At 44.4% G+C, this 55,631-nt stretch carries 39 protein-coding genes; 12 read left to right on the top strand and 27 right to left on the bottom strand.

All coding sequences use genetic code 11. From position 1 onward, the window contains the following. From PGR74_RS13150 to PGR74_RS13080, 15 genes are all read right to left on the bottom strand, one after another. A partial coding sequence (locus PGR74_RS13150) for a DUF6443 domain-containing protein (protein WP_270517306.1) occupies positions 1-2,680 on the bottom strand: 2,680 nt, incomplete at its 3' end. A gap of 17 nt (positions 2,681-2,697) precedes the next feature. Beyond that, a complete protein-coding gene (locus tag PGR74_RS13145; RefSeq protein ID WP_041503007.1) occupies positions 2,698-6,729 on the bottom strand; it encodes a hypothetical protein in 4,032 nt (1,343 codons plus the stop codon). Between the two features lie 122 nt (positions 6,730-6,851). Further along, positions 6,852-7,922 carry a type II secretion system F family protein gene (locus PGR74_RS13140; RefSeq protein WP_041503006.1) on the bottom strand — a complete coding sequence of 357 codons (1,071 nt, stop codon included), beginning with the start codon at positions 7,920-7,922 and terminating at the stop codon, positions 6,852-6,854. Beyond that, the gene (locus PGR74_RS13135) at positions 7,912-8,430 is read right to left on the bottom strand and encodes a hypothetical protein (protein WP_041503005.1); all 519 of its coding nucleotides are present in this window, start codon (positions 8,428-8,430) and stop codon (positions 7,912-7,914) included. The genes PGR74_RS13140 and PGR74_RS13135 overlap by 11 nt, the downstream gene beginning before the upstream one ends. Next, entirely contained in the window at positions 8,420-8,782 is a 363-nt protein-coding gene (locus PGR74_RS13130; protein WP_041503004.1) for a hypothetical protein, read from the bottom strand. The genes PGR74_RS13135 and PGR74_RS13130 overlap by 11 nt, the downstream gene beginning before the upstream one ends. Continuing rightward, on the bottom strand, positions 8,770-9,996 hold the full coding sequence (locus PGR74_RS13125; protein ID WP_041503003.1) for a hypothetical protein: 1,227 nt from the start codon (positions 9,994-9,996) through the stop codon (positions 8,770-8,772). The genes PGR74_RS13130 and PGR74_RS13125 overlap by 13 nt, the downstream gene beginning before the upstream one ends. A gap of 43 nt (positions 9,997-10,039) precedes the next feature. Then, the gene (locus PGR74_RS13120; protein ID WP_041503002.1) at positions 10,040-10,507 is read right to left on the bottom strand and encodes a hypothetical protein; all 468 of its coding nucleotides are present in this window, start codon (positions 10,505-10,507) and stop codon (positions 10,040-10,042) included. Then, on the bottom strand, positions 10,507-10,917 hold the full coding sequence (locus PGR74_RS13115) for a hypothetical protein (RefSeq protein ID WP_052634503.1): 411 nt from the start codon (positions 10,915-10,917) through the stop codon (positions 10,507-10,509). The genes PGR74_RS13120 and PGR74_RS13115 overlap by 1 nt, the downstream gene beginning before the upstream one ends. Then, positions 10,881-11,393, bottom strand: a complete 513-nt coding sequence (locus PGR74_RS13110; protein ID WP_041503001.1) for a hypothetical protein — start codon at positions 11,391-11,393, stop codon at positions 10,881-10,883. Before PGR74_RS13110 ends, PGR74_RS13115 begins: the two co-directional genes overlap by 37 nt. Next, positions 11,390-12,382: a hypothetical protein gene (locus tag PGR74_RS13105; protein ID WP_146216457.1), complete on the bottom strand. Its 993-nt coding sequence runs from the start codon at positions 12,380-12,382 to the stop codon at positions 11,390-11,392. Before PGR74_RS13105 ends, PGR74_RS13110 begins: the two co-directional genes overlap by 4 nt. Before the next feature lie 11 nt (positions 12,383-12,393). After that, complete coding sequence (locus tag PGR74_RS13100; protein ID WP_235375049.1) at positions 12,394-14,277, bottom strand: type II secretion system protein GspD; 1,884 nt, start codon at positions 14,275-14,277, stop codon at positions 12,394-12,396. A gap of 11 nt (positions 14,278-14,288) precedes the next feature. Then, positions 14,289-15,710, bottom strand: coding sequence for a GspE/PulE family protein (locus PGR74_RS13095; RefSeq protein WP_041502999.1), 1,422 nt, complete (start codon positions 15,708-15,710; stop codon positions 14,289-14,291). Beyond that, on the bottom strand, positions 15,707-16,192 hold the full coding sequence (locus tag PGR74_RS13090) for a hypothetical protein (RefSeq protein ID WP_041502998.1): 486 nt from the start codon (positions 16,190-16,192) through the stop codon (positions 15,707-15,709). The genes PGR74_RS13095 and PGR74_RS13090 overlap by 4 nt, the downstream gene beginning before the upstream one ends. Positions 16,193-16,195: 3 nt before the next feature. Further along, entirely contained in the window at positions 16,196-16,606 is a 411-nt protein-coding gene (locus PGR74_RS13085) for a type IV pilin protein (protein WP_041504738.1), read from the bottom strand. An 8-nt stretch (positions 16,607-16,614) separates the two neighbouring features. Further along, the gene (locus PGR74_RS13080) at positions 16,615-17,352 is read right to left on the bottom strand and encodes a winged helix-turn-helix domain-containing protein (protein WP_041504729.1); all 738 of its coding nucleotides are present in this window, start codon (positions 17,350-17,352) and stop codon (positions 16,615-16,617) included. A gap of 715 nt (positions 17,353-18,067) precedes the next feature. Between PGR74_RS13080 and PGR74_RS13075 the strand changes: the two genes are divergently transcribed. The 7 genes from PGR74_RS13075 to PGR74_RS13045 all read left to right on the top strand — a co-directional run bounded on the left by PGR74_RS13075 (position 18,068) and on the right by PGR74_RS13045 (position 29,435). Further along, positions 18,068-21,928: a hypothetical protein gene (locus PGR74_RS13075; RefSeq protein WP_110688864.1), complete on the top strand. Its 3,861-nt coding sequence runs from the start codon at positions 18,068-18,070 to the stop codon at positions 21,926-21,928. Between the two features lie 26 nt (positions 21,929-21,954). After that, on the top strand, positions 21,955-25,272 hold the full coding sequence (locus PGR74_RS13070) for a DUF6443 domain-containing protein (RefSeq protein ID WP_270517305.1): 3,318 nt from the start codon (positions 21,955-21,957) through the stop codon (positions 25,270-25,272). A 5-nt stretch (positions 25,273-25,277) separates the two neighbouring features. Then, a complete protein-coding gene (locus PGR74_RS13065) occupies positions 25,278-25,910 on the top strand; it encodes an imm11 family protein (protein WP_041504727.1) in 633 nt (210 codons plus the stop codon). A gap of 293 nt (positions 25,911-26,203) precedes the next feature. Then, positions 26,204-26,656 carry a hypothetical protein gene (locus PGR74_RS13060; RefSeq protein ID WP_041504726.1) on the top strand — a complete coding sequence of 151 codons (453 nt, stop codon included), beginning with the start codon at positions 26,204-26,206 and terminating at the stop codon, positions 26,654-26,656. A gap of 5 nt (positions 26,657-26,661) precedes the next feature. Continuing rightward, complete coding sequence (locus PGR74_RS13055) at positions 26,662-27,291, top strand: imm11 family protein (RefSeq protein WP_041504725.1); 630 nt, start codon at positions 26,662-26,664, stop codon at positions 27,289-27,291. Positions 27,292-27,555: 264 nt separating this feature from the next. Next, positions 27,556-28,065 carry a YfbM family protein gene (locus tag PGR74_RS13050; protein WP_041504724.1) on the top strand — a complete coding sequence of 170 codons (510 nt, stop codon included), beginning with the start codon at positions 27,556-27,558 and terminating at the stop codon, positions 28,063-28,065. A 170-nt stretch (positions 28,066-28,235) separates the two neighbouring features. Then, complete coding sequence (locus PGR74_RS13045) at positions 28,236-29,435, top strand: aminopeptidase C (RefSeq protein ID WP_041502996.1); 1,200 nt, start codon at positions 28,236-28,238, stop codon at positions 29,433-29,435. Between the two features lie 42 nt (positions 29,436-29,477). Here PGR74_RS13045 and PGR74_RS13040 read toward each other — a convergent pair whose 3' ends face one another. The 7 genes from PGR74_RS13040 to PGR74_RS13010 all read right to left on the bottom strand — a co-directional run bounded on the left by PGR74_RS13040 (position 29,478) and on the right by PGR74_RS13010 (position 40,151). Beyond that, a complete protein-coding gene (locus PGR74_RS13040) occupies positions 29,478-32,756 on the bottom strand; it encodes a golvesin C-terminal-like domain-containing protein (protein WP_110688866.1) in 3,279 nt (1,092 codons plus the stop codon). A gap of 109 nt (positions 32,757-32,865) precedes the next feature. Next, positions 32,866-33,207 (bottom strand): hypothetical protein, encoded by a 342-nt coding sequence (locus PGR74_RS13035; protein WP_041504722.1) that lies wholly within the window; start codon positions 33,205-33,207, stop codon positions 32,866-32,868. A 51-nt stretch (positions 33,208-33,258) separates the two neighbouring features. Continuing rightward, positions 33,259-33,888, bottom strand: a complete 630-nt coding sequence (locus PGR74_RS13030; protein WP_110688867.1) for a carboxypeptidase regulatory-like domain-containing protein — start codon at positions 33,886-33,888, stop codon at positions 33,259-33,261. A 212-nt stretch (positions 33,889-34,100) separates the two neighbouring features. Further along, entirely contained in the window at positions 34,101-35,888 is a 1,788-nt protein-coding gene (locus tag PGR74_RS13025; protein ID WP_041504720.1) for a hypothetical protein, read from the bottom strand. A gap of 9 nt (positions 35,889-35,897) precedes the next feature. Further along, positions 35,898-36,746, bottom strand: coding sequence for an AAA family ATPase (locus tag PGR74_RS13020; protein ID WP_110688868.1), 849 nt, complete (start codon positions 36,744-36,746; stop codon positions 35,898-35,900). A gap of 99 nt (positions 36,747-36,845) precedes the next feature. Continuing rightward, positions 36,846-38,063, bottom strand: a complete 1,218-nt coding sequence (gene pepT / locus PGR74_RS13015; RefSeq protein ID WP_110688870.1) for a peptidase T — start codon at positions 38,061-38,063, stop codon at positions 36,846-36,848. A 120-nt stretch (positions 38,064-38,183) separates the two neighbouring features. Next, positions 38,184-40,151: an OPT family oligopeptide transporter gene (locus PGR74_RS13010; protein WP_041504735.1), complete on the bottom strand. Its 1,968-nt coding sequence runs from the start codon at positions 40,149-40,151 to the stop codon at positions 38,184-38,186. 593 nt (positions 40,152-40,744) lie between these two features. On the opposite strand from PGR74_RS13010, the gene PGR74_RS13005 reads away from it, so the two are divergent. After that, complete coding sequence (locus tag PGR74_RS13005) at positions 40,745-41,569, top strand: tetratricopeptide repeat protein (protein ID WP_082027428.1); 825 nt, start codon at positions 40,745-40,747, stop codon at positions 41,567-41,569. A 77-nt stretch (positions 41,570-41,646) separates the two neighbouring features. Here PGR74_RS13005 and nifJ read toward each other — a convergent pair whose 3' ends face one another. The 5 genes from nifJ to PGR74_RS12980 all read right to left on the bottom strand — a co-directional run bounded on the left by nifJ (position 41,647) and on the right by PGR74_RS12980 (position 50,352). Continuing rightward, complete coding sequence (gene nifJ, locus PGR74_RS13000) at positions 41,647-45,180, bottom strand: pyruvate:ferredoxin (flavodoxin) oxidoreductase (RefSeq protein ID WP_041502988.1); 3,534 nt, start codon at positions 45,178-45,180, stop codon at positions 41,647-41,649. 128 nt (positions 45,181-45,308) lie between these two features. Beyond that, on the bottom strand, positions 45,309-46,484 hold the full coding sequence (locus PGR74_RS12995) for an AAA family ATPase (protein WP_041502987.1): 1,176 nt from the start codon (positions 46,482-46,484) through the stop codon (positions 45,309-45,311). Positions 46,485-46,610: 126 nt separating this feature from the next. Beyond that, complete coding sequence (rho, locus tag PGR74_RS12990; protein WP_041502986.1) at positions 46,611-48,587, bottom strand: transcription termination factor Rho; 1,977 nt, start codon at positions 48,585-48,587, stop codon at positions 46,611-46,613. Positions 48,588-48,710: 123 nt separating this feature from the next. Further along, positions 48,711-49,349: a 16S rRNA (guanine(527)-N(7))-methyltransferase RsmG gene (rsmG, locus tag PGR74_RS12985; protein WP_394341867.1), complete on the bottom strand. Its 639-nt coding sequence runs from the start codon at positions 49,347-49,349 to the stop codon at positions 48,711-48,713. Positions 49,350-49,356: 7 nt separating this feature from the next. Next, positions 49,357-50,352 (bottom strand): lysylphosphatidylglycerol synthase transmembrane domain-containing protein, encoded by a 996-nt coding sequence (locus PGR74_RS12980; protein ID WP_041502985.1) that lies wholly within the window; start codon positions 50,350-50,352, stop codon positions 49,357-49,359. Between the two features lie 166 nt (positions 50,353-50,518). Between PGR74_RS12980 and rsmA the strand changes: the two genes are divergently transcribed. From rsmA to PGR74_RS12960, 4 genes are all read left to right on the top strand, one after another. Next, entirely contained in the window at positions 50,519-51,286 is a 768-nt protein-coding gene (rsmA, locus tag PGR74_RS12975) for a 16S rRNA (adenine(1518)-N(6)/adenine(1519)-N(6))-dimethyltransferase RsmA (protein WP_041503008.1), read from the top strand. A gap of 14 nt (positions 51,287-51,300) precedes the next feature. Beyond that, positions 51,301-52,668, top strand: coding sequence for a magnesium transporter (gene mgtE, locus PGR74_RS12970; RefSeq protein WP_270517304.1), 1,368 nt, complete (start codon positions 51,301-51,303; stop codon positions 52,666-52,668). Positions 52,669-52,810: 142 nt separating this feature from the next. Then, entirely contained in the window at positions 52,811-54,118 is a 1,308-nt protein-coding gene (locus PGR74_RS12965) for an acetyl-CoA hydrolase/transferase family protein (protein ID WP_041502983.1), read from the top strand. 100 nt (positions 54,119-54,218) lie between these two features. After that, on the top strand, positions 54,219-55,565 hold the full coding sequence (locus PGR74_RS12960) for a deoxyguanosinetriphosphate triphosphohydrolase (RefSeq protein ID WP_041502982.1): 1,347 nt from the start codon (positions 54,219-54,221) through the stop codon (positions 55,563-55,565). Positions 55,566-55,631: the final 66 nt, after the last annotated feature.

Below are 55,631 nucleotides of genomic sequence, written 5' to 3'. Positions count from 1 at the left end.
CCGCCGATAACAAATTTAAAACATTATATTCAAAATTCAAACTTTTTCGACTGTCATTTATCATGTTCCCGTTGGGGTCGTAAGAGTAGGTCCCGCTAACCCCGTTTTTGATCAAGCCGGTCAATCGATTTCCCGTGTAAGTGTAGGCGAGAGAGGTCGCGGATGGACCCGTGCGATTGAGGGTCAGGATGTTGCCGTTACGGTCGTAGGTCAATCCCTTCTCGTCATAAGCGTTGTTCCCGGCAAGAGCTGTCCATGCCGTTCCGCCCTGGTAATGAACGCTGCCTGACAGCCGGTTTAAACCGTCGTAAGAGAGGGCGTACATCACGGGAGCCGTGGTCCCGTTCTTCCATTCCCACTCGCTGATGTCACCGTTGTAATACTTTTTCCCGGAAGCACCGAGGGCGGTCGTCTCGTAACGCAAGGTCATGGTAAAAGGGGTACTGGTCTTGGAGGTCAGCCATCCCCGGGCGTTGTAGGTCATCGTCTCGGCGAGGAAGGTGGCTCCCGTCTTGTACTTGTTCGTCTTCAACCGTCCAACGGCGTCATACTCGTGTTGCACCACGGCGGGAGTTCCACCGTTCAGGGTGCTGCTCGAGGAGAGAAGACGGCCACGGCGATCGTACGTGTTCACCGTCTCCAGGATGTCAGTTCCCGTGGCGCTGTAGCCGTGGGCTTCCCGGGTTTTCAGGACGTTCCCGGCGAAATTGTAACTCATGTCGACCCGGCTCTTATAACCGAGGAGGTTGTCGCTCGCTGTCTGGATAACCCGGCCGAGGTCGTCGTAATAGGTGGTGGAAGTGAGCCAGGTGCTCGTGCCGAGGACACGTGTCTTCACGCTCGTGACCTTGCCCCCGGTACTCGTGCCCGGGGCGGTGGCGTACCCGGCGGTAGCGACAAAGGGAATCGCTATCACGTTACCGCTGGCAGGATACGTGTCGTACGCCGTGTATTTCAGGGCCGTTCTCGTCCCCGCCGGGGTGTAGCCCGAGCTGGCGGAGGCCGCTGTTTGAAGAGCGGCATGAGTGGTAGCCGCCGACAAGATCACCTCGCCGGATTCCACCTCCCGGTTGAGAGCATCGTAAAGGGAGTAACTCCATTTTTTCGCGTCCTCGGCCCGTTGCTTACCGTCCTGGCTCATCACGAGTCGATCCCGGTTATCGTAGACCAGGTAGACGGGATCACATCCCGGTAATTTCTTCTCCGTGACACGCCCTTTCCCGTCGTAAGCGTAGTAATAACCGTAAAGACCAATTATACCTGCTGTCAAAGGACCACGTGCATTCGCCTCCGGCGATAGCACGTGACGCAAGCGTCCCAGGTCGTCGTGCACGTTACTCGTGGCCAGGCGTTGCCCGGAGAGGTAAGTCACGCTCTCGACAACCTCCCCCCTCCCGCTCGTGAAGCTCTCCCTGATGTTGCCGTCCTCGTCGGTGGTTCTCTCCCGGGAAAGAGAATTAGCCGGGTAGTAGCCCCCGTCGACTAATGTCCCGGCAGCGTCGACCTTCCAGCGACGCACCTCGTTGGCCGTGTTGGTACCATAATAAAGAGTCACCCGTTTTCCCGCCTGGTGCCAGTTTTTGCCGGGACCCGTCTCGGTCAACACTCGCCCGAGGGGACTCGTCTCGAAAGTCGAGAAGCTAAACGCGAAATTACTCTCGTCACTCCCGTAAATGCTTCCCCACCGGGAGGCGAACAAATTTTTATCGAGGTAGGTTCCGGTGCCGGCGGTACTCTCGAACGGCAGGAACTTTTTCTCCTCCCGGCCGAGTTTACCGAAACCGAAAGGCGTGACGATATCCTTCCCCGAGGGAGAGGCTGCCACGGAGACCAATTGCCTGGAGCGTCCGCCGGGACCCGTGTAGAGCACGTCATCCACTCGCTTGGTTCGATTGGAGGTGACAGTTTCCGAGTCATAACGACCGCTGATCACCTGGTCCATTCCCGCGGTGTAGAGTTTACCGTCGTACCGACAGACCGTCACGCTACCGATCATCGCGATGGTTTCTATATCCAATGTAGCCTTTATCTGGTACACGCCGGCTTCTCTCACCTTAAACTCGATGGGACGATCCAGGTAACATTGCCATTTCCCTTTTTCGACCTCTTCGGCTTGAGCATCATCCGGCCACTCCGGGTATAGGCTCAGATCCGGATTGGCAGGTCCGTAAAGATACGCCACTTGTACTCCGTCACGATAAAGACCGTACTTCACACCCGGTTCCGTGCCCGACAGGCGAATAACGACCGAGTTTGTGTCGACCACGACACCGCCTCCCGATACCCGAAACCGATTCAGGTTGCCGTACGATCCTTTCCGACGGAGAAACAACGAAGTTTTAGCCAACTTCAACTGGTACTCCCTAAAATAGAGCTCACTCGTTCTCGGCATAGTTATGGTTATCTCTCCATCATAGCCTTCAATCTCTCCCCCTGCCACTTGTATCGTGGCTGAAGAAAAAGGTGTTCCCTGCAACTTCTGCCGCAAAGCGGTCTGAATATTTTCAGCGGTTACATAATCCGAGGTAAAAAAGGATACCTTTACTGTTCCCCCCTTCTGGGGAAAAATAACTCGTTCCGGTTCAAATTTTTGTATCTTATCCAAATGAACCAGCACACCTTGTCCCGCCACAAAATAGTGGGTAAACAAAAAGCATAATATGATATATATCGTTTTCATGATCTTGTTTTTTACGATTAATGATTACCAGGCTGTACATGATAGTGATACTCTTGAAGAATATTCCCGTTTTTATCTCTTGCCCGGAGCAAGCGCCCTTGCGGATCGTATTCCCGGCTCTCGATAATCCCGTTTCTGCCGGTACGACAAACGACATTCCCTTTACCGTCAAGACTGGTCAGTTCGAATTCAATACCGTCCGGGCAGAGCGCGGCGGACAGCACGTCATCAGAAAACCTCAATTCCAGGCTTGCTGACAATTGCGCCGCCGAGACAGGAATTTCTCCCTCCATGCAATAGTGTCCTGTTCCCTGTGTGACCGTGAACGTGTTCTCCCCGGTTCCGACCGCTACCCCCGACTTGGTAAATGTCCAGGATACGGATATGGAGAGGGCCTTTGCGGCAGAACGTTCAACCAATAACTTGTAACGATATTTATTAGCATTTACCTTCTGTACAAGTAGTTTACCCGGTATGTCCACACCCATTTTATCCCGTCCCGACAAGAATGCCATCATATCGGGTTTCCGGGTATCAAACCGGATCGGATCGACAATATCCTGTATCATATTTAAATAATCCGCCCGAGATATTCCAATATTATTTTGTCTGCGATACCAAACCATTTCGTATTCTCCCTGCACCTGCTCCTTTTTACCGGCCTCCTCAAAGATTTTTTGACGATGTTCTTTACCTTGTAAAATATCCTCCACGATCTTCATAATTTCTTTATGAAGTGTCCAGGACTCACTCAAAAAAGAATCCCGTAAAACACTTTCAGGGAGATTTTGATGAAAATCGTAGTAAGTTTCCAGCTTTTCTTTCATACTCTTAGTCGGAAGCTCGCTTACTTTAATATGCTTTAATTCGCTCTTTCGATACCGATCGAATGCCGCCACGGAAGAACGATCGGCCTGCGCGGCCACGAGTATACGATTACCGGTCTCCTCGTCATAAACATAAGTTTCTTTCCCGGCTGCTGATTTTACCTCCGCAACACTTACTCGTGTCCCCGAACCGGAATAATGCAATTGTCCGTCCACGGTATAGGCCGACTGCGCCCGCGTGAAGTAATTATTCAAACTACCGCTTGCCACGCTGACGGGATTCACCTGGTTCGACCGCAACAATTTAGAAGGCAGGTAATAATGTTTTCCACCGATCAGGGTATCCATGTAGGTCGTCACCTCTTCACCTGCGAGTAAAAAACTCGTGCTGCCAGGAGTTTTCACGTACGTACTCGTCCGAACGGGTAAATAAAGCATATTAGCGGCACGCATATCGGTCAACAACGCGCTCGTGTTATCGAGAAAGGCATCCATCACCACCTTTGAATCCTGCTTGTACTCTGTCCCGTCGGCCGTGGTCGTGACAACACTCGTGGGGGTAGTTCGCCGGGTATTCCCGTAAGTGTAGCTTCGGGTGGTCACGTTATATTTTCCGGTAAACGAGGTTTTTGTAAAATCACTCTCGGAAGGTGTTCCGGCCGCTGCCGATTCCTGATCGAAAAAATCGTACTCCACCTCCCCGGTCAAAACGGTGGCTCCCCCGTAATATATTTTATAAAATTGGTCCGGTACTACCATATTCTCCCGGGGTTGCACGTTGGGGACATAAAAAGTCGTATAGGGATTGAAATAGACTGTTGCCTCCCCGTTCCAATAAAACGGTTCGTTTCGATTCGGCATATAGGTTAACGCATTCTCCGTATCCACAAAAAAGCGGAAGGATTTCAATTGTTCAACCTGGGTAGAGAAACCATAAAGAGAAGCCCCCGGAAAGAACTCGTTTTTAATCGTACTCGAAATGGTATAAGTGGTCCCCGGAAGATTGACCAAAGCTTGAGAATAGCGATTCTTTTTCAATTTCAACAATCGTCCCTGTTTATCGTAAATAGCAGTACCGAGGGGTAGCCCGTGCAGCCAGTATGGATAAAAAGAGCGTTGGTTCAGTGATGTCGTCTGGAAAGATTCGGGTACGCAAAAATAGTGCGCGATGTACCCGTTTCCGACCTGCTCTTCCACCACGTATCGGTAAAATAAACCGTTATTCCCCGTGTTAAGAATGGCCATTTCATCATCTTGCACCAGAGAGTGAAGAATCTTGTCTGAAAAAGTACCATAATTCAGCACTTTTGTCAGCGTCTGGTATCCCACCGCTAACACTCCGGAACCCGTGTTACCGGTAGCGGAGAGATTCCGGTAATGGTAGCGGGTGGTATCCCGGTTCCCTTCCCCGTCGTCCAGCACGACCTCCTTCACCCGAATTCCCCCGTACTTGATCCCGTTATACTCGTTCAACTCGTAATCCACGTTTAACTTCCAACCTCCGGTTCCGGTAATCTGCCGCAAAGAGTAGGCTTTCGCGTAATCGGCATTACAGGAGCGGCCAGGAAATGTCGTCAGTTCGGGGGGCAAGCTTAAATGTTCCGATTGTACATAAGGGTAATTCGTTTGTATTTCCGCCACTAAAGGAATCAAGTGTTCGATATTCGTAGCCGATCCGTTATAATACCCCCATATATCCCGAGTTTTGGCATGCAATGTATCCAAGTAATAATCAAAATTATAATACCCCAGTAATCCGGCTTTTTCATTTCCGATCGTCAATCGACTCAAGGTTCGTCCTTTATAGGAAAAGTTAACCTCCCGGATCACATCTTGTTTATAATTCTGCCATTGAATTCCGGTAATAGAACGTCCTTCTCCCCAAAAGACAATATTATTTGTACCCCAGGAAACCCGGGCCAATTTTTTTTCCTTGACCGACTGACGAGTAAAATCATCTACCTTACTGACCGTCTTCGTGGTGGTTTCTTCGATATCGAGTCTCATGTAACGTAATATTTCGGTCAAACACCCGCGAAGAGCAGAAGCATCGTACAATAAACCATCGTCAATGAATCTATCCAACAAATTCCGTACATAACTGATTCGAGTCATCGCTTCGGAACAGGTTTCGGAAGTAAAAGTCCAATCCGACAGACACCCGATGATTCGATCGGCAGCCATAACCTGACTCATTACATTGTAATCGATTACGGTATGCAAAGTCGGGATACGGATTATATCCAACTTACTACACGTTATCCCGTATTCCTTCGAACGTTGTACTTCTGTCAATACTTCCACGTAAGCAGGAATATTTTCCACGTTCTGAGCCAATTCTCTGAACCGGATATCATTAGGCAATTGCGAAGCATAATATTTAGCATTATTTATATTCGTCGTAATCTGTCTACTATAACGATCGATCTTACAATCGCGTTCCTTCATCCCCTTTCCGTAATTATATACCATCTCGTTCCACGAAGTATAGTCGACAACGGAACCGTCCGTGTAATAAAAACGGATAGGATCATCACCGGGAATTTGAATTTCACTTAAATACCAGGAAGAGACAAAATCTCTATTCCAGATATTGTTTCCCGCATCGTTCGGATCCTGATAACAAGCTCCTAATGTCATTTCCGGAACGGAAAAGACATATTTCACTCCGCTCTCGTCCGTGATCTCATATCCGTCTTCTATTTTTTCGATCAAAAGATTCGACTTTTCCAAGGTTTTTACGACCACCTGACCGACCTCTTTTACCTCGATAAAAGAGACCTTCCGTCCGTTGAAAAAAGCCGTGAATATATCGGATTCTCCATCCTGCTCGTGCGTATTTACTTTTTTCTTTGTTGCCGCAGAATGATCCAGCGTCTCCAGTAAAAAACCGCCGTAGTAATCGTCGGCCAAACCTCCGCGAACCGTACGGGTAATCACACCCCCGCACATCAGATTCCATCCTATCCCCCAAGGCCCTTCGGCCTCGTCCACTTTGACTCCTCTGGCCGAATAAACCAAAGAGACAGGAAGGGTAAAATGCCCGGAAGATAGTTCAAACAGAGGAATCGTGTAATTAAAAGTTCCGGTACTGTAATCGACAGACGAGCTCTTTAAATCGGCAAGTCCTTTTGCCTGTTCACCCGGTTCAAATTTTTGTGCACGGGACATTCCGAAAATACCCCAACATAATATGAATATAAAAAACACTCTCTTTTTCATAATTTTTTAATTTTAGATTTCACTTTTGGTTCCATCGGCCTATTGCCGACAAATCGTTTTTAACTAATGTTCATTTTCCTTTCTCATAAGCACACATTTTAAAAATTCGACATTTGATTTCATTACCCGATGACTCCCCCGAGCTTAAACATCGGCAGGTACATCGAGACTAACACGAGGGCAACAAGTCCCCCGACACACAGTATCAGAACGGGTTCCAACAGATTCCCGAGTTGTTTCAATTCATGTTCCAGCTCCCGGGTAAGATCTTCCGCTTGCTTCGAAAGCATATCTCCCAGACGATTGGTCTCCTCACCAACCCGCACCAGAGTCACTAATTTTCGATCGTAAATCAATGGGAATACACTCAACGTATCGGCAAACAGTTCTCCCTTTCGTAACCCATGACTAATCCTATCGAATGAAATTTGATAAGGAAAAAAGGTAATGATATCCCGTAATAGCTCTATCCCGTTTAACAGGGGAACCCCGGAGCCGTAAAGCAAGTAAAGCAGCTTGCAAAAACGGGCTTCCTGATTTTTTCGAACTAATCCCCCCATCCCGGGAAGTCGCAGTAAAAAAGAGGAGAGGAGAGAACGAACCCGATCGTTTTTACCCTGAAAAAAGAAAAAGAGTCCCCCCGTAATCAGGATACCCAAAAAAGTCAATAAATAAACCGGAAAATTGCCGGATAACGAAATAATCCACCGGGTTATAGCCGGAAGTTCTCCTCCCATACGAGCATACACCTGTTCGAACATAGGGACAATGACCAAAATCATAAATACCAGTACCAACATTGCCGTCAAGAGGATAATCAACGGGTAACTTACGGCACCCGTTATCATTCGGCGTTGTTCCTCCCGTTTACGGTAGTAATCGGCCAAAAAACGCAACGATTCATCCACTCGTCCCGTCTCTTCTCCGATCCGTAATACCCCGCTATCCAACGGAGAAAATTTTCCACTCGCCACAAAACTTTCCCAAAGCGAATGCCCGATAATCACGGATGCATATAGCTCCTCCAACAAAACTTTTACTCGTTTGTCCGTCTCCCCATCGATGAGTAACCGAAACGAACGCCCGAAATCCAAACCGGAAGTCAAAAGCGAGTGTAATTCGGAAAAAAGTACCTCCTTTTTCCCGTTTTTCAATCTCCAGTTTTTCCGAAATACATCGATATCACTCTTCATACTCGTATATTTTTTCCTGCTCATGCAGTTTATCCGTAATTTCTCCAAGACGGCGATTACCGATACCAAAAGGAATATCTAAGATTTTTTTTCCCATCCGCAGATATATCCGCAAAGAATCCGGAAAAGAGAGATCTTCCTTAGAGGATATAAATTCCCATCGTTCCACCGAACGAAAAAGCGTATCCGTACTCTCCTCACCAACCCGCACGACAACCGAATCCCTCTTTTCCAACACGGAATAAACCTCACCGTTTCGATAAAGGGATAAACGCTCTCCCCGAAGCTCGGCACGATCGTTCGCCTCGAGTAAACAATCCATTCTCCGGTAGTTATCCGACAAACGATAGGAGGACAACAACCTATCCGTCAGTCCGGCCGTCAACCCCCGAACCAGATCAGCCCCGTCAAAGAGAGCCAGAAAGAGGAGGGCAGAAACCGTTATGACAACTAATATTTCTACCAGGGTCGTTCCTTCCCATTCAAATCGTATTACATCAAATTTCATTGTTTTTGGATTTAATCAGATAATCGTACCGACTATCCCTTTTGCCCCGCAAAGGATAAACGTGAATACTCAATCGTTGTATTTTACCCCGGTAAGGAATCAACTCGATCTCCAAGATTCCCCCGTCGTAAGTTCTCGTGTAGTTTCCCGAGGGAAAGGCCCCCCTCGAATAGTCCTGAAAACACCGTTTCACGGCTACCCAAGCGCATAAGTCCTCTTCCGGGGATTGCTCCTTCAGCATCACGCGTGTCAATATCTCCATCGTGACCATAAAAGCTCCCAACCAGATAACGGAAGCCACGATACACTCCAAAAGAGAAGAGGCTCGCAGTTCATGTCTCAATCGACCCATCTGACCTCCTTTCTCTCGTAATTCTTTCCCATCCAAAAGGGATAAGAGACCAGCGAAGTCTCCAGCAAAGCCACATCATAAAGAATCCCGGAATAGAACCCTTCCGGGGCAAAATAGTAACAGGACCGGGCATACAGGCTACCCGAAACGACCCCGTGTACCTCGGCGATACCGTCCACGTACACCAATCCCCGCACCCTGGAACTCTTCGATTGAAAATAGTTGGCCGAAGGAACTTCGCTCTCCTCATCATGCCCTGATACGATAATATAGCCATTTACCTCACAATACTTCCCAAGACGGATAAGCCGTCGATCGTTCTCTCCGCTCACCCACAGACCCGAGCCGGGAGACAAGCGGACCTCATCCTCCAGAAGAATGGAATCCCGCGCAAATACCTGCAGACTTCCCTGAAATCCGGCAGCAATTTCGACTTTACGGGCCACGACGATCAGGTTTTCCAAGCGATTATCTCGCTCTAAAAAAAGTTCTCCCGGGGTATACAGGATTACCCGCCCCCGCATATCGACTCCGGAAAGGTATTCCCCCGTTTCGAAACAAAGAAGCGAATCGGTAAAAGATCGATGCAGATACTCGTTCCCCGCGAGAAGAGGATACCCATCGAGAGAAAACAGTTTTTGAATCCCGTCGACATACTCCTTTTCAGGAAGGGGAAACTCTTCCGGACTCTGTTTTATATTCCTGGCATCAACCTTTTCACCCCCGAAAAAGACCGAACGCACCTGCGTGTAAACAATCCCGTTACGGGGAATCCGGGCATCACCCTTCACGTATGTTTTCCCGGCCAAGGAAAGAGTTCGTCCGTCTTCCGGCAGAAAAAGAGTCGTTCCGTATTCACCCTCTCTTCTCTTTCCGAATATCCGGGTTCCCCGTGTCCCGTTACGAACCTTCACGGTGACCGCCTCATACAAACCCCATTTTCCCGAAGTATATTGTACCCGGGAAGAGGAATCTCCCTCGTAAAGCAGATAAGTCCGATCCTCCCGTAACCTCTCTGTCAAAGTACTGTCCAAAGCATAAAGTACAAAAGCAGACTCGATATGCGCCCGGTATCGTTCCCGTTGTTCCGATTGATATCCTAACGTTAATTCAATGTTCCACAACGACATAACAGACAAAACGACCAATAACATAAGCATGCAAACTACCAATACGGTAGCCAGCACCGAAGCCGGTATCGTACAATTTCTCATAAATTCAGATTTTTAACGCACGGACAATAAAACGCTTGTCCTTTTACTCATTTTCCATGATTACCGTGTATTGCTTACTTCCTTTACGCACGACGACAGAGTCCGCAAACACGCTACAAACCAAGAATCCGTCGATTTTGTCGGTAACGGCAACAATCCGTCGCTCCTCTCCCGACGCCACCAAAAGAAAATCTTTTTTCCCCTTTTTAATTTTACCCAACAAACGAAATCCGGGAGGAGACTCCACTTGCTGAAGGAGTTCCCGCTTTTTTCCGGGAAGTCTTCCCCGGGAGACAGGCAGAGCCGATCCATGACCTAAAAAAGGGTCCCGGTAATTTAATAGCAATGCGACCTCTGTCCCGAGAGGAGACGTTCTCGGTTCCATCACGGGAATCTCCGTTTTTATCCCGGAACCGGTTAACCCGATCACCCGGACCGCAATCGCACCCCAAATCAAAAGAGTCGATGCCAGTAATATCCATTGGGTCCCGTTCTTTTTCAATGCTTTCATCACTCCTCTTTTGAAGGTAAAACAACAATCCTCCGTACGGAATACAATCCTTTATAAGCCGAATTCTCCGGCCTTACCCGCCATTCATAGGTACCTACATCCAAGGTAAAAGAATATTTATTCCCTGTCACAAGCGTATCCAGCAAATAAAACTCAGGCCGTTCAAAACCGGGCTTCGCCACTTCCAATCTATAACCCGAAGCCCCGGAAACTTCCTCCCACACGAAATTTTGTTCCCTATGGGGTGTCCGAATGCTATCGGCCGGAGCTATCAAACACACTCTTTTCTCCGAAATATCTTTCTCGAACAAATCTTCACATCCTCCCAATAAAAGCACGAGAATCATACAACCGGCCACCCTTTTCTTCCGTTTCACTCCCGATGATGTACGCTTAATTGTTGTATCCATAACGTCATTTTTAATTGTTTCTTTTTCTTCACTCTGTCTACGGTCGTACCAAAAGCGACCGAAACCACTTTTCCCAATGATTTATCCCGTTCGATAAAATCCAATAATTTCACTAAAGAGATAAAATCTCCCGAAAGAGTTAATTCCCCGATATCTATTCTTACACTCCCTTCCGTTCGAAGCAGATAAGGAGTATATTTAGACACGACGGTCTCTCCTTCCGTAAGCATGGGTGATAATTTTTTCAACCACTGCCCGTCCTGTAACACGGCTTGTGAAGAAAAAACCTCTTTTACCCGCGGTAGACTACTTCCGTCCGATTCCATCCTCAATTTTTCCAACACGCCCAGTTTCTCTCTATACTCCTGCCAGGAAGCAACCGTTCCCCGAAAACCTAAAAACCAGGCTATCAAAGGCAGGGCACACAACAAGCTGGCCAGTTTTATAAAACTCTTATAGGCTCTCCATCCGTTCATAACCGAATCTCTATTTTAAAGAGCGACTGTCCCGTATCCCGTTCCCGCTCCAACGAAATCAACTTAACCTCCCGGGCGAAATCCGTTTTCGTCAATTCTCCGATAAACCGCGTTATCTTTTCCGTTATCGCACATCTCCCTTTGCAACGCAGCAAACCGTCACGAATCGACAAGGGTTTTCCCTCTTCGTAAACTTTGAGAAGCGGACCGATCTCCAAAGATTCCAGCACGACTTCCGGAGGAATAACGGCAGCCATCCGGTCGACGATAAAAGCATTCCTTCGATTTCCGGTTCGCCGGTATTCATTCACGACACGTTCCACTTCTCTCGAATGCTTATCCCGTGCCGAAACATTACGTTCCACCCGAGTCAATTCGGCCTGTAGCAAAGAATGACGTTTTCTCAACGTGTCGTTCCACAGGAAATTGACCAACAATAAAGAGAGCAGACAGACCAAAACGGGTAATCTCAATTTACGCCTCAGAAGAGTACACAAACAACTTCCTCTTTCCGTCGGCTCCATCAATACCTTCCATTTCAGTTCTTCCTGAAAAAAGCGGAAGAGATACGACTCGTATTCCCGTTCGTCGACAGAAGGACTCAAATGAATGCCTGCAACGGGAACCTTCTGCTTTTCCAAAACAGCCGACAAAACCTCTATTCTCTCTTTCCGGGTAAAAACGATCTTCATCCCATCCCCGGAAAAAGACTCCCTTTCCCACAAAAATTCACCTCCGACAGTTATTCGTTCCATTCCACCTCCGGTCTCATCGAATAACTTCGTAATAATCCCCTCTCCCGTGAACCATATAACAACAGGGTAATCAGGAGATTTTCTGAAAAACGACTCCGGTTCCACGCTTCGTTCCTCTCTTACTATCGTCACTCTTTTTCCGCGACAAATCCCTTCCAGGTAATCCACAACCGGATCACCCTCTCTCTTCATTCGCACAACCAGGAGTCCCACTCTCTTCAATATTACACTCAATCCTCTCATTTTCAATAGATCACCGTAGGTTTAATAAACACGTTTAACTTCTCATCCACCTTACTGTTTTTCGTCGACCCGAATAACCATTTCAAAACCGGAACCCGGGCTAAGAAAGGTAATCCGTTAGACGTTTTTTCCCGGCTATTTCGATCTATCCCGCCAAGCAGGACCATCTCTTCGTTCCGCACCTGAAGCAAAGACTTAAAACTCCGGGTGGCAGTACCGGGAGGAGCATCCTTCTCCTCCCGGGTTGTAAACTCACTCTGCTCGATCTCGATCGAAAGAGTTATCTTCCCGTCCTGACTCACGAAAGGCACGATCTTCAGCGTCAAATTAGCCTCTATATTTTTCCAGGTATAAGACTCTGTCGGAACCGGGATCTGCGACCCGTAGTAATTATTTTGGACCTCTTTATAATACTTTGTCTCCCCGCTCTTAAGCGTTGCTTCATGGCCGTTTAAAGTAGAAAGTTTCGGAGTCGAACGCAACTCGATATTCCCGGCATCCTCCAAGGCTTTCAGGTTAAGGTAAAAATCAGGCGTTACTTTTCCCAAATTAATCGATCCGAAACCGTTAAAACTATTGATCAATTTATTGATCGAGGAAGCCGAGAGCGACACGGCCACACCCGGACTTAACGTACCGCCTGTTTTTACCGGTTTATCTCCGAGTCCGGCCGTTACACCCACTTCCCGGATGACGCTTTTTCTGGAATCCACGATCAATACCTCTATCGTAATCAAGGGTACGCTGCGATCAATCGACTCCAGGAATCGTTCCACCTCCCGTACCTGACGAGTTGAACCGGTCGCAATAATACTATTTTGATCCGGAAACAACTGTACCTGCATTCCGGTCTTCATGGCCGTGGGTATCAACTCCACGATTTTATCCGCCGAACGATAACGCATCGGTATCACCCGGGTTAAAACCAACTCGTTATTTTTAGTCGTCGAACCGAATAGAAATATTCCATTCTCTTCCCGGTAAGTAAAAGGCGTACCGGCAAAAAGCACCGAAAATAGAGCAGGTAAATCAACATTTTTCACGTGTAGCGCCGTCTCCTGATTCAACGGAACCAGAAACACCCGGTCGATTCCGAGCAACGCACACACATCCGCCACGATGTCCTGAATATTTCCCCGGTTGATCGAAGCCGTTATCCTTTTCAAACTATCGGCCGTTATCTGATCGGCAGAAAAACCGCGCCTCCTGTTATAAAGGGGAGCCGTATCGCTTTTATCCCCGGCAGCTGCCAGCGGAGCATACAACATCCATGTTCCGCTTTTCTCCCGGACAATCTCCAATTTATTTCCGGAAGCTAAAACCGTAATAGCCTCCTTCACCGGCATCTCCCGAACATATCCGGACACCCGGTAGCGGTATAAATCAGTAGGAACAACGATCTTCTGTCCGGTCAAAACACTCACTATTTTAACGACGGAAATCAGATCGTCATCCCGAAGATCGTAAGACAAAACACCCTTTATACTATCAAATTCTATTCGGGGCTCCCGTGCAACGGGAGCAGGCTGTTCCGGGGAAGTAATCGAAATAATATTCCCCACAACTTCCAAATCCAAACGATACTCTTTGCACAGAAAAAAAAGCAGATCATCGATACGAATCCGTTTAAAGTTACAGGTAACCATCTGATCCTCGTCCACCTTGTAACAAAGATTCACCCCGTTTACCCGGGCTATGGCTCGAAAAAATTCTCCAAGCGACAACTTCCCGACAGAAATATCGATCTCGGAAAGGTAAACACTATCCCGGGCAACAACCCGTTCCAACCTCACCCGGACAGAATCCAGCCGCTCTTCTTCTCCTTTCACCTTTCCGACGAATACCTGTAAAACAACAAACAGCAGAATCATTTTTATGCTCATCATCATATCTCTTTTTACGAGTTTATTAAAGTCAACACTTCCTCCAGAGAGGTCTGTCCCGTCTCCAGTAATTCCAGAGCCGAATCCGACAAGGCGCGAATATTTCGTTCCCGAAGATACTTCCCGATGTCGGACTCCTCCCGTCGGATCGCCCCGGATAACTCTTCATCCACCGGAATGACCTCGTATATAGCCTTACGTCCCCGGTAGCCGGTATAATAACATTGCTCGCACCCTACAGGTTTAAACAGAGATTTCAAACGATGAACGGTTGAAATTCGACCTGAAACCGCCCCGACCTCTATCTCTTGCTTGCAACAAGGACAAAGCAAACGTACCAAACGCTGGGCCACACAGAGAATAAGCGTATCCGCTATCAAATAGGGATGCACTCCCATATCGACCAAGCGGGAGACACTTCCCCAGGCACTATTCGTGTGGATCGTCGAAAAAATCAAGTGTCCCGTGAGCGAACTTCGAATAGCCATTTGAGCCGTATCCGTATCCCGGATTTCACCCAACATGATGATATCCGGATCTTGTCGTAAAAACGTACGCAAGGCCGCCGTGAACGTCAATCCGATCTCCTCTTTCAACTGTACTTGATTTATTCCTTGAAGAGTGTATTCAACCGGATCTTCTATGGTCAATATATTATTAGTCACCTCGTTCAACAAACGAAGAGTGGCATACAAAGTCGTACTTTTACCGGATCCCGTGGGTCCGCTAATCAGAACCAACCCATGCGGTTTCCGTACAGACACGAGGTAATCCTCCAATTGCTTACGGGAAAACCCCAGGTTTTCCAACTCCAATAACTCCACGTGGCGGGTTAACAGACGCATCACCACCTTTTCCCCGTGGATCGTCGGTAAAGAGGAGACCCGGACATCAAATTTATCTTCTCCCTGTTCGTAAAGAATACGACCGTCTTGAGGCAACCGTTTCTCGGATATATCCAGATTGGCCAAAATCTTTACCTGATTGACCAAGGCCGCGTAATTCCCTCTCTCGATCACGTAACGCTCCACCAATTTTCCATCCAACCGAAAACGCACCCGACAACGCTCCTTATCCGGCTCCAGATGAATATCACTGGCATACTCCCGGTAAGCCTCTTCTATCAATCCTTGCAGAAACCCCGAATTTCCCGAAGCAGGTTTACGTTTTAAGCGTTCTCTTTCGACCGCATCTCCCTCGTTACGATACGATTGTTTTATCAACCGGGAAAAGAGTTCTCTATCCAAAGAGTTTACAACGATCTTCTGTCCGGTCAATACTTCCAATTCGGTTATAACCGATTCATAATCCCGACCGGACTCCCCGTAACAACATAACGTATCCCCTTTCGTTTCACAAGGCACCAATTGATACTCCCACGCTTCCCGGGCAGAAAAAAGTTGAAGCATCTCGGTAGATACATGAATTTCTTTCATAACGTTGAATATTGAACAGTACATATCGGAAACAAGAAGCGGATTAAAATCCGAATCAAGTAGCAAATACCGACCGTCGCCACTAACGGAATCGTCAACTCCCTTTTTCGTTTACAACAAACGCCCCATCCCACCAATGTCAACAAAAACGAGATTACCAAAAACTTCGGAAACTCCAATCCCGCGAATGCCGGAGTCAGGAAAAAAAGAAAGACTATATCTCCGCTACCGATAAAACGGCGGGTCGCAAACGCCACCGGACCGTATTTCAGTAATAAATACAAGCACACACCCAGACCTAAAAATAAGAGAACTACACTATTTATCCCGGTCCGTATAACAGTTTCATATATCCCTTCTTTCATTAAAACAACGATAAACTGTAAGCTTCCGAAGACCAATAAGGTGTATACACTCACTACCCGCCTTTTAAAATCGGAACGGATTAATAGCATCAAAGGTATCGTCAACAAAAATTCCATCGTTTAATCTTTCGTGATTTCTTTCAGTTCCTTGTTTTGATTGATCTCCCAAACATTATATATCCCGTCGCCGTCAAAATCCACAACCGCCGTAGCTATTGCCCGGAAACCTTTCTCGTTGGCCTCCACGATCTCAATGCGGTAATTGGCATTTCCCCCGTCCGTCGTAAGTTTTGCTTGTTCGAACCCCAACTCTTCCAGCGAGGTGGAATAACGCGAGTGAGTATAAAAATTACTCTTCTGCAGGGTATGCAAAAAAACCAATTGCTGCTGCGCCTCCGTACTCTTCGCTTTTGAAATCAACGGCATCAGATTAGGTAAGGCAATTAACACCAGAATGCCGATAATCACCAAAACAACCAATAATTCAGGCAAGGAAAAAGCCTTTAAACAAAAACTCCTTTTTTTATTCATACTATTTTTCATTTAATACATTCATATTGACACTCATTTTCATCGAATACATTTGCCTCTTCCTCGTCCTGTACTTTTAACATATACCCCATCTGCCAATAGGTCACAATCTCGACATAAGGTATCGGTTTCAATAATTTACGACAACAGGATATGATCTTTCTTAATCCCTGAACATTGGATTCGTCATCACATCCCCATCCCTCTAACAACAGGCTTCGACGCCGGACGACACAAGAGCAATTTTCGACCAACAGTCTCAATATCGCGTATTGTTTTACCGTTAACCTCGTGGCCGAACGTCCAACAATCAATTCGGATACATTCCTCTTCAAATAAACATCCTTGGCCACTTTCAGGACTCCTCCCCGCCTTGCATTCAAACGATCCTCTCTTTCTATCGCCTGCGCATAAGCCAAAATACCTTCCGCTCCGCACTCTTGACTTATGTATTGGTTAGCGAAACCATTCAATCCGTTTACAACCTGTTCAGCAATGATTTTCTCCCCGACTAAAATGACATAAATATTACAATTTTGACGTTTTATCATTTTAGCATAGGTTGTACACGAATACCTCTCGGGATAATCCCTAAGAAACACGATATCCGGAGTCCGCTTTTTACAGTAATCACAAGCTTCCCCATTACTTTTAACAACAATCAAACGATGTCCATTACTTGTAAATAAATCGACTACCTTTTGAGTCATATCAGACCGTTGTTCTACATAAAGCACTAAATTCATAATTAATATATTAATTAATTTCTGATAAATTTAAACACTCAAACATGCACTAAAAAGGCAGTAAACATTACTTTTTCACTCCTTTTAATATACATATCTATACTTTTATTTATATATATTTACCATAATATTTATCAATAAAAATATCACACTACCAGTAATCAGTTATTAATAACTCGATTAACATAGAAAGTAATAGAATTATCATATCAAAACAGAATATAAATTTACATTTATTAACGTTTAGGCGTTTTTTAATAGAATCTTCTTTCATCAAAATTTAATGAAAGAAGCAATAAAGAGATCAATATCTCAAATCAAATTACACGGAGTAATTACAATTCGTTTTTATTTCTCACACCAATACCATTAAAATTTTTCAAACCATTCGCTCTCCAACTTTCTTTCAACAATAAAACAAAATACTCCGTTTACAACCAAATTTCACACCCACATATTACAACTTAAAAATGTTTACGATCAACATATTCATGCAACATTCTCAATCAAAGGAGCTTATTTTCAGTACAACAAAATAACAAAAGAATGTTTACTCCCTTTTTACTGCTCATTCTTTGATATAACATCAAGGCACGAAAAGTCAAACCTAAAAAACAGACGTGCCTATGGAAAAAGAAATTTAACCCTACCCCGACACTTCGCGACTAAAATAAGCCAACCGGGACAAGTGTTAAATTAAAGAAATAATAAGATCATGAAGAATAAACTATTTTTTATCCTGATCATATTCCTGGGTATACCTGGAATATCCCCGGCACAAAATTTCGAACCGGGAGAGCAAGCTCAAGGCTACTTGAACATGAAAAACGTTTCCGTCGATTATGCCACGGGCACATTCCACTACAGTATTCCCCTGTATACGCTCCGTTCCGGAGATTTTTTGCTACCCGTATCATTGGATTATAACGCGAAAGGAGTAAAAATCGATGATAAACCGGGACAAACCGGTTATAACTGGACCCTAAACACGGGAGGGATCGTCACGCGTGTCGTTCGGGGAGGAATTGCCGATGAAGACGACTTGGGCTATGCACGGGCAGAAAGCGAGGCTGATGCCGTTGTCGTAGAAAATGATATTGACCGGGTCAATAAACGGCAAAGAGACGGCGAATCCGATATCTTCACCGCCGTATTTAGCGGCAACAAGGTCAACTTCATGATCAAGATGGATGCGAATAACCGAATCCATGCCGTCCCCCTCGAGCGAACGAACATTCATATCGAGTGTAGCACCAGTATAGCCGGGAAATTTATAAACGGGTGGACCATCACGGATGAAGGCGGGAATCGTTATTATTTCTATTATTCGGAATTAATAAAAAATATGAACTCGGAAGCCGCCATCAGTAGCAACGGGATCCGGAACAAAATGTACCTCTCGTCATGGTACCTGACCCGGATAGAACCGTTAAACGGGGAACCGATTACCTTCAACTACTCCGGGAGAGTCGAAACCGAGTACATCTCTCCTTATCGCACGTCGTACTGGTACGGTCGTCCCGTGATTGAACGGTCGCTTAATTTCAGTTCCTATCAAAATCAATTTCGATACGCCATTGAGCAGGCAAAAAGATATCTTGGCTCGTACTCGAGCGAAACCCAACTAAACAGTCAATTTCTCGTGTATGCCGGGTATGGGAATTGGATCATAAATCCGTATTTTGAGGAAAATCAGCAAATCATCACCACGAATCTCAGGATCATGGGGATGTTAGGGGATATTCAACGCGTGACGGCTGCCTCACAAAATTTAATCAACACGTTAAACAACCTCATTAACTCGTACAAGAATAGCAGTTCAAGTAATGCCCGGGCTGCCGCCTCTTGGTTTCAAACAGCCAAACGGTACGTTATCGAAAGTATCGACGAGATGGCCCCTGTCACGTTAAAAGAAAGCGGAGGGATAACATCTTATAAAATAGCATCCCCTCTATTGACGGAAATAAAATGCGTGGATAAAAAGATCATGTTCACTTACAAGGAACAAATGGCAAAATTAAACACGATCACCTTGTCAGACATCACCGGGAACCAAATCTCCAAGGTCAAACTATATCAAGGAAACGTGTTAACGTCTCTCTATTTTTACGACAAGAATGACGTATCCATTGAAAAAATGTTATTCGATTATTACCCTTTGCCCACGGAAGGAAGGCCGTATTATGACCTCTGGGGATATCGTAAACGACTCGTGGGAAATGACAATCCTTATTCCCAAAAAGTGGATATAGAAGCGGCAAAAGCCTATTCTCTAAAAACAATTACCCTGAAAAACGGGGGGCGATTGAGCATCGATTACGAGTCGAACGTGGCGGAATACAAACAGGAACCGTCATCAGGAACGATAGTAGTCGATATCGGCGGGATACGGGTAAAATCATTAACATTCATGGATCGAACGGGAGAAAAGACAGACTCTGTCTTGTATGCCTATCCTCGTCCCGGTAGAATGGTGTACGACAGTTACGAACGCCTTAATTTAGTCCATTACGAGGAATTCACGGATTGGGTAAAACACTCCAGGATCAGATCCACGGGCTTCGCCTTTTTAAACACGGGAAACAACGGGGTATACTATCCTTACGTGAAAGAGACCACTCCTGGTAAAGGGATAAAAACCTTTTTGTTTCACGTGCCTTCCCTGTACTTTTTCTGGCCGGAAGCTCCTCTAATTTATCCTTTCTGGTTAAACGGCTTACCCCTAGCCACAGCCGAATATGATGATCGTGGGAACCTGAAACGACTCGTTGAAAAGAAGTACTACACCGATCTCTCGTTTAACCCGGGATTCATTTCACCCTATTTTTATGACAACATGAGTTATTTCACGCAAGGCGATACCTCATTGTGTTACAAACAAAAACGCGTACAGGTAAAACCTTACGAGTATTATTTAGACCGGGAAGAACAGATAGCCTATTTCCAGGGATTAGGGACAATTCTTTTATACCAGGACGAAGGCAGATTGTGTTATTATATCCCTTACGACCACACCTTTATACCGAATATAGAACCCCGTACCCGGATAACACTACCGCAACAAAACTACGAGCTGTATTACGGGGGAAAAACATTGCTCAAAGAGCTATCGGAATACCGTTTCGAGGTACAAGTCACGGATAGCGCCTCCTTTAACGACTTTACCACGTGGGCAAGCGGTACGCCGTTTCAAAAGACTGAATTCTTTTACGATAACCCGAGAGCTTCCGGCTTGCCTACCAGAATATCCCGGAAAGATTCCCGCGGGAACACGATCGTGAAAGTGACGAGCAGAGTAACCGAAATGAGCGAATCCGCGAGCCCGTTTATCTCGAAAATGAAGCAGGCAAACCTGCTATCCCCCGTGATCAAGCAAGCAACCCTGAGAAACGGGCAATTGATAGACGAAACGGTCGTCCGGTACGAAACCCTCGAAACGGATAGTTCATGCTTTTTCGGTCTTACCGATCAATACATCTATCAAACGGAAAACCCCGTTGCCTACACCTTGGCCATACCCGATCAAAACTTGTTCACACGAGGAGAAAACAATTATCGCACGGAGAACAGTTCCGAATACAAGCGAATAAAGAAGTTTTACCTGCCCGTGAGTAACACGACCCGTTCGACCAGCTCCGCTAACGTGTACGATGCCTCGGGAAACTACATCGTCTTAAAGGCACACAATGCATCCCCGGATCTTGTCGCGGCGATAGACCGGAACAGACATACACAGGCCGCCTTTTTAAAAGAACAAGTAGATATCAACACCCGAGTTCGGGATTTGTGCGACAAGTTTATCAAGGGATACAACGTTTTCCCAAAAATAAATTACGGCCCGGATTACATGGCTTACACGCAAACCTATGAACATGGCCTGATGATAGACATCATATCTGTCGTCGCTTCCGGAACCGCACCGGTCAATCCCCAACAATTTCAGGTATGGCTCGACAGCGCAAGGGCCAACGACAATACGCACGCTATCTCCTTTATGCTATCGTATTTCCTTGTAGCAAATGAACCGAGCTTTGACATGGACATCAATAGTCTCCAATTCATGATAGGAGCTATTTGCAATCCGGAAATTGTTAACCTGAAATTTTTCGATAAACTGACCCCTTTCGATCCCGAACAAATTTTCCCAGCGGAAAACACGATAAGTATTACTTCCGTTCCGAACACGAAACGAGTCAAACTATTTGTCCTGGTCGAAGGACCGGAAACATCGCTTACTTACTCGGTTCGTCATGCCGGGGGAACAAGCAACGGGACGTTGACGCTTTCCGGTTCATCAGGATACTCGGTACAGTCATTTGAAATCGACCTGACCCCGTACGCCGGAGTAATTTCCGTTACCGCCACGATTCCGTCAAATGTCGTGAGCATCGTCATGGTTCCCCGGGAATCCTCTTTCGAGGCGATCTCCTATAACCTGGACGGATCTATTTTTTGCAAGTTCGACCACAACGGGCAGCTGGAACTGAACGAGTACGACGAGGCGGGCAGACTGATCAGGATAAAGGACCGGACAGGCAACACAATGAAAGAGCTGCAATACAATCGACTAAAATAAAACACGTTAACTCGAATTCTAAGATCATGAAAAACATATATATACTTGTACTATTGACGGTGGCTTTTTTCCACGGGATAAAAGCCAGCCCGGTAAACGAGAATACCGAGCCTCCCTCCTTCACGACTACACGCGACTTCGTGGCGGAGAAAATATACATCGAACCGAGTAACAGCATTCCCTCTCCCCGAAGCATCTATAACGTGATCTATCTCGACGGTTTCGGCAGAAAACAACAGGTGATTCTGGTTAAAGCCTCTTCCGGCGGAACGGCCGACATCATCCTGCCCCTCGTGTACGGGGTACAGGGAAGGATAGAAAAAGAGTATCTCCCTTACAACAAGAGCGGAAACAACGGGGCTTATCACGATACCCCCACGACCGCGAGCAACTGGAACGCGTACGGCACCGCGGAAGCCGCTCATGCGTTTACCGGAACAGTGTACGACAACTCTCCCCTAAATCGGGTAATAAAATGCACGGGAGCGGGCAAAAACTGGCACGACCGCCAAAAGGGAGTATCGATATCCCACGGCTTAAACACGACCAATGAGGTTCGTCGCTACAAAATTTCCCTTAACGGTACGTTATCTCTTGACGGGTATTACCTCGCCGGCTCCCTCCAAAAGGAAACGATCATCGACGAAGACGGGAACATCACTGAAAGGTTCTCGGACAACCAGAACGTAATCGTGCTGTCGGCAAACACGGAAGGAAACTCACGATTAGAAACCTACAGCGTGCACGACGACCGGGGACTACTCCGTTATGTTCTTTCCCCGGAGGCCAGCTATCGATTGGGAAGCACGATTGACGAAACTCTCCTCCGGCAACTGGCTTACCGGTACGATTACGACCGCTGGGGACGAATGACCGTGAAACGTTTACCGGGTTGCGATCCCGTCTACCTGGTGTACGACAAACGGGATCGGCTTGTCATGAGCCAGGACGGTAAACAACGGGACGAAAACGCTAACAAGTGGAGCTACTCGTTGTACGATCCACGAAACCGGGTAATCGAAACGGGCGAAATCGTGTTAGCGGCGGCAACCACCCACGCCGCCTTGCAAACAGCCGCCTCCGCCAGCGAGAACTACTCCCCCGCCGGAACCCGTGCTCCCCTCCAATATACACGGTATGATTCTTACACGCCCAACCCTAACGTCCCGGTACTGCCGTTCGTCGCGACGCCAGGTTACCCCGAGGCGTATTACCCCAACGTTACCGGATGCGTTACCGGTACAAAAACAAGGGTACTGGGAACAAACACCTGGTTGACCGTGACTACTTACTACGACGACCGTTGCCGGGTGATCCAAACCGTGAACGACAATCTTCACGGTCAAAAAAGCCGGATCGATACTAAATACGATTTTGTCGGAAACGTGCTGCAACAACGGGAAAGCCACGGGGTAAGCGCCACGCGGACGGATATCCTGGAAACCGTGAACACCCACGACGACAGGGGAAGGCTAATGACCTCCGTCACGAAATTGAACAACGGCGTCCCCGCCACGACTATCCATACCTATGACGCTGTCGGGCGACTCGAAACCGTGAAACACGGGAACACCACGGAAACGATGACCTATAACCCGAGAGGATGGTTGACGGGGAAAGAGAGTACACCTTTTAAAATGAAATTACGTTACGATTCACCCCGGGGCACCACGCCCGCCCGTTATAACGGGAACATCAGCGAGTGGGAATGGCAACAGGGGACAAACACAGCCCTGATGTACGGGTTTACCTATGACGGGATAAACCGCTTGAAAGAAACAAGTCAATTCCTGAAAAACGGGAACACGTGGACGACCCTGGCAGACAACTACCTGGAAAGAGGCATTGCCTACGATCGTAACGGCAATATCAAAACCTTGCAACGAACGGCCAACGGGAACACGGTGGATAACCTCGTTTACACCTACACGGGCAACCAGCTGACCGGCTTAAACGAGAGTATCCGCACCACGCCAGACGGGGATATTTACACCCCGGGCAATGCCGCCACGGGCACCTATTCCCACGATAAAAACGGCAACATGCTAAATGACAGTCGAAAAAATTTGAATTTTGAATATAATGTTTTAAATTTGTTATCGACAGTAAAGACCGGGACAACTTTGGCAGTCTCTTATTCCTATCTTGCAGATGGAACCAAGTTACGGGTAAGGGATGCCGCCGGGAACGGTTTTGACTATTTGGGTTCTTTGACATACAAGAAAACAAGTGCCGGGTTACAACTCGAGTCGGCCAATTTCGGGAGCGGCGTGATCCGGGCAAACAGTTCCGCCAGCGGTGGCTTCGAGGTGAACTACTTCTTGACCGATCACCTCGGCAGCGTCAGGGTGATTGTAGATGACAACGGGAACGTGAAGGAACGAAACGACTACTACCCCTTCGGTGCCAGGCACGCCCGGGCAGATTACGCCCAACAAGACGGAAACCGACACAAGTACAACGGAAAGGAGGAACAAACCACGGGAAACACCGGGTTCTTGGATTACGGATGGCGCATGTACGATAACGCGATTGCCAGGTGGTGGGTTCCGGACCCGATAGCCAGAGAAGACCCGGCGGGATCGCCCCTAACCTACGCGTTGAACAATCCCGTGCAATTCATCGATTTCCTCGGGTTGGACGGTATACCCGTAAACGACGTGGATTGGCCCAGTTTTAACCCGAACGAGGACGTGATCGAGCTGGGCGAGGTCACCGTCACGGCCACCAGACGACGAAACCGCTTCTGGACGAGCGGACCGGCCATGTTTTTTCAACAACATCATTACGGGGATTACCGGGTACAACAGGGGTTAAAAATTCGTTGGGTGGAGAGCGAACATAACAAGAGCGTCGCCACCCTGCAATCGGCTCTGGACATTATAGGGCTGATGCCCGTCGCCGGGGAGATTTTCGACGGCATAAACGCGCTGGTTTACCTATGCCAGGGAGATTACCTCAACGCTTCCATCAGTGCCACGGCCATGGTGCCCGTCGCGGGATGGGGTGCCACCGGGGGCAAGGTGACAAGCAAGGCCCTGAAGGCTTTTAAAGCCGGGAACTTCCGGAAAAACATGATCCGGTTAACCGGCATTAACCCCGGGAAAAGCATGCAGGCACATCATGTATTCCCGAAGAAATTCCATGATAATTTTAAAAAATTAGGCATTAACGTCAATGACCCCAAGTTCGGGAGCTGGTGGGAAACGGGCACCCACCAGAAAAACTCGTACCGGTACAATCAAAGATGGGATAAATTTTTCAAGGACAATCCCACCACCGGGGGAGCTTATGGTGTCGCCCGGGAATTAGGTACTAAACACGGTTTTACTTTAAATTTTTAAACACAATGAAATTATCAGACTTATTTTCATTTGGAGACCGGTATAGTTCCGTGACGGTACAAATGACATCGACACGGGAATGGACATGGGCAGAGCCCGGTGGATTATGGGAATACCGGATGTTATTGACGGGAGATTACCGGGGGGCGGAATTTCCCCTGGAGTTCCGTCATTATAGCGGGAAACGATACGACGACGTGCTAGGAACAGGATACGCCTCGCTTTATTTAATCTCGGATCGTTTCAGGGAGGTACTGGAAAAAAACAATTTCACGGGATGGAAATGTTTTCCCGTCCGGCTTTTCACGAAAAAGGGAGAGGAAGTAACCGGTTACCAGGGATTTTCCGTCACGGGACGAGCCGGGAGAATCGACAGAGAAAAAAGCGAGATCGTGTATATCGAGTACCCGACAGGTATTCAGGAAGCTAATTACAAGGGCATTCACGTCGACATGGAGCAATGGGACGGTAGCGATATCTTTATGCCGGATAAATGGTTCGGGATCGTCATGACCCGAAAGGTTCGGGATGCCTTGTTAGCGGAGAAAATAACCAATATTCGCTTCGAGAATATGGCGGAGTATTTAACTCCATGTTACATGGTTACTCTTGCTAATAAAAATAACGATTCTCAATAAACCGCAAGCGCAACAAGGTTAACAACTATTCAGGGGACAAGTCAAACGTCCCCTGTTTTTATTTTCAAGCCCCTAAAACCAGATAACACGTGAAAAAACGTTCGTGTAATTTGGATTACGAGAATAATATCTTAAATTTGTTACCGATGGTGAAATAAAAACCAATATTGGCAGTGAATTAACCCCGGGTTATCTTAAATAAGATCACGATACAGGACTCCGCCCATAACGGTTTTGACGGACGTGTTACAAGATACGTTCTTTGACATACTAGAAAACTGGCGCCGGAGCTGATGCCCGTCGCCGGAGAGATTTTCGACGGCATAAACGCGCTGGTTTACCTATGCCAGGGAGATTACCTCAACGCTTCCATCAGTGCCACGGCCATGGTGCCCGTCGCGGGATGGGGTGCCACCGGGGGCAAGGTGACAAGCAAGGCCCTGAAGGCTTTTAAAGCCGGGAACTTCCGGAAAAACATGATCCGGTTAACCGGCATTAACCCCGGGAAAAGCATGCAGGCACATCATGTATTCCCGAAAAAATTCCGGACGCGATTTCATGAACTGGGCATTAACATCGATGATCCCAGGTTCGGGAGCTGGTGGGAAACGGGAGCCCACCAGAAAAACTCGTACAGCTACAATCTGAGATGGGACGAATTTTTCCTTGATAATCCCACCACCGGGGAAGCTTATGGTCTCGCCCGGGAATTAGGTGCTAAACACGGTTTTACTTTAAATTTTTAAACACTATGAAGTTATCAGATTTTTATAGATTCAGGGACAAGTATAGTTCCGTGACGGTACAAATGGAGCGGACTCGAGAATGGGAGTGGGCAGAGCCCGGTGGATTACGGGAAGGCCAGATGTTATTGACGGGAGATTACCGGGGGGCTGAATTCCCCCTGGAGTTCCGTCATTATAGCGGGAAACGATACGATGATGTATTGGGAATAGGATACCCCTCGCTTTACCTTGTCTCGGATCGTTTCAGGGAGGTGCTGGAAAAGAACAACTTCACGGGATGGAAATGTTTTCCCGTCCGGCTTTTCACGAAAAAGGGAGAGGAAGTAACCGGTTACCAGGGATTCTCCGTCACGGGACGAGCCGGGAGAGTCGACTGGGGAAAAAGCGAGATCGTGTATACAGATACTCCAAATGGAATACAAGAAGCTAATTACAAGGGCGTTCATGTCGACCTGGAGCAATGGGACGGTTGCGATATCTTTATTCCGGATAAATGGTTCGGGATCGTCATGACCCGAAAGGTTCGGGAGGCCTTGTTAGCGGCAAAGATAACCAATATCCGTTTCGAGAACATGGCAGAACGATTAGTACCGTGTTACATGGTTCGTTCCTGGAAGAAAGACAAAGACTCGTGATTAACTTCGCGGGTTACACGAGATTAAAAAACAATTCAGGGGACAAGTCAAACGTCCCCTGTTTTTATTTCCAAGCCCCTAAAACCAGATAACACGTGAAAAAAAACGATCGTTTATAGAGTCTTATGGGTAAATATTTAGCTCACAAAGTGGACCAAAGAAGAAGTGTACTCCGTTAAAAAATAAAATAAATACTATTTTTTGGTTCCTATTTGACAAAAAATTCTTATTTTTATAGTCTTTACTAACTAAAAAACAGTGCAAATGGGAATGATCGCGTCTTACAAGATGGTCGATCCGGATGTTATTGACCGTCTGCTTCAGCTGGATCATGAAGATTTATCTGAAGAGCTATCCGAAATCAATGAAGACCCTCGATACGAAACAATCGATATAGGCAAAAGTTGGGACGGACTTCATTTTTTACTTACCGGAAAATCGGCCGTGGTTCCGATGAAAGAGAATCTCCTGAGTGAATCCATCGTAGGTTCACACCTGTTCTGCGAGGACGAAGACAATGATTTTGTCGCTTATACCCGATTCGAGGAGTTGGAACCTCTCATCTCAACCTTTAAAAACATAAACAAAAGAACCCTTTACAAAAAGTTTTCCCCGGATCTTTTCTCCAAAAGCAAGATCTACCCGGATATATGGAATACCAAAAACAAAGCCGAGTTGTTCGAATTTTTATATGAAACCGGTTATAAAAAACTATTGAGATTTTACCGGAGCGCTCTCAAACACAAAAAATGCATCATCGTGACGATTCAATAACAGATTATTTGAATACTTCTTCCATGCTTTGGAAAAAATACAATTTTCTCATCCCGGATTCTATATCATTGCAGATGCCGTTAAATGGAAGAAATTGTAAAAATAAAGCGGTATATCCTTAATTTTTTTGATTACCTTGCACCCGCAACAATAAAAAAAAATTATCCGCTATGATTAGAAAGTTTTTACTGATGGCCGTGATTGTTTTCACGGGTGCAACAATGCTTTTAGCACAAAAACAGGGAGGTCCCCGTTCCGGTTACCAATTCGAAACCATTGCCGATCTTAAAACCACGCCGGTGAAGGATCAACAAAGTGTAGGTACCTGCTGGGATTATGCCGCCCTCTCCTTTTTGGAATCCGAACTATTGAGAATGGGAAAACCGGAATACGATCTTTCCGAATTATTCGTTGCCAAAAATACTTATTACGAAAAAGGAATCCGTTATATCCAATTCCACGGTTCAAATAACTTCGGAGAAGGAGGACAGGCACACGATGTCATCCTCATGATTAAAAAATACGGTATTGTTCCGGAAGAGGTATACACGGGACTCCAATACGGCAGGGATTTTCACATCCACGGCGAATTGGTCGAAGCTCTAAAAGGGATGTTGGACGGTATCAATAAAAACCCGAACCGCCGTCTTACCCCAGTTTGGCCAAAAGCTTACGAAAGCATTATCGACACCTATTTAGGAGCGACCCCGGAAAAATTCACCTACAAAGGGAAAGAATACACCCCAAAAACGTTCGAGGCTTCTTTAGGGCTCAATCTGGACGATTACGTGGAAATCACCTCCTTCCAGGAATTTCCTTTCTATACACAGGTTGTACTTCCCATTCCCGACAACTGGGCTCACGGTGTTTACTATAATCTTCCGATCGATGAATTGATCGAGATCATGAACAACTCTTTGAAAAAGGGATATACCGTATGTTGGGACGGAGATGTCAGCCACAATAGTTTTAACCACGGAGCCGGTTTAGCCATCTTGCCGACCGACGAACCTTCCGAAATGATCAATGCCGAAATCGACAAATGGCAGACATTAAGCGAAAAAGAGAGAAAATCTAAAATGTCCTCTTTCGAAGAACCCGTACCGGAGATGAGAATCGACGATTCAAAACGTCAATTCAGATTCGACAACCGGCAGACGACCGACGACCATTTGATGCATATCACGGGCCTATTGAAAGACCAAAACGGCACGCTTTACTATAAAACCAAAAATTCGTGGAATGCAGACAGTAATCCATTCGGCGGTTATCTTTACATGTCGGAACCGTATTGCCGTTTACAAACCGTGGCTATTATGGTACATAAGGACGCCATCCCCAAAGCGATTCGAAAAAAATTAGGACTTTAATCCGATAAAAAAACAGCATCTTCCAGATGCTGTTTTTTTATTCTAATCCATTTTTACCCACTTCACGGCATCCGCTATTATGATTTGACTATAAGATGATTTATAGTGCGTATACCCTTTCCACGTGGTCAAACTACGTACAGTGGACCAAAATTCCCCCTCCTTCTCTTCCGATTTCCCTCTATCATCCAAGGAGACTCGTGCCAATCCCTGTTCCAGATAATAGGTACCCAGCGATATCCACCCGGAGGTTCTTCGCGTCGGTCGTATGACAACTTCACGCTCGGCTTTACCATCATACACAAAATAATGGACGGGATTACGTAAAGAGGACACGCCACGGGAACCCGAACTTTGATATGGTACATGATAAACAAATATTTCATAATTTCCCGCCTCCTTAATATCGACTTCCCATATCGCTTTACACTCTCCGTTACCTACCAATTTAGCGTAAGCATCTTTCACGTATTGTCCGTAACACTGCTTGTCCACCAATTTTGCCCAATTATTGGCAGAGAATCGATTGTATGAATACTTATCTTCTTGTTCTCCTTTAAACCAACGGACAAGCTTCTTACCGGACAAATACTCCAAATGAAACCCCTTATCCGTGTTATCCACGATAATCTCTCCCGGTATTGACTGAAAAACGAGAGAATCGGCATCGTATATACCCGGAACGGTGTCTTTTGAAAAGTGATCGCTGATTCTGAAAAAATCATACTGAAATTCCCCCGGAATGTTCGCCGACACCCCGGTATTAATTGTCAACCGGCTTATTTTGCCTGAAATAACAATCTTTTTACTCTCTCCCTTTCCAATTAAATAGTATAAACTTCTCGGCCGGTTATTTTCTGTTACCGAGACCTCGATAATACCGTCACGCTTCCCGGAATTTCGAATATAAAAACGGATGAACTTCTGCATTTCGTCTTCACCCTGAACAAGCTGAACATTCCGCACGGCGAACAAAGGTAGAGATGAAGATTCATACCATTCCCGCAAAAAATCCTCTATATCAACCCCGAACTTCTCTCGCACTTTAGCTATAAACTGCCCGTACGTGTATTCCTGAAAAGGTAAATCCCTAAACGCTTTCCAAAATTGTTTTACCGTTTCCGGAGAAGAGTAAAAGATCAAGTAGTTTTCTAACGATTTACTTTTCAACCTTACGACCTCGTCCAAAACTTCTCGTTTCAAAGTCCGGTCCCTTAAAGCCATCTTAAAAGAAGCTCCTCCCCGCAAATAATAACGAGCCTCCAACAGATCGGACAAGCTAAATTCGTATTCAGACCGATCTTTTATCGACGACTGTATACAATTCCCCATAACCGCATCCAAAACCGGAATTTCCGAAGAGAACACCGATTTCGGTCGAAAAAGAGGATATATAAAATACCGGCAACCATAACCATAATTATTATTATCAGACGAAAACATGAACCTGCGGTAAAGTTCCCCGAATCTTCCGTTATTTTCCCAAAAACGGCTCAAAAACGAGAGGATGGCCATCGGACTTATCCCTTCCTTTTCCCTATCTTTAGCCGACACCGGACAAGCTTCTTTACCTTCCGGAAAAAAAAGCATCTCCGGCTGAACAAATTCACTTGAATTTTTCCAGAAACGGTAATAAGCAACCATAGAAGGAGGCGTTTCTATACAATAGAAATTTTTATACGGATATAGCACTTTTTTTATCTCTTCCAACCGGGAAAAAGCATTAAACACGAATCGATCCGAGTCATAAGGAAAAATATCGTGTCCTTTAAAATGTAGAATCGAAAACTTCCAATCTCCGATCTGTTCCGTTTCTTCTTCAAAAGGTCCCGTACAAAGAGTGATTCCGGACAAGCATTCCGGAGAAGAGAAACAAACCGTGTCTCCGTGAACAGACATTTTCCCCTGCGACACGACTCTATCATCATTTGCAGGGATCACCCGAAGCGAAAAAAGGGATTTATTCCGTATCGTCTCGTAGGGTGAAGAGGGATCCGCCGGAGGATAAATCACCGGATACCAAAGACATTCAGGTAGTAACAAGGTATAATTCGAATCTAAATAACAATAACGACGACCGGGCACAAACGACTGGATTTCAAAGCTCGGGTAAAAATACTCTTGATCCGGAATATCCAGGTAACAGATCCGCTCGTCTATACTTCCTTCGTATTCCATGTCGAATACGGCCTTTTCACCGGGAGACAAGGTCGTCTCTAAAATAATTGCCTGATGTTCTTTCCGAAAGACGACCATTTTACCGTCCCGTTCTATTCGGACCACGTTCAGAAAAGGATTCAGATAAAAAAAAACACGAGGCAGACCTACACGACTGCAATTCTCCAACTCGAGCCGACTTTGCATTTTCACCCGCTTTCCTTTCAAATGACAAATTATATCATGAGAAAGTAATGCCAAACAAGCAGAAGAGGGATATTTCAAATAAGTTTGTCGATAAATTTCCCGAATCTCTTTTTCCTTTTTTACACCGTACACCGGAATATACCCTATTCCCAATCCGCACAAGACAAGAACCAAACCGGATAAATGAAATCTTATCTTCCTGCTCTGTCGATTAGGTAATCGTTTTATGAAACCGACAGCGCTCACGAGTGCCCCAGTACCTACCAGTAAGAAAGAAAAACGTTGAACCAAATATTTCCATAAATCGAAATGTCCCGTTATACCTGAAAAACCATTCGGCAACATCCTGCCGTACAAATCTAAAAATTCCACCGGCTTGGCATAAACGAAAAAAAGATACAGTAACCCGAATAAAAACAAAACCGGAAAATAACGATTTCTAAAAACGGCGCAAACCCATACACAAATCCCCAGCATAAACACGAACGCGGGAATCGTAAAAGAAAAAAAATAAAAAAAATAAAGCCTCAAATCGAAGGGAGAATCACTCGCAAAAAGATGGATAAAAAACGCCACTCCCATGACGATCAAATTCATTCCCATGAGAAGTACCGTTATTCCTCCGATTTTACCTATAAAATAATCCCGGTTATCAAACGAGCGTACCATTACCGTTTCCAAAGTATCTTTCTCTCTCTCCCGCCCAAAAAGCTCCAACACGATAAAAACAACAAGTAGTGATAACCAAAAATTAAACAAGTAAGCATTCATCAAAGGAAAAGAACTGGGCAAAGCAACCATCTTTATATTAAAGGGCTTTAAATTGCTTTGTAAATAAAAATGGTAATATCCTATAAACAAAACAGCCAATACAAAGAAAATATTATATATCCAGTTTCTTCTCCCGATTTTTATCTCGTATCGAGTAACAAGCATTATATCTCGAAAATTGATCATACGAAACGAATTGGCTTCTGACAAAAAATTAAAAACACTCACAGGGAATAAACAAAAAAGAACCTATCTCTCTTTATTCATTCCCCTTTTACAAATCCATTTCTGACGGTTATTCCCTCCACATATATACATCTTTATTCTCGAATCTTCTTCCTGTTACTTTTAAAGACTCTATTAATTCCTGATAATTATCTTTTGAAAATTTCACATCGTAATACTTCACCTCTTCCTCCAATAAACCTTCAAATGTAAGACTATAATATCCATCTACCTCCGTGAGGTCCACGACGAGATCATTATAAACGACTCGAACATCCTCCAAGGGTTCCAATTCGTCATCATCATAAACAATACCAGATACAATACCATCATAATACTTAGAACCGACTACAAATCCAGTTTCCACAATAAAAAAAGAGAGCATAATCACGTAAAATATCATCTTTTTCATAACATTTGTCTTAAAAATTAATAATAAAATATCTCTCAAAAGAATGTGTTTTCATTCTTTATCAGAAGCCTCTTTTTGCATTAAAAGATCCGGAGCGTTCATAATACGACCCAATGATTGCAAAACCGTATCAATGGAAACCTTAGCGTACCCTGATTTAGTAAAAACCATTTTTTGTCTTTTATTACCGCCGACAAAAGAGACCAGGTAGTTCCCGCACGTCGAAGTGGTTGAGACGCGTATGTTCATGCAAGTTACGCCTACTCCGGAAAGCGGTTCTCCGGTTTCGGCATCTTTTACCTTTCCCCGGTAAATAACCTGTTTCACCGTATCTATATTTAATAAAACATCAGGCAAAACGATTCTCCCCTTCCCTCGTTTTATCCCCCTTTTTATCGTGTCTATCTCTTGTGATTTTCGTTTATACCCTACAATAGAATAGCGAATCTCCGCAGATTTTTTTAATTTTAGAACAGGTAACCGATAAAACCCGCTCGGATCTGTTTGTATCGATTCCTTTTTTTTACTTTCAGGATCAAAGGTATACACCTTCACATCAGCCAAAGGATCTCCTGTTTCGGCATCTTTCACGTATCCTTCGTATGTGGCTTCACGACTTCCACAACTCACGGATAAAAGGATACATGCCATTCCTATCAGCCTGTAAACACTTTCATTCATCACGAAAATTTTAAATTAATACATAGATTCCCGTCTCCTTGTTTTTTCAAAAAGGAGATTTACGAGAAAAAACAATTACTCGGAATTTACCCCATAAGACTATATTCTACTTAGTTTATAACATATTTTTTACAAATATAAAAATAATCACAAATAAAAACAAAACAATATTTTACAATAGAGATATATTAATAAAAATACAAAAAAATCATCTAAAAAGAATTAGCATCTGCTATGGAAGAAAACTTTTTCCGGATCCACCGAGAGAGATGAGTTGTAATTTCGGCCCCGGAAAAAGGGATAAACTCGTCGTACATATCCGCCTGATCAAAATTATCGATGCCGACGGAGAGTACTTCAATGCCCCGTCTACGTCCTTCCCGAACCACTTCCCACACGTGTTCCCGGGCATTCTCCCCGTCATACCCCGTGGCAGAAGGGGCTCCGTCGGAAATCATAAAAAACAATTTGTTTTTTGCATCAGACTTAAATTTATCAAAGCAATAGAGCATAGCATAACCGTCGGCATTGGCATTTAAGGCTGACTGTGAAAACAATTTTCCCCACTGCAATTTTTCTCCGTTCTGGTAAAAACGCACAATCTCTATCTTCTCCGTATCACAACGATGGCCATAGATAGAGAAACGAACGAGGTTGGGATATTTGCTGAAGGCCAAAGCGAGAGCCAATGAGATAACCGTCTGCATTTCGATCTTATCTCCCGTTACCATAGAACCGGACAGATCGAGCAGTATGACGACTTCCAGAATGACCGAAGAAGCATACTCTTCTTCTTGAAAAATATAACGATTATAACGCACCTGATACAATTCGTCCTCATCCAATTCACCGGAATCCTGTTCGTAAACAGTTCGGACCCGATCCATTTTAGCCGAGAACATGGAGAGACTCAACCGTATCCGAGCCGCAAATTCCTTAGCCCGATTCAGTAAGACTTCCGAAATTTGGGCATCTTCCGCTTCCACCTCCTCTATCCGGTCACAACAACCCAAATTTCCTTTCCATTCCAATTGGGAACGTTCAGAAGAGACAAAGGACTGATTACTAAATAGAGGTTCCGAATTTAAGGTTTTCCGCATATCCCGAATGACAGACTCCGCCATTTTGATTTGTCGGTCCGTTCTAAAATCTTCTACACCCCTGAGTACGTTTTTCATCTCCTGCAAACAAAAGTTATCGGGACAAAAATCTTCCTGCCGAAACAACCGGGCCAATTCTCCCGCGTATTTCTCGACATCAGCGTACGTCAAATCGGCGTATTCCTTTATTTCGTTCAATACCGAATCCACCTCCTTCACCTTCTGTCCATTTGCCGGGAAGGACAACACCTCACGCCGATAAGAACCGAACTCCAGAATATTCGGATACAATATTTTAGAACATATATAATCCAAAAGAGCCTCGGATCCGTCTAACCCGTTACTTTCGTTACCCTCCCCCGGGCCGCCGTAAAAACCGACTTGCTCTTCTATGGCATTTATCCCCACGGCCATATCCAAACGACGGGCTGCATAAAGATAAAAATGATATCCCGGAAAATCCCTGACTAATTTAGATTCCACCCGGCGGTCTTCCAGCATATGAATCAACTCATACTGTAAATGAGTATATCTCAAATCTTTCGAATCTAAATGATTGATCTCCTTCCCGGTATAAACCATATGTGCCATTTCATGCACGAAATGACCGAAAAACGAATATACTCTTATCTCATCGGAAAAAGCCAACCGCAACAATTTCAGATTCAACGCGATCTGCATAGGATTCATTGCCAGACCCGGGGCTTTATTGGATAAGATCATTTTAGGAATCTCTCCGGTAACATGATATGCTATCCGGGCACAAACGGGGACCAAGGTCAAAATATCGGTCGTACCGAGATTCCGGTCGACCAAATTCCGGGCCCGCGGAAAGTTTCCCCACCAATCCCGATCCATGAATTGCTCCTCGTATATTTCCTCTATTTTTCGAAAATCCATCAGAAACCGTTATAAGGCTTGAACCAGGGAGCGGGCCAATGTCTCTTCCCCGGTAATGAGATAATTCGTCAAGATGACTTTTTCAATGATTTCATTCAACCGGTACCCCAAAGGCAGATAAGCCGCCGCATCCAATACCTGACGGGTAGACAGGGAAACGGAGAGAGTCTCCCTCCGTTCCGCCAACCGCAATATTTCCGCCACTTTAGTCAATGCTCCGGCCGCTTCTTTGGACACTTGGGGATAACGATCTAAAATCAGGTCTGCTTCTTCTGCCGGAGACAGGTAATCGAGCCGAACCTTGATAAACCGATCTTCAAAAGCCGTATCCAACCGTTGAGTCGAAACGTAGGCAAACCCCACGTTTCCAGCCGCCACAAACAAAACATCCTCTCCTTTATCGTACCGCATACCCGAATCCTCATCATAAATGTAAGACTGCTGCCTATCCAGTATTGTCATTAAAAAATTGGCAGCCACCATCGGGATCCGCGTCAGCTCATCCAAAAATATCAACGTCGGACGGGAAGAGGTAAAAGCTTTAAAAAATTCGGAACGAACAGCTTTTGTTTTTCCGTCATCTCCGATAATCAATCCCCCGACAAACATCTTCTTAGGTTTAAAGGCCTGGCCCATGTCGAAAGCAAAAAAATCCATTCCGGTAGCTTCGGCCAGCTCCTTGGCGACCGATGACTTTCCACAGCCTTTGGGGCCTAATAAAAAGGGATATTTCTTTAAATACAACGTGTGACACAGAAACTCCCACGTCTCTAAAGGAATATACAGATCTTCCGAATGTTTCGGAGGAGAAAATAATATCATGTTGGTTTGCCTCGGCACACGTGTTTTTTCCGTCATTTTTCCCCTATTTTCATGGTTATTTTATCTTACAAATCTAACCATAAAAAACGAGGCTACCTGAAAAAAGCAGCCCCGTTCTCCGATAAATCTTATTTTTTACTTTGCCCAAAGTTGAATCAGATTCAAAATGGTCTGCATGGCTTTATGCATCGTATCCAAAGAGCAATACTCGAATTTCCCGTGGAAATTCATACCTCCGGTAAACAAATTCGGACAAGGTAATCCCATGTACGAAAGACGCGCTCCATCGGTCCCCCCGCGTATCGGACGCACGATAGGAGTCACTCCGGCCTGCTTCATCGCTTGAAAAGCCTTGTCGATCACCTCCGGGTGCAGTTCTACCATCTCACGCATATTATAGTATTGATCCTTGAGTGTTAAAGTAATTACCCCTTCCCCGTATTTTCGGGTCAGCAACTCGACCACCTTACTTATATATTGCTTCTTAGCCTCAAATTTTTCCCGGTTATGATCTCGGATAATATAATCGATGGTAGCATTTTCCACCGAACCACCCAACCCTACCAGATGATAAAAACCCTCGTATCCATCCGTATGTTCCGGACGTTCCCAAGCCGGTAGCAAACTGTTTATATCAGCCGCTACCTGTAAAGCGTTGATCATTTTGTCTTTCGCGTATCCCGGATGAACATTACGTCCCTGAATAACCATCTTGGCACTGGCCGCATTGAAATTCTCGTACTCCAATTCGCCCTCGAAACCTCCGTCAATCGTATAGGCAAACTTAGCCCCGAATCTCTCGACATTAAAGAAATCAACCCCACGGCCTATCTCCTCATCCGGGGTAAACCCTATACGAATCTTTCCGTGCGGCACGTCAGTATGATTAATCAGATATTCGGCCGCCGTCATGATTTCAGCTACACCGGCCTTATCGTCGGCTCCCAATAGGGTCGTTCCATCCGTTGTTATCAACGTATGACCTTTAAAATAAACCAACTCGGGAAAATCGACAATCCTCATCATCAAGTCGGCGTTCAATCTTATGTCTTTTCCATCGTAATTCTCGATAATTTGCGGGTTTATACGAGCCCCGCTCATATCCGGGCTGGTATCCACATGAGAGATGAAACCGATTACCGGACGATCTTCATAACCGGGTGTCGCCGGAATAGATCCCATAGCATACCCATGCTCATCCATTTCTACCTCCACCAATCCCAAACTCCTCATCTCCTCCGTCAAATGCTTCAACAATACCAATTGCTTTTCCGTTGAAGGAAAGGTCTCGCTGTTCTCATCACTTTGAGTATCGAAAGCGACATATCTTAAAAAACGCTCTTTTAAATCCAACATATCGATTTAATTTTTTATTTTATATTATCATTCCAAACGAAGTAATTCTTGCGATCGCACCCCCATCACTCAATCTTCCAATCCCCTAATCACTGAATCACTCAATCACTGAATCACTCAATCCGTTAACTTAGCTCTCAACGAATCTTTAATGAAATAAACGATGATCGCGATATACATCACTACGGCTAAAATTTCAGCACCGCTCCATTCCACGAACCAATCCGCACCGCAATACTTCAATATGGCGCTGATCACGCCCATCAAGGCTCCCCCCGCGATAAATCCGGAAGCAATCAATGTCCCCCGCTCCCGGCGGGATTTATTTACCTGTTCATCTTTACTACGGGAACCGACATACCAACTAATCAACCCTCCGATCAACAAAGGCGTATTTAAATCCAACGGAATAAACATCCCCAAGGCAAAGGCCAAGGCGGGAACACCGATCATCGTCAAGATCAAAGCCAACGCGGCTCCGGCAAAATAAAGCAGCCAGGGAGTTGCACCGCCCTCCATCAAAGGCTTAATCACGGCAGCCATAGCATTTGCCTGCGGTGCCACTAAAGCACCGTCTCCCACGAAACCGTAAGTCTTATTCAGTACCATCATGACTCCGGCGATAGTAGCTGCCGACACGGCCGTTCCCAAGAATTTCCATCCCTCCTGTTTAGCGGGTGTAGTTCCCAACCAATAACCGATTTTCAAATCCGTAATAAAACCTCCGGCCATAGATAAGGCCGTACAGACCACTCCTCCGATAATCATAGCGGCCGTCATTCCGCTTGTTCCGCTCAACCCCGCACTGACCAATACCAAAGAACTAAGAATAAGGGTCATCAACGTCATACCCGAAACCGGATTAGACCCCACGATAGCAATCGCGTTAGCAGCCACCGTGGTGAAGAGGAAAGCGATCACAAACACGATTAAAGTGGCAATAATCGTATGAAACATATTTCCCAACACCCCGATCTGGAAAAATACGAATATAGCGATCAATGTGGCAATCAAACCGGACAAGATCGTCTTCATCGGAAGGTCTCTCTGGGTGCGTTCCGTTGTCTCCCCCGCGTCCTTTTTCCCTTTCAACTCACTCACGGCCAATCCCAAAGCTTGTTTTATGATACCGGAAGAACGAATGATTCCGATAATACCTGCCATCGCGATGCCTCCGATACCGATGTGACGGGCATAATTGGAGAATAGCTGTTCCGGACTCATCTGACCGATCAGCATCGTAATATTTTCTCCCACGGCCAAAGTCTGTCCGTCGGCAAAATAACTGATAAAAGGGATCAGTACAAACCATACCGTAAACGAACCCGCGCAAATAAAAGCAGCGTATTTCAATCCCACGATATAACCGAGACCCAATACCGCGGCTCCCGTGTTAATCTTTAACACGACTTTCATCTTGTCAGCCAACAACTCTCCCCAACCCATAATCCGGGTAGAGATCCCTTCCGACCACCAACCGAAAGTACTCACGATAAAATCATACAATCCGCCGATAAGCCCGCTAACAGCCAACAATTTAGCCTGATTTCCCTTTTTCTCTCCCGAAACCAAAACCTCCGTCGTGGCCGTTGCCTCCGGGAAGGGATACTTACCATGCATATCCTTTACGAAATATTTCCGGAAAGGGATCAACAACATAATACCCAGCAATCCTCCGAACAGGGAAGATAGGAAAATCTGATAAAAATGTGCATCCAATCCCAAAATATAAAGAGCAGGTAAAGTAAATATAGCTCCCGCGACAATAACCCCGGAACTTGCCCCGATCGATTGGATAATGACATTCTGTCCCAACATGTTTTTACGTCCTAAGACATTACCGACCCCTACCGCAATGATAGCGATCGGAATAGCTGCTTCAAATACCTGTCCTACTTTTAATCCCAAATAAGCGGCAGCGGCCGAAAAGACAATTGCCATAATGATACCGAATGTTACCGAATAGACTGTAACCTCCTGAGGTTTAGACTTTGCCGACATCATAGGCTTGTACTCTTCACCCGGCGCAAGCTCCCGATAGGCATTTTCGGGAAGCGAATTAGGTTGTTTGTTTTCTTGATCCATCGTTTTTATAGTAAGTGATTTATTTATTCTGCCCCCAAAGATAATTATTTTAACCAAAAAATAGGAACCGAAACAACCTTTCTCTCCCGGTACAATCATTTTAACAAATCGATCCTCACGCTGTCCCCCCGTTTTTTACAAGAGTATGACTACGATGTTTTAAATAAAGATACAAATACGTGATATCGTTCATCTTATGTTTCAAACTCATCGACCATTCGTTCATCCACGAACCCCTTCTTATGTTTCCAGGCTTTCCGAAATACCTACATTGGAGCATACATTTTATCATTTTATACAAACAGATATTAAAAAATAACATCAATCCCAAACTCCAAACACCGTGTAGAAACACCCGCGCAAAACAATCCGTAAAAATAGTAACAACTCTTCCCTGTCTTTCAATACAAGAATAAACATCTAGAAATGAATCACTTTGTCTATTCACCTATTATTCTATTCAAAAGGAGAAGATTCTTTGTTAAAAAAGATATCTAAATAATAAATATCATAAATATAAATAAAAATATTTTGATAAAATCCATGTTTTTTATAATTTTATACGACTATTAACTCTAATACATCTTAACCACATGAGAAATCTATGTATGATTCTCTTTATGTTTTCATTCTTTTCGGTTTATGGCCAAAAAGACGTTGAATTAACTCAATCGGGCATCGAACAAGCCCATAAAGGTAACTTTTCGCGGGCAATAACCCTATTCGATAAAGCACTGAAGATTAATCCTGAAAATATAAAAGCCATCTACAACAAAGGATTTATCCGGGAAAACCAAAACCGTTTCGAAGAAGCCGCAGAACTATATTCCAGAATCATCGATCTGGAACCAAAGGATATATACTATTTCAGAAGAGGATACTGCTATTTTCAATCACGGCGATACCGGGAAGCACTTAAAGATTATAACCTGATGTTAAAAAAATATCCGGATGACAATGATTTACTGATGAAAAGAATCCGGATTTACATTCAACAGAAACAATGGAACAAAGTACTTTCGGATTTTGATACTTACTTGGAAAAAGATCCGGACGATTTCATCATACAAGCTAACAGGGCGAAACTATTGATTAACTTGAAAAGAGAAAAAGAGGCCCATACCATTCTGGAGAAACTAATACAAAAATACCCGGATGAAACCATCATTCTGAACAGCTGGGCTTTCTCCTTATTAAAACAGGGGTTGACCGATAAAGCCTTACAATATATTAACAAAGCCCTGAAAATAAAGCCGAGCTACGCGGCAGCCTACATCACAAGAGCTCAAATATTCTTAGAGATAGGAGACAGGGAAAAAGCATGTAAAGATTACACCCAAGCTCAAAAATTAGGTTTTCCTATCGATCAATTAAACGAAGAGAGCATTGCACGGCTGAATGCCAATTGCAAAAATTAACAAGCAGTTACACGATTAAAATGATAAAAATAGCGCTGCTCAAAAATTGAACAGCGCCATTTCCGTTATTGTGAATATTATTCGTTACCGTACTTCATTTCAGCACGACGTTTATAGCCTTCATACCTCCATTTAGCATCTCGTTCTGTCATTTCGAACAAACGTTCCGCATCTTCCGGAGCTGCCTTAATTAAGGAGTTGTAACGAACTTCGCCCATTAAGAACTCTCTGAATTTGGAATAATCCGGTTCTTTCGAATCCAACTGGAAGGGATTCTTACCTTCTTCTTCCAGCATCGGATTATAACGGTACAATTGCCAATAACCGCATTCCACGGCTTTCTTCTCCTCGGCCTGAGATTTACCCATACTTGCTTTCAACCCGTGATTAATACAAGGTGCGTAAGCAATAATCAGAGAAGGTCCGGGATAAGCCTCAGCTTCTTTCAACGCTTTCAAATACTGAGCCTGATTTGCTCCCATGGCAACTTGTGCTACATACACGTAACCGTATGAAGCAGCCATCATACCCAAATCTTTTTTCCGGATCCGTTTCCCGCTTGCGGCAAACTTCGCCACGGCACCGACAGGCGTCGATTTAGAAGATTGACCGCCGGTATTTGAATATACCTCCGTGTCCACAACCAGAACATTCACGTTCTGCCCGCTGGCTAACACGTGATCCAATCCACCGTAACCGATATCATATGCCCAACCGTCACCACCGAAAATCCATTGTGACTTTTTCGTGAAATAGGGTTTCAACGCCATGATCTCCTTGGCAACAGCCGATGTTTCTTTCGACATTGCAGCAGATAATTTATCGCTCGTTGCCAACGTCTTATCCCCGTCTTCATAAGCGGTAATCCACTCTTGTGCGGCAGCCTGAGCCTCAGCAGAGAATTGATTCATATGCTCTTCAACCAGTCTCTTGACACGTTCGCGCAAACGATTAGCACCCTCTGCCATACCGAATCCGTACTCGGCATTATCCTCAAACAAGGAGTTCGCCCAAGCCGGACCGCGACCGGTCACATTATTTTTACAATAGGGAGTGGAAGGAGCAGAACCACCGTAAATAGAAGAACATCCGGTTGCATTAGCTACCATCATTCTCTCTCCGAATAGTTGGGTAATCAATTTAATATACGGGGTCTCACCGCAACCGGCACAAGCACCGGAGAACTCAAACAACGGTTGTTGGAATTGAGAATTTTTTACATTGTTCGGTTCCACCAGGCGTTTGTAACCGACCTTTTCATCCATATATTTGAAACGAGCAATTTCAGCTTCCTGCGATTCAAGCGGCTTCATAACGAGCGCTTTCTCTTTTGCCGGACACACGTCGGCGCAGTTTCCACAACCCGTACAATCCAACGGAGATACCTGAATCTTGAATTGAAGACCGGCAAACTCCTTACCGATAGCCGGCTTGGAGGTCGTTCCGGCAGGAGCAGCGGCTAACTCCGCTTCCGTCATCAAGAACGGGCGAATGGCAGCATGAGGACAAACATAAGCACACTGATTACATTGTATACAGTTATTTACTTGCCATTCCGGTACATTAATTGCAATTCCCCGTTTTTCATAACGGGAAGTCCCGGCAGGAAAAGTTCCATCCTCGCGTCCCGTAAACGCACTTACCGGAAGATCATCTCCAGCTTGAGCATTCATCACATCTACCACCTTACGGATAAATTCAGGACGATTCGGATCGGGAGCTACAACTTCATCTTGCAAGTTTTTCCAATCGGCAGGGATTTCTACCTTAACGACATGCTCACCGCCGGCATCCACTGCCGCGTAATTCATTTTTACGACAGCTTCTCCTTTCTTGCCGTATGACTTATCGATGGCTTTTTTCATTTCACTCACGGCCAATTCATACGGAATCACGTTCGTAATTTTAAAGAAAGCAGCCTGCATAATCGTATTCGTACGATTGCCCAAACCTAATTGCTGACCCAATTTCGTACCGTTAATAATATAAAAATTAATCTCATTCTGGGCTAAATAACGCTTCATGGCATTCGGAAGATGATTCCCGACCTCTTTTTCATCCCAAATAGAGTTCAACAAGAAAGAGCCCCCCTTCTTCAATCCTTTCAATACGTCATACATATGAACGTAAGCCGGAACGTGACATGCCACAAAGTCAGGAGTCGTTACTAAATAAGTAGAACGGATCGGCTCATCACCGAAACGAAGGTGAGAAGCGGTAAAACCTCCCGATTTTTTAGAGTCATAAGCGAAATAAGCTTGACAATATTTATTGGTAGCACTACCGATAATCTTAATCGAATTCTTATTGGCACCAACCGTACCGTCCGAGCCTAAACCGTAAAACTTAGCCTCATAGGTTCCGGCAGAAGTTACTTTTACTTCCGGTTCTACGGGAAGAGAGTGGAAAGTAACATCATCTACGATTCCGATTGTAAATTTATCCTTAGGCTCATTCATTGCCAAATTCTTGTATACGGCGATAATCTGCGCGGGAGTTACGTCTTTGGAACCCAAACCGTAACGTCCACCCACGATAACCGGAGCATTCTCTTTGCCGTAGAAGATCTCTTTCACATCCAAATACAACGGATCTCCGTTTGCTCCCGGCTCTTTTGTACGATCAAGTACGGCAATTCTTCTTACAGATGCCGGCATGACGTCCATAAAATATTTAGCAGAGAACGGACGGTACAGGTGTACTGCTATCATTCCGACCTTTTCTCCCTGAGCCATCTTATAGTCGATTACCTCCCGAATGGTCTCGGTCACCGACCCCATAGCTATGATGATATTCTCGGCATCGTTCGCACCATAGTAATCAAACGGACGATACGTACGTCCCGTGAGCTTAGACATCTCTTTCATGTATTCAGCCACGATATCGGGAACCGCATCGTAAAAACGATTGGCAGCCTCTCTTGCCTGGAAATAGATATCCGGGTTCTGCGCCGTACCCTTCGTCACCGGATTCTCAGAACTTTGAGCTCTATCGCGGAACTCCTGCAACGCCTTCATATCCACTAATCCGCGCAGATCTTCCATATCAATCTCTTCTATCTTCTGTATTTCGTGAGACGTACGGAATCCGTCGAAGAAATTTAAGAAAGGTACTCTCGATTTTATAGCAGTCAGGTGAGAAACAGCTGAAAGGTCCATCACTTCCTGAACGGAACCGGAAGCCAACATAGCAAAACCGGCCTGACGAGCAGCGTAAACATCCGCGTGATCTCCGAAAATAGAAAGAGCATGAGCCGCTAAAGCACGGGCACTCACGTGGAAAACGCATGGTAACAGCTCTCCCGCAATCTTATACATATTCGGAATCATCAGCAATAAACCTTGCGATGCAGTATACGTGGTTGTCAAAGCACCGGCTTGCAAAGAACCATGAACGGCTCCGGCAGCACCCGCCTCTGATTGCATTTCAACCAGGCGAACTGTTTCGCCAAACATATTTTTTCTTCCTTTAGCAGCCCATTCGTCAACGTATTCAGCCATCGGAGACGAAGGAGTGATCGGATAAATACACGATACTTCACTGAACATATAGGCTATATGCGCAGCAGCAGCGTTACCGTCACAAGTAATAAATTTCTTTTCTTTTGCCATTTTTTTTTACATTAACTAACAATCATTCATTCCTCTGAAAACACGATTCAACACCTGAAAAATACCGAAGCCCTCTCCGTCCAGCATGTGATCTTATTCTCAACTATATTACACTATTTATTTAATTATCAATATACAAAACCAGTAAGCCATAAAGGTACAATATTTTTCTTCCCTCGTTCTATCATATCCGTCATTATTATTAAATTATCCTTTATTCGCCTTTTATCTCCCTCTTGTCTCACGAGAATATCATAGCGTCCGTTTACCAGAAAATCCGCATTTTCCGAATAATTCAAGCTGGCCACAGGGCATAACTGACTAACTAAAAAGGTTTTTCTGACCGTAGCGGCATCCGTATTATCCAAACATACGGCATTCAATAAATTGGGATTATGAAGATATACCTGATTAGGCTTCAAGCCGTTCTCGTCATCACTTTCCTTGTCAAACAACAAAGTCAGTAAACGGGCATTTTTCATATAATGCAAATAATTGAGTACCGTGGCCCTCGATACTCCGATTTCATGGCTCAATTTACTGATATTTACATTGTTATTATCATTTGCCACAATATAAAGCAATTGCTTCAATTTAGTCAAATATTTCAATTCTATCTGGTTATTATACGGAATATCAAACTCTAACGTTAAGTTTATATTCTTTAATAAATAATCGATATGTGATTTCTCTTCCAAATAGATGGGATAATAGCCGTATTTCAAATAATTCCCGAAATGGGCCAAAGGACGCACGCGGTCTAAAATACGGTCTACAATCTCCTCGTGATGCTCCAATATCTCCTCAAAAGCAAATACCGGAAATTTATGTCCCGTCTCCAACTCCAGGAATTCCCGAAAAGACAACCCGCTCAGGTTATACATCTCCACAATTCCGTGCAGGTATTTGTTGGATTTAATCCTCACGATGGAAGAGGCCGTAAAAACAATCCGCAATTCTGGAAAATGATCGTAAGCTTCCCTCAACTCTTTATCCCAATCGGGATATTTATGAACTTGATCCAGCAGCAATACTTTTCCCCCCAATTTATAGAAACGCTCCACAAAATGGAACAACCCCTCCGTCGCAAAAAAAAGATTATTGATATTCACGTAAAGACACGATGGATCATCCTCATAATATTCTTTGCAAAAAGCCAGAAGAAAATTTGTTTTCCCTACCCCGCGGCTCCCCTTTATAGCAATCAGACGGGCACGACAATCTATTACATCCAGCAACCCCCGACGGATAGTAGAAGTCCTCTCCTTCAATAGAATATCGTGTGTAATACGTAAACTCTCCATCTCTCTTTTTTTGCAATGCAAATATAGTAAAAAAAGATGCGTTTTGTAATCTACATGTTACAAAACATAGAAAAAGCGGGTTAAAGATCATTTTAACCCGCTTTTTTATCTTATAAGCCATCTGAATCACTTATCATTCATAGAAATCAGAAATTCCTCATTGGATTTCGTTTTTTCCAAACGATCTTTCACAAATTGCATAGCTTCAACGGAGTTCATATCCGTCAAATAATTACGTAATATCCAAATTCGATTCAACGTGTAATCACCCAACAAAAGGTCGTCACGACGCGTACTGGAAGCCGTAATATCCACAGCCGGATAAATACGACGATTGGATAATTTGCGATCCAATTGCAACTCCATGTTACCCGTTCCTTTAAACTCTTCAAAAATCACATCATCCATTTTCGATCCGGTCTCCGTCAACGCAGTGGCCAAAATCGTCAACGATCCTCCATCTTCAATATTCCGGGCCGCTCCGAAGAAACGTTTCGGCTTATGTAACGCGTTTGCATCCACACCGCCGGAAAGAACCTTACCGGAAGCAGGAGATACGGTATTATAGGCGCGGGCCAAACGAGTAATGGAATCCAAAAGAATCACCACATCATGACCGCATTCCACCATACGTTTCGCCTTCTCCAAAACGATATTAGCGACCTTCACGTGGCGTTCCGCCGGTTCGTCGAACGTAGAGGAGATAACCTCTGCATTTACATTCCGGGCCATATCCGTAACCTCTTCCGGGCGCTCGTCTATCAACAGTATAATCAAATAAACCTCCGGATGATTAGCAGAAATGGCATTGGCTATTTCTTTCAATAACATGGTTTTACCGGTCTTTGGTTGAGCAACGATCAATCCGCGTTGTCCTTTACCGATAGGAGCAAACATATCTACCACCCGGGTCGAAATGGTCGCACGTCCGTTTCCGGTCAAATTGAATTTTTCATTCGGGAAAAGAGGGGTAAGATGATCAAACGGGATACGATCCCGGACAGCTTCCGGAGACTTCCCGTTGATCTTTTCCACTTTTATCAAGGGGAAATATTTTTCTCCCTCTTTGGGCGGCCGCACCGTTCCTTCAACCGTATCACCGGTTGAGAGACCGAAAAGCTTAATTTGGCTCTGTGACACGTATATATCATCCGGCGAGTTCAGGTAATTATAATCCGATGAGCGTAAAAAACCGTAACCGTCAGGCATAATCTCCAACACGCCGGAATTTAATATAATACCTTCAAACTCATAATATTTATCTCTTTTGTCGAACCGCATTTTATTCGTATTCTCACGTTTCTCTTCCGACTCCGCCAACGGACTTTCAAGCACGGGTTCCTGTACCAATTCGGGCAAAATATCAACATCCGGCTCATCCAATACGATATCGTCCTCTACAACTTGCTGTAAGGCTTCGTTATCTTTCTCGTAACGCTTAGCCTTCTTTACAAATTTAGACATCCGATCCTGTTTTGCCGGAAAATTTTCTTTACTCTTTTCTTCTTCCTTCTCCTCCGGTATAGCGGGCTCCGAACTTACCGACTGTTCATTATTTTCCGGCTTTTTATTCCGGCGATCCATAAACTTACGATTAGGCTTGTTTCCCCGTTTATTTTCCTGACTACTTTCTATTTTCTTCTCCTCAGGAGCCGTCTCTTCAACTTCCTCTTTTTTATTCTCGACAACTATACCGTTCTCCGTACGATTCAGAACTATATCCTTATCCAAAATATCACTATGGATAACATTAATAACCCGGGGTTCTTCCTTCTTCTCCGCTTCTACCGCCACAGGTTCTTCTTTTGGTTCCTCTTTTGTAGGTAGGGTCTGGGATTTGTTATCCTTCTTATTAAACCTTTTCATTCCTCCATTGGAATCTCCCACTTTCTGCACCCCTCCCCGTATAACCCGCACCCTGGGCTTCTTTTCTTTCGGTTCAACAGGAGTAGTTTCTTCTGTAGCCACCATAGCCTGCTGATCCAAAATCTTATATATCAGCTCTTTCTTTTTATAGGATTCAACCCTTTTAACATTCAGATCTTTTGCAATTTGACGCAAATCTGAAAGTAATTTTTCATTCAGTTCTAAAATATCGTACATATAATTACGTTATGGATAATTATCATTAAGTAAGTTAAGTCACCCGGCATGAACCAGGTGGAAAGTATAATCTGCACAAAATTAGAAAGAATTATCTTTATTCCCAAATTGTTAAGAAATAATTTAAAGCAACGGCATATAAATTATTTTTTTGGTTGCAAAAAACTCTTCTTCAAAAAAATCCGGAATACCATATACACGGACCTTATCTCTATACGGTTTTATCTCCTCGTCAAAATCCCCTCCCTTTATATAAAGAATCCCGTTCGGCAATTCGTTGTTTCCTCCTTTTCGAATGCGATTCCGCGTCCAGGACATAAAAGTTGGAAATGCCGTAACCGCCCTACTTACAATAAAATCAAATTTTTCTTTTACCTCTTCAACCCGAAGTTGCTCCGCTCTTACGTTTTTAAGCCCCAAAGCTGTCACGATTTCCCGAACGACCTTTATCTTTTTACCGATCGAATCTACTAAAAAAAAATCCGTTTCCGGAAAAAGAATCGCCAAGGGGATTCCCGGAAAACCTCCGCCAGTACCGACATCCATAACCCGGGTACCCGGTTTGAAAGAGATAACTTTCGCGATGGCCATGGAATGCAATACATGATGAATTTCCAATTCGCCGATATCTTTTCGAGATATGACATTTATTTTTTCATTCCATTCCCGGTACAGTCCTTCCAATTGTTCCAGTCGTTTTTTTTGCAAGTCACTCAATCCGGCAAAATATTTCTGAATGAATTCCATTGTTTCTTTGATCATTAATTAATTAGCGATTCCGATTGTAGATAGGCAAGTACAGCATACACAAAACTCCCATTACGATATACAATAAGGTCATCGCCCCGTGAGACAATAAAGCGAACGTCTTGGCCAGACTTTCCATTTCGGGAGTATTCGGCAGATACAACATCAAGGCAGCCACAACCATAAAATGCCATGCCCCGACACCCCCCTGAACCGGAGCGACCATTCCATAACTGGAAATAACAAACACGGTTAGGCCGACCAGCATATTTAAGCCGGAGGTAAACTTGAAACAGAAGAAACAGACATACAGCATTAAAAAATACATCAACCAAATGAAAACAGTATGCGCTATAAACAACCATTTGTTATCCACTCCCTTTACGGCCCAAATACCCTCCTTTAATCCAGATAAAAACTTATGTATCCGTGCCGAAAAAACGCCTTTCCGAACCAACCAAATCAATATCATTAACAGGATAACAAATAAAAAACCGATAGCCCAAATCCAACCGGATGTCAGTAAACCGTACAGCTTTTCCTTTATATCTTCGTTAGTATCCAAAAAACGTACGACTTGTCCAAATTGAGATAAAATCACGACCAAAGTCAACAATAGCAGCATGATCATATCGAACACCCGCTCCGTGACGACCGTTCCTAACAACTTGGAAAAAGGTACCTGTTCATATTTAGCTACCACTCCGCAACGAGTGAACTCTCCCATTCGAGGAATGGCCAAGTTAGCAAAATAACCGATCATAACACCCATAAAACTATTCATGAAAGAGATCTTATAGCCCATGGACCGAGTCAACAACTGCCAACGCATAGCCCGGCTGACGTGACTAAGAATTCCCAACACCACGCCGACCCATACCCAAGTATAATTTACATCTTCACGCAATACTTTCATTAAATCCGCCGGATTCTGATCCCGGTATACCAACCAAAACAAGAAAACCGTTACGGCAAAAAAAGCAAAAAACTTTATTATTTGCTTATATATTGGCTTCATCCATCAACTTTAGTAAAGTTCACACTTTAATAATTTCCTCAAATCAAAATAAAATGATTATTTTGTAAGTTGATTGCAAATGTACATTATTAATCGGAAGTTGAAAAATTAGGGAGGAGAAAGTCGTTATAATGTAAGCACATTGTTTTTAATACAACAGGAACAGATGGGTATTGTAAAAGCTAAAAAATATTTAGGACAACATTTCCTAAAAGATCAAAATATCGCTCGAAAGATCACGGACAGTCTTCTTCCTTTAACGACAAACGTGTTGGAAATAGGACCTGGGATGGGTGTCTTAACCCAGTATTTACTAAAAAATAACCGATTTTCAGTTTTGGCTATCGATATCGACCAAGAGTCCATAAGCTATCTCCACGAGGCCTTTCCGCAACAGAAAAAACAGATCATTTACGGTGACTTCCTTAAAATGGATCTCACTCTTTTTCAAAAAGAACCTTTTTCAATAATAGGAAATTTACCTTATAATATCTCGTCGCAGATTTTTTTCAGAGTTATTGAAAACAGAGATTACATTCCACAGGTTGTCTGTATGATACAAAAAGAGGTCGCCGATCGGATCAGTGCTTCCCACGGAAACAAAACCTATGGGATATTAAGTGTTTTCTTACAAACTTTTTATCATATAGAATACCTTTTTACCGTGAATGAACAGGTATTTGATCCCCCTCCCAAAGTAAAATCCGCTGTTATCCGTCTGACGCGTAACCGAAGGGAAAAATTGGATTGCAAAGAACAACTGTTTTTCAACGTCGTAAAAACCGGTTTTAATCAAAGGAGAAAAACACTCCGAAATTCATTAAAACCGATTTTACCCCCGGAATTTACTTCGGATATGTTAAATTTGCGACCCGAACAACTTAGCGCAGAAGACTTCATCACGCTATGTAAAGCCATAGAAAACAACTTATAACAGACCTGACAAGCATGCAACAATTTGAATTGACCAACGAGTTTCTCGCTAAATTAGAAGAAATCATCAACGCGAAAGATAAAGAGGGAGCTTCCAAAATAGTGGAAACCCTCCACCCTGCCGATATCGCCGAAATCTTAGAAGAACTCGATAATAAACAGGCTCAATTCTTATTCTTACTTCTTGATAATGAGTTAGCCGGTGACGTATTAGCAGAATTGGAAGAGGACGAACGTAAACGTTTTATCGAATCTTTTCCCCCGGAAATCATCGCTAAGCGTTTCATCGACAATATGGATTCGGATGATGCGGCGGATTTGGTAGGAAGCATGTCCGATGAACAACAACACGAAGTACTTTCCCACATAGAGGACTTAGAACAAGCCGGAGATATTGTCGACCTGTTGCACTATGATGAAGATACCGCCGGTGGTCTGATGGGAAAAGAGTTAGTTGCCGTCAATGAAAATTGGACCGTATTGACCTGCCTCAGGGAGTTGAGTCGACAAGCCGAAAATATCGGAGAAATTTTCTACGTGTATGTCGTTGACGATGACAACGTACTAAAAGGAAGATTATCATTAAAAAAAATGATCTTATCTCCGACATCGACCAAAATAAATAAACTGTATAACCCTGACGTCATCTTCGTTAACACGGACGAGACCGCGGAATCGGTAGGACGGATCATGCAAAAATACGATTTGGTAGCCATTCCGGTCGTGGATTCCATCGGACGACTGGTAGGTCGAATTACGATCGACGACGTCGTGGATGTCATTCGTGAAGAGGCTGAAAAAGACTATCATATGATGTCCGGTATCACCCAAGACGTGGAATCTTCGGATACGATATGGGACCAGACAAAAGCTCGTCTACCTTGGTTAATCATAGGTCTTTTCGGAGGAATGTTAGCTGCCTATATGATCTCGTTCTACCAGGCGGATATTGCCCTTTTCCCGGCTACGGCCATGTTTATCCCAGTTATCACCGCCATGGGAGGAAATGTAGGAATACAATCTTCGGCCATCGTCGTAAAAGGTTTGGCCTCCTATTCTCTCGGAGTAAAAAATATTTTCCAAAACATTATTAAGGAAATAGGAGGAGCTTTAATCAACGCTACCATATGCTCTTCCATCATTTTTGTCCTCACCCTTTGTTTCAATATGAACTCTTTCGCCATGCCGCTCACGGTAACGATTTCTCTCTTTACGGTAATTATTTTTGCTTCGCTATTCGGAACGGCTTTCCCTCTGTTACTCAATAGAATCAATATTGACCCGGCTCTGGCTACCGGTCCTTTCATCACCTTAACCAATGATATCATCGGATTAAATATCTATCTTTTCATCGGAAAATTAATCCTTGCCGAACTATTATAACCCCCCTTTAGCATTAGCTTCCAAAAGCACTTTTTTAATTACAGAAAAAATTGTTTAATTAAAAGAGTGTTGCTAACTTGCGCCCTCGATAAGAAAGAAAAACTGCTATAAATCATAAGGCGTTAAGATAAAATAAATCATTATGTATCAAGGAATAAAAACAGTATCATTTGAAGAAGCTGTAAAAGTAGTGAAATCGGGTGATCGAATTCACATTCACAGTGTTGCTTGTGCTCCGCAAGGATTGATTCAAGCCCTTTGTAACAGAGGTCGTGCAGGAGAATTAAAAGGTGTAAGAATACAACACCTGCACACGGAAGGAAGCGCTCCCTATGCCGAAGCCGAATTCGAAGGTGTTTTCCTTCTCGAATCTTATTTCGTGGGAAGCAATGTTCGCAAACCGACCCAAGCCGGTTATGCCGATTATGTTCCCGTTCACTTGAGTGAAACACAAAAATTAATCCGCAGCGGAATTCATCCGATAGACGTAGCTATGATTCAGGTGTGTCCGCCGGATAAACACGGATACGTATCTATGGGGACCTCCGTTGATGCGACTTTAGCTGCCGTACAAAACGCGAAAACGGTTATTGCCGTCATCAATCCGAATGTTCCCAGAGCATGGGGTGACGCTATCATTAAATTATCGGATATCGATGTCTTCTGCGAAGACAACACGCCGTTAATCGAAGCACATCCGGCCTCTCTAACGGAAGAGGATATCAAAATCGGAAAAAACTGCGCCGCATTAATCGAAGACGGAGCTACCTTGCAAATGGGAATCGGAGCTATTCCGAATGCCGTGCTTTCTCAATTGGGAAATCATAAAAATTTAGGTATTCACACCGAAATGTTCGCTGACGGCGTACTGCCTCTCTATGCCAAAGGAGTCATCAATAACTTAAATAAAAAATTCGATAAAGGAAAGATCGTATCCACCTTCTTAATGGGTTCCAAAGAAGTATATGATTTCATCGACGATAACCCGGCCGTAGCCATGATGGATGTAGGGTATACCAACGACCCGTGCATCATCGCTCAACAACCTAAGATGACAGCCATTAATTCGGCTCTGTCCGTCGATATTACGGGACAGGTGAATGCCGACTCCATCGGGTGCAAATTTTACAGCGGTTGCGGCGGCCAATTGGATTTCATCCGCGGAGCAGCAGCCAGCGAAGGAGGTAAACCCATCATCGCCTTACCCTCCGTTACCAACAAAGGAGTGAGCAAAATTACCCCGACCCTATTAAACGGAGCCGGAGTCGTGACCACCCGTTTTGACGTCCATTATATCGTAACGGAATTCGGTGCGGCCGATTTATACGGAAAAACATTGCAACAAAGAGCAAAAGCACTTATCGCTATCGCACATCCGGATCATCAGGAAGAGTTGGACAAAGCAGCCTTCGAACGATTCGGCAGTCATTTCCATTTTATCCAAAAATAAAAAGAAAAGAGGAAGCTTAAATTAGCTTCCTCTTTTTTTATTACTATTTTTGTACATAATACCGATCAATGGATCAGGTATTTTTTTTAAATTTTTTATTATGGATTGGAATAAACTTATATCTGCCAGACGGTATCAACCGGGAAGTGCCCCCACCCTATTTCGTTCGCACGATCGTTCGCAATTCCAAAGGGACTACGATCGTTTGATCTTCTCTTCTCCCTTCAGACGCTTACAAAACAAAACCCAGGTATTTCCTTTACCGGGAAACATATTCGTGCACAACAGACTAACCCATAGTCTGGAAGTAGCCAGTGTAGGGCGTTCCTTAGGAATCAAAATCGCCCAATTTATAAAGCAAAGAGAGAGAGTAGAAAACCCTGAAATTTTAGAGGAAATCGGAACGATTGTCAGTACGGCTTGCCTGGCCCATGATTTAGGAAATCCCCCTTTCGGTCACTCCGGTGAAGAGGCCATATCTTACTTTTTCATAGATGGTGAGGGACAATACCTAAAAAAATTACTCACGGATGAAGAGTGGGCGGATATCAGTCATTTTGAAGGGAACGCGAATGCCTTCAGATTACTAACCCATAACTTTAACGGCCGGCGGCCGGGAGGATATACCATGACATATACCACGTTAGCCTCCATCGTCAAATATCCTTTCGAATCCAAAGCGGCAGTTAAAGGGCATAAATACGGTTTTTTCCAAAGTGAAAAAGAGATTTACCGGGAAATTGCCGAAGAGTTGGGATTAATCCAGCTGAATGAAAAACCTCTTCAATTCGTACGCCATCCTTTAGTCTTCTTAGTCGAAGCCGCAGATGATATCTGCTACCAAATTATGGATATCGAAGATTCCCATAAACTGAAAATTTTATCTTACGATGAGACGACCAAAATATTATTAAATTTCTACGATAAGGAAGAGGATAAAGAGGATTTGAAAACGATAGCCAAAACATTCAAAATAGTTACCGACAAAAATGAGTGTATCGCTTTTTTACGAGCCGGAATCATCAACAAATTGATCAATGCCTGCGCCAACGTATTCTGTGAGAATTACGAGGCAATCATGAACGGTACATTCAAAGGTTCTCTGATACAACACCTTTCCGGAATCAATAAAACAGCTTATGATGCCTGCACCGATTTGGCTTATTCGCGCATATACCATACCAATATCGTGACTCAAATTCAAATAGCCGGTTTCAAAATATTGGCCACGATCCTTAAAGAATACATCGATGCCGTCCTGAAACCGGGAACCTATTATGCCCGAAATATATTATCCATCATGCCGGAACAATACAAAGTACACCAAGACGATAGCATTTATACAAAAATTCAAACCGTAACCGATTATGTATCGGGGATGACCGATTCCTACGCCCTGAATCTTTACCGCAAAATAAAAGGTATCGAACTACCCGAAATCAAATAAATATGTTATTTGCAAATAAATTCCATTGAATTTTATTCCAAATAACAACAAGTATAGATTGAAAGA

Source organism: Sanguibacteroides sp. AM78-02pH3A, assembly GCF_027666085.1.
Classification (GTDB): domain Bacteria; phylum Bacteroidota; class Bacteroidia; order Bacteroidales; family Marinifilaceae; genus Gabonibacter; species Gabonibacter massiliensis.
Note: the sequence above shows the minus strand (reverse complement) of the source record. Positions and strands in the feature narration are given on the sequence as shown.

Coding starts and splice junctions, on each gene's coding strand:
- mgtE (WP_270517304.1), top strand. CDS start 51,301: ATGCAACAATTTGAATTGACCAACGAGTTTCTCGCTAAATTAGAAGAA.
- PGR74_RS13095 (WP_041502999.1), bottom strand. CDS start 15,710: ATGAAAGAAATTCATGTATCTACCGAGATGCTTCAACTTTTTTCTGCC.
- PGR74_RS13135 (WP_041503005.1), bottom strand. CDS start 8,430: ATGAAATTTGATGTAATACGATTTGAATGGGAAGGAACGACCCTGGTA.
- PGR74_RS13085 (WP_041504738.1), bottom strand. CDS start 16,606: ATGAATAAAAAAAGGAGTTTTTGTTTAAAGGCTTTTTCCTTGCCTGAA.
- PGR74_RS13100 (WP_235375049.1), bottom strand. CDS start 14,277: ATGATGAGCATAAAAATGATTCTGCTGTTTGTTGTTTTACAGGTATTC.
- rsmA (WP_041503008.1), top strand. CDS start 50,519: ATGGGTATTGTAAAAGCTAAAAAATATTTAGGACAACATTTCCTAAAA.
- rsmG (WP_394341867.1), bottom strand. CDS start 49,349: ATGATCAAAGAAACAATGGAATTCATTCAGAAATATTTTGCCGGATTG.
- PGR74_RS13020 (WP_110688868.1), bottom strand. CDS start 36,746: ATGACGGAAAAAACACGTGTGCCGAGGCAAACCAACATGATATTATTT.
- PGR74_RS13030 (WP_110688867.1), bottom strand. CDS start 33,888: ATGAATGAAAGTGTTTACAGGCTGATAGGAATGGCATGTATCCTTTTA.
- PGR74_RS13140 (WP_041503006.1), bottom strand. CDS start 7,922: ATGAAGAGTGATATCGATGTATTTCGGAAAAACTGGAGATTGAAAAAC.
- PGR74_RS13145 (WP_041503007.1), bottom strand. CDS start 6,729: ATGAAAAAGAGAGTGTTTTTTATATTCATATTATGTTGGGGTATTTTC.
- PGR74_RS13090 (WP_041502998.1), bottom strand. CDS start 16,192: ATGGAATTTTTGTTGACGATACCTTTGATGCTATTAATCCGTTCCGAT.
- nifJ (WP_041502988.1), bottom strand. CDS start 45,180: ATGGCAAAAGAAAAGAAATTTATTACTTGTGACGGTAACGCTGCTGCT.
- PGR74_RS12965 (WP_041502983.1), top strand. CDS start 52,811: ATGTATCAAGGAATAAAAACAGTATCATTTGAAGAAGCTGTAAAAGTA.
- PGR74_RS13040 (WP_110688866.1), bottom strand. CDS start 32,756: ATGATCAATTTTCGAGATATAATGCTTGTTACTCGATACGAGATAAAA.
- PGR74_RS12995 (WP_041502987.1), bottom strand. CDS start 46,484: ATGGAGAGTTTACGTATTACACACGATATTCTATTGAAGGAGAGGACT.
- PGR74_RS13050 (WP_041504724.1), top strand. CDS start 27,556: ATGGGAATGATCGCGTCTTACAAGATGGTCGATCCGGATGTTATTGAC.
- PGR74_RS13035 (WP_041504722.1), bottom strand. CDS start 33,207: ATGAAAAAGATGATATTTTACGTGATTATGCTCTCTTTTTTTATTGTG.
- PGR74_RS13005 (WP_082027428.1), top strand. CDS start 40,745: ATGAGAAATCTATGTATGATTCTCTTTATGTTTTCATTCTTTTCGGTT.
- PGR74_RS13080 (WP_041504729.1), bottom strand. CDS start 17,352: ATGAATTTAGTGCTTTATGTAGAACAACGGTCTGATATGACTCAAAAG.
- PGR74_RS13075 (WP_110688864.1), top strand. CDS start 18,068: ATGAAGAATAAACTATTTTTTATCCTGATCATATTCCTGGGTATACCT.
- rho (WP_041502986.1), bottom strand. CDS start 48,587: ATGTACGATATTTTAGAACTGAATGAAAAATTACTTTCAGATTTGCGT.
- PGR74_RS13010 (WP_041504735.1), bottom strand. CDS start 40,151: ATGGATCAAGAAAACAAACAACCTAATTCGCTTCCCGAAAATGCCTAT.
- PGR74_RS13025 (WP_041504720.1), bottom strand. CDS start 35,888: ATGGATTTTCGAAAAATAGAGGAAATATACGAGGAGCAATTCATGGAT.
- PGR74_RS13125 (WP_041503003.1), bottom strand. CDS start 9,996: ATGAGAAATTGTACGATACCGGCTTCGGTGCTGGCTACCGTATTGGTA.
- PGR74_RS12960 (WP_041502982.1), top strand. CDS start 54,219: ATGGATTGGAATAAACTTATATCTGCCAGACGGTATCAACCGGGAAGT.
- PGR74_RS13060 (WP_041504726.1), top strand. CDS start 26,204: ATGCCCGTCGCCGGAGAGATTTTCGACGGCATAAACGCGCTGGTTTAC.
- PGR74_RS13070 (WP_270517305.1), top strand. CDS start 21,955: ATGAAAAACATATATATACTTGTACTATTGACGGTGGCTTTTTTCCAC.
- PGR74_RS13115 (WP_052634503.1), bottom strand. CDS start 10,917: ATGGATACAACAATTAAGCGTACATCATCGGGAGTGAAACGGAAGAAA.
- PGR74_RS13065 (WP_041504727.1), top strand. CDS start 25,278: ATGAAATTATCAGACTTATTTTCATTTGGAGACCGGTATAGTTCCGTG.
- PGR74_RS13130 (WP_041503004.1), bottom strand. CDS start 8,782: ATGGGTCGATTGAGACATGAACTGCGAGCCTCTTCTCTTTTGGAGTGT.
- PGR74_RS13120 (WP_041503002.1), bottom strand. CDS start 10,507: ATGAAAGCATTGAAAAAGAACGGGACCCAATGGATATTACTGGCATCG.
- PGR74_RS13110 (WP_041503001.1), bottom strand. CDS start 11,393: ATGAACGGATGGAGAGCCTATAAGAGTTTTATAAAACTGGCCAGCTTG.
- PGR74_RS12980 (WP_041502985.1), bottom strand. CDS start 50,352: ATGAAGCCAATATATAAGCAAATAATAAAGTTTTTTGCTTTTTTTGCC.
- PGR74_RS13045 (WP_041502996.1), top strand. CDS start 28,236: ATGATTAGAAAGTTTTTACTGATGGCCGTGATTGTTTTCACGGGTGCA.
- PGR74_RS13055 (WP_041504725.1), top strand. CDS start 26,662: ATGAAGTTATCAGATTTTTATAGATTCAGGGACAAGTATAGTTCCGTG.